At 62.4% G+C, this 55420-nt stretch carries 54 protein-coding genes (2 of these 54 cut by a window edge); 26 read left to right on the forward strand and 28 right to left on the reverse strand.

Translation table 11 applies throughout. The features are described from left to right. The 3 genes in view from CQ041_RS04630 to CQ041_RS04640 are tightly spaced (at most 10 nt apart) and all read left to right on the forward strand, a layout consistent with a single transcriptional unit that may run on beyond the window. A protein-coding gene (locus CQ041_RS04630) for an FMN-binding negative transcriptional regulator (protein ID WP_105521303.1) crosses the window boundary here: on the forward strand, positions 1-500 show its 3' portion. 139 nt of this gene lie to the left of the window's left edge; the window shows 500 of its 639 coding nt (coding positions 140-639); its start codon lies beyond the left edge, outside the window; its stop codon occupies positions 498-500. Next, a complete protein-coding gene (locus tag CQ041_RS04635; RefSeq protein WP_105521304.1) occupies positions 497-943 on the forward strand; it encodes a GNAT family N-acetyltransferase in 447 nt (148 codons plus the stop codon). Before CQ041_RS04630 ends, CQ041_RS04635 begins: the two co-directional genes overlap by 4 nt. A 10-nt stretch (positions 944-953) precedes the next feature. Continuing rightward, positions 954-1637, forward strand: a complete 684-nt coding sequence (locus CQ041_RS04640) for a GNAT family N-acetyltransferase (RefSeq protein WP_105521305.1) — start codon at positions 954-956, stop codon at positions 1635-1637. Positions 1638-1690: 53 nt separating this feature from the next. Here CQ041_RS04640 and CQ041_RS04645 read toward each other — a convergent pair whose 3' ends face one another. Continuing rightward, on the reverse strand, positions 1691-2587 hold the full coding sequence (locus CQ041_RS04645; protein ID WP_163001957.1) for a homocysteine S-methyltransferase family protein: 897 nt from the start codon (positions 2585-2587) through the stop codon (positions 1691-1693). 112 nt (positions 2588-2699) lie between these two features. On the opposite strand from CQ041_RS04645, the gene CQ041_RS04650 reads away from it, so the two are divergent. Further along, a complete protein-coding gene (locus CQ041_RS04650; RefSeq protein ID WP_105521307.1) occupies positions 2700-3521 on the forward strand; it encodes an ABC transporter substrate-binding protein in 822 nt (273 codons plus the stop codon). Continuing rightward, positions 3518-4342: an amino acid ABC transporter permease gene (locus tag CQ041_RS04655; protein ID WP_105521308.1), complete on the forward strand. Its 825-nt coding sequence runs from the start codon at positions 3518-3520 to the stop codon at positions 4340-4342. Before CQ041_RS04650 ends, CQ041_RS04655 begins: the two co-directional genes overlap by 4 nt. Before the next feature lie 3 nt (positions 4343-4345). Here CQ041_RS04655 and CQ041_RS04660 read toward each other — a convergent pair whose 3' ends face one another. Together CQ041_RS04660 and CQ041_RS04665 are read right to left on the reverse strand one after the other, a co-directional pair. After that, positions 4346-4624 carry a helix-turn-helix transcriptional regulator gene (locus CQ041_RS04660; RefSeq protein ID WP_105521309.1) on the reverse strand — a complete coding sequence of 93 codons (279 nt, stop codon included), beginning with the start codon at positions 4622-4624 and terminating at the stop codon, positions 4346-4348. Then, positions 4621-5946 (reverse strand): type II toxin-antitoxin system HipA family toxin, encoded by a 1326-nt coding sequence (locus tag CQ041_RS04665; protein WP_105521310.1) that lies wholly within the window; start codon positions 5944-5946, stop codon positions 4621-4623. Before CQ041_RS04665 ends, CQ041_RS04660 begins: the two co-directional genes overlap by 4 nt. Before the next feature lie 268 nt (positions 5947-6214). Here CQ041_RS04665 and CQ041_RS04670 point away from each other — a divergent pair, with 268 nt between their 5' ends. After that, a complete protein-coding gene (locus tag CQ041_RS04670) occupies positions 6215-7447 on the forward strand; it encodes an autotransporter domain-containing protein (RefSeq protein WP_105521311.1) in 1233 nt (410 codons plus the stop codon). Positions 7448-7524: 77 nt separating this feature from the next. Here CQ041_RS04670 and oadA read toward each other — a convergent pair whose 3' ends face one another. Next, positions 7525-9333 carry a sodium-extruding oxaloacetate decarboxylase subunit alpha gene (gene oadA / locus CQ041_RS04675; RefSeq protein WP_105521312.1) on the reverse strand — a complete coding sequence of 603 codons (1809 nt, stop codon included), beginning with the start codon at positions 9331-9333 and terminating at the stop codon, positions 7525-7527. Positions 9334-9344: 11 nt separating this feature from the next. Next, positions 9345-10760, reverse strand: a complete 1416-nt coding sequence (locus CQ041_RS04680) for an acetyl-CoA carboxylase biotin carboxylase subunit (protein WP_105521313.1) — start codon at positions 10758-10760, stop codon at positions 9345-9347. Between the two features lie 195 nt (positions 10761-10955). Between CQ041_RS04680 and CQ041_RS04685 the strand changes: the two genes are divergently transcribed. Further along, positions 10956-11930 (forward strand): LysR family transcriptional regulator, encoded by a 975-nt coding sequence (locus CQ041_RS04685; RefSeq protein WP_105521314.1) that lies wholly within the window; start codon positions 10956-10958, stop codon positions 11928-11930. Here the strand turns inward: CQ041_RS04685 and CQ041_RS04690 are convergent. From CQ041_RS04690 to CQ041_RS04700, 3 genes are all read right to left on the reverse strand, one after another. Then, the gene (locus CQ041_RS04690) at positions 11860-12057 is read right to left on the reverse strand and encodes a PA3496 family putative envelope integrity protein (RefSeq protein ID WP_081609292.1); all 198 of its coding nucleotides are present in this window, start codon (positions 12055-12057) and stop codon (positions 11860-11862) included. The two genes, CQ041_RS04685 and CQ041_RS04690, sit on opposite strands and share 71 nt — an antisense overlap. 152 nt (positions 12058-12209) lie before the next feature. Then, positions 12210-13076, reverse strand: a complete 867-nt coding sequence (gene hexR / locus CQ041_RS04695; RefSeq protein WP_017739023.1) for a transcriptional regulator HexR — start codon at positions 13074-13076, stop codon at positions 12210-12212. A 161-nt stretch (positions 13077-13237) separates the two neighbouring features. Continuing rightward, entirely contained in the window at positions 13238-16111 is a 2874-nt protein-coding gene (locus CQ041_RS04700; RefSeq protein ID WP_105521315.1) for a GGDEF domain-containing phosphodiesterase, read from the reverse strand. Between the two features lie 247 nt (positions 16112-16358). Between CQ041_RS04700 and uvrD the strand changes: the two genes are divergently transcribed. The 3 genes from uvrD (at position 16359) to CQ041_RS04715 (ending at position 20263) form a co-directional block, all read left to right on the forward strand. Then, a complete protein-coding gene (gene uvrD, locus CQ041_RS04705) occupies positions 16359-18542 on the forward strand; it encodes a DNA helicase II (protein ID WP_105521316.1) in 2184 nt (727 codons plus the stop codon). Between the two features lie 302 nt (positions 18543-18844). Continuing rightward, positions 18845-19720, forward strand: coding sequence for a Tim44 domain-containing protein (locus CQ041_RS04710; protein ID WP_105521317.1), 876 nt, complete (start codon positions 18845-18847; stop codon positions 19718-19720). Between the two features lie 135 nt (positions 19721-19855). Further along, complete coding sequence (locus CQ041_RS04715; protein WP_105521318.1) at positions 19856-20263, forward strand: SMI1/KNR4 family protein; 408 nt, start codon at positions 19856-19858, stop codon at positions 20261-20263. A 37-nt stretch (positions 20264-20300) separates the two neighbouring features. Here the strand turns inward: CQ041_RS04715 and CQ041_RS04720 are convergent, their stop codons facing one another. After that, complete coding sequence (locus CQ041_RS04720) at positions 20301-22064, reverse strand: cation:proton antiporter (RefSeq protein WP_105521319.1); 1764 nt, start codon at positions 22062-22064, stop codon at positions 20301-20303. Positions 22065-22355: 291 nt separating this feature from the next. Here CQ041_RS04720 and CQ041_RS04725 point away from each other — a divergent pair, with 291 nt between their 5' ends. Further along, a complete protein-coding gene (locus tag CQ041_RS04725) occupies positions 22356-22832 on the forward strand; it encodes an acyl-CoA thioesterase (protein ID WP_017739034.1) in 477 nt (158 codons plus the stop codon). A 91-nt stretch (positions 22833-22923) separates the two neighbouring features. Here the strand turns inward: CQ041_RS04725 and pdxY are convergent, their stop codons facing one another. Continuing rightward, positions 22924-23796: a pyridoxal kinase PdxY gene (gene pdxY, locus CQ041_RS04730; protein ID WP_105521320.1), complete on the reverse strand. Its 873-nt coding sequence runs from the start codon at positions 23794-23796 to the stop codon at positions 22924-22926. A gap of 117 nt (positions 23797-23913) precedes the next feature. On the opposite strand from pdxY, the gene CQ041_RS04735 reads away from it, so the two are divergent. Next, on the forward strand, positions 23914-24309 hold the full coding sequence (locus CQ041_RS04735; protein WP_105521321.1) for a DUF3301 domain-containing protein: 396 nt from the start codon (positions 23914-23916) through the stop codon (positions 24307-24309). Here the strand turns inward: CQ041_RS04735 and CQ041_RS04740 are convergent. Genes CQ041_RS04740 through dksA form a run of 4 tightly spaced genes read right to left on the reverse strand, consistent with a single transcriptional unit; the run spans position 24303 to position 27593 of the window. Then, positions 24303-25265, reverse strand: a complete 963-nt coding sequence (locus tag CQ041_RS04740; RefSeq protein ID WP_105521322.1) for a GTP-binding protein — start codon at positions 25263-25265, stop codon at positions 24303-24305. The two genes, CQ041_RS04735 and CQ041_RS04740, sit on opposite strands and share 7 nt — an antisense overlap. Positions 25266-25309: 44 nt before the next feature. Next, complete coding sequence (locus CQ041_RS04745; protein ID WP_105521323.1) at positions 25310-25954, reverse strand: DUF1826 domain-containing protein; 645 nt, start codon at positions 25952-25954, stop codon at positions 25310-25312. Beyond that, positions 25954-27162 (reverse strand): zinc metallochaperone GTPase ZigA, encoded by a 1209-nt coding sequence (zigA, locus tag CQ041_RS04750; RefSeq protein ID WP_105521324.1) that lies wholly within the window; start codon positions 27160-27162, stop codon positions 25954-25956. The genes CQ041_RS04745 and zigA overlap by 1 nt, the downstream gene beginning before the upstream one ends. 26 nt (positions 27163-27188) lie before the next feature. Then, on the reverse strand, positions 27189-27593 hold the full coding sequence (dksA, locus tag CQ041_RS04755) for an RNA polymerase-binding protein DksA (RefSeq protein WP_105521325.1): 405 nt from the start codon (positions 27591-27593) through the stop codon (positions 27189-27191). 126 nt (positions 27594-27719) lie between these two features. On the opposite strand from dksA, the gene CQ041_RS04760 reads away from it, so the two are divergent. Then, on the forward strand, positions 27720-28088 hold the full coding sequence (locus CQ041_RS04760; RefSeq protein WP_105521326.1) for a glutamine synthetase: 369 nt from the start codon (positions 27720-27722) through the stop codon (positions 28086-28088). On the opposite strand, the gene CQ041_RS04765 is transcribed toward CQ041_RS04760, so the two are convergent. After that, on the reverse strand, positions 28085-29275 hold the full coding sequence (locus CQ041_RS04765) for an N-acetylmuramoyl-L-alanine amidase (RefSeq protein ID WP_105521327.1): 1191 nt from the start codon (positions 29273-29275) through the stop codon (positions 28085-28087). The two genes, CQ041_RS04760 and CQ041_RS04765, sit on opposite strands and share 4 nt — an antisense overlap. A 129-nt stretch (positions 29276-29404) precedes the next feature. Here CQ041_RS04765 and folE2 point away from each other — a divergent pair, with 129 nt between their 5' ends. Genes folE2 through CQ041_RS04795 form a run of 6 tightly spaced genes read left to right on the forward strand, consistent with a single transcriptional unit; the run spans position 29405 to position 34614 of the window. Then, positions 29405-30295: a GTP cyclohydrolase FolE2 gene (gene folE2 / locus CQ041_RS04770; RefSeq protein ID WP_105521328.1), complete on the forward strand. Its 891-nt coding sequence runs from the start codon at positions 29405-29407 to the stop codon at positions 30293-30295. After that, the gene (locus CQ041_RS04775; protein ID WP_105521329.1) at positions 30292-30960 is read left to right on the forward strand and encodes a metal ABC transporter ATP-binding protein; all 669 of its coding nucleotides are present in this window, start codon (positions 30292-30294) and stop codon (positions 30958-30960) included. The genes folE2 and CQ041_RS04775 overlap by 4 nt, the downstream gene beginning before the upstream one ends. Next, positions 30960-31826 (forward strand): metal ABC transporter permease, encoded by an 867-nt coding sequence (locus CQ041_RS04780; RefSeq protein ID WP_105521330.1) that lies wholly within the window; start codon positions 30960-30962, stop codon positions 31824-31826. Before CQ041_RS04775 ends, CQ041_RS04780 begins: the two co-directional genes overlap by 1 nt. An 11-nt stretch (positions 31827-31837) precedes the next feature. Then, entirely contained in the window at positions 31838-32716 is an 879-nt protein-coding gene (locus CQ041_RS04785) for a metal ABC transporter substrate-binding protein (RefSeq protein ID WP_105521331.1), read from the forward strand. Beyond that, positions 32713-33273, forward strand: a complete 561-nt coding sequence (locus CQ041_RS04790; RefSeq protein ID WP_105521332.1) for a carbonate dehydratase — start codon at positions 32713-32715, stop codon at positions 33271-33273. The genes CQ041_RS04785 and CQ041_RS04790 overlap by 4 nt, the downstream gene beginning before the upstream one ends. Before the next feature lie 3 nt (positions 33274-33276). Further along, entirely contained in the window at positions 33277-34614 is a 1338-nt protein-coding gene (locus CQ041_RS04795; protein ID WP_105521333.1) for a dihydroorotase, read from the forward strand. Here the strand turns inward: CQ041_RS04795 and CQ041_RS04800 are convergent. Continuing rightward, the gene (locus CQ041_RS04800; protein ID WP_105521334.1) at positions 34611-35132 is read right to left on the reverse strand and encodes a DUF3617 domain-containing protein; all 522 of its coding nucleotides are present in this window, start codon (positions 35130-35132) and stop codon (positions 34611-34613) included. The genes CQ041_RS04795 and CQ041_RS04800 overlap by 4 nt on opposite strands. 130 nt (positions 35133-35262) lie before the next feature. On the opposite strand from CQ041_RS04800, the gene cls reads away from it, so the two are divergent. After that, complete coding sequence (gene cls, locus CQ041_RS04805; RefSeq protein ID WP_105521335.1) at positions 35263-36702, forward strand: cardiolipin synthase; 1440 nt, start codon at positions 35263-35265, stop codon at positions 36700-36702. Between the two features lie 73 nt (positions 36703-36775). On the opposite strand, the gene cfaB is transcribed toward cls, so the two are convergent. The 8 genes from cfaB to hflK (CQ041_RS04845) form a co-directional block, all read right to left on the reverse strand. Next, complete coding sequence (gene cfaB / locus CQ041_RS04810) at positions 36776-37960, reverse strand: C17 cyclopropane fatty acid synthase CfaB (protein WP_105521336.1); 1185 nt, start codon at positions 37958-37960, stop codon at positions 36776-36778. Positions 37961-38046: 86 nt separating this feature from the next. Beyond that, entirely contained in the window at positions 38047-38835 is a 789-nt protein-coding gene (locus CQ041_RS04815; protein ID WP_105521337.1) for a DNA-binding domain-containing protein, read from the reverse strand. Next, a complete protein-coding gene (locus tag CQ041_RS04820; RefSeq protein WP_105521338.1) occupies positions 38826-39671 on the reverse strand; it encodes a DUF692 domain-containing protein in 846 nt (281 codons plus the stop codon). The genes CQ041_RS04815 and CQ041_RS04820 overlap by 10 nt, the downstream gene beginning before the upstream one ends. Positions 39672-39731: 60 nt before the next feature. After that, positions 39732-39983, reverse strand: coding sequence for a hypothetical protein (locus CQ041_RS04825; protein WP_105521339.1), 252 nt, complete (start codon positions 39981-39983; stop codon positions 39732-39734). A gap of 100 nt (positions 39984-40083) precedes the next feature. Next, the gene (locus CQ041_RS04830) at positions 40084-41976 is read right to left on the reverse strand and encodes a cation-translocating P-type ATPase (protein ID WP_105521340.1); all 1893 of its coding nucleotides are present in this window, start codon (positions 41974-41976) and stop codon (positions 40084-40086) included. Then, on the reverse strand, positions 41973-42998 hold the full coding sequence (hflK, locus tag CQ041_RS04835; RefSeq protein ID WP_105521341.1) for a protease modulator HflK: 1026 nt from the start codon (positions 42996-42998) through the stop codon (positions 41973-41975). Before hflK (CQ041_RS04835) ends, CQ041_RS04830 begins: the two co-directional genes overlap by 4 nt. Next, entirely contained in the window at positions 42995-43990 is a 996-nt protein-coding gene (gene hflC / locus CQ041_RS04840) for a protease modulator HflC (protein WP_163001965.1), read from the reverse strand. The genes hflK (CQ041_RS04835) and hflC overlap by 4 nt, the downstream gene beginning before the upstream one ends. 9 nt (positions 43991-43999) lie before the next feature. Next, positions 44000-45904 (reverse strand): protease modulator HflK, encoded by a 1905-nt coding sequence (gene hflK / locus CQ041_RS04845; protein WP_105521473.1) that lies wholly within the window; start codon positions 45902-45904, stop codon positions 44000-44002. Between the two features lie 235 nt (positions 45905-46139). Here hflK (CQ041_RS04845) and CQ041_RS04850 point away from each other — a divergent pair, with 235 nt between their 5' ends. From CQ041_RS04850 to CQ041_RS04875, 6 genes are read left to right on the forward strand one after another with little or no spacing between them, the layout of a single operon-like run. Then, a complete protein-coding gene (locus CQ041_RS04850; protein WP_105521343.1) occupies positions 46140-46760 on the forward strand; it encodes a CDP-alcohol phosphatidyltransferase family protein in 621 nt (206 codons plus the stop codon). 10 nt (positions 46761-46770) lie between these two features. Beyond that, the gene (locus tag CQ041_RS04855; protein WP_105521344.1) at positions 46771-48519 is read left to right on the forward strand and encodes a bifunctional alpha/beta hydrolase/class I SAM-dependent methyltransferase; all 1749 of its coding nucleotides are present in this window, start codon (positions 46771-46773) and stop codon (positions 48517-48519) included. A gap of 2 nt (positions 48520-48521) precedes the next feature. Next, on the forward strand, positions 48522-49820 hold the full coding sequence (locus CQ041_RS04860; protein WP_105521345.1) for a phosphatase PAP2/dual specificity phosphatase family protein: 1299 nt from the start codon (positions 48522-48524) through the stop codon (positions 49818-49820). After that, positions 49810-50253, forward strand: a complete 444-nt coding sequence (locus CQ041_RS04865; RefSeq protein WP_105521346.1) for a hypothetical protein — start codon at positions 49810-49812, stop codon at positions 50251-50253. Before CQ041_RS04860 ends, CQ041_RS04865 begins: the two co-directional genes overlap by 11 nt. A 9-nt stretch (positions 50254-50262) precedes the next feature. Next, positions 50263-50883: a 1-acyl-sn-glycerol-3-phosphate acyltransferase gene (locus tag CQ041_RS04870; protein ID WP_105521347.1), complete on the forward strand. Its 621-nt coding sequence runs from the start codon at positions 50263-50265 to the stop codon at positions 50881-50883. Between the two features lies 1 nt (position 50884). Next, a complete protein-coding gene (locus CQ041_RS04875; RefSeq protein ID WP_105521348.1) occupies positions 50885-51817 on the forward strand; it encodes a phosphatidate cytidylyltransferase in 933 nt (310 codons plus the stop codon). 27 nt (positions 51818-51844) lie between these two features. Here CQ041_RS04875 and CQ041_RS04880 read toward each other — a convergent pair whose 3' ends face one another. From CQ041_RS04880 to glmU, 4 genes are all read right to left on the reverse strand, one after another. Then, the gene (locus CQ041_RS04880) at positions 51845-52240 is read right to left on the reverse strand and encodes a hypothetical protein (RefSeq protein ID WP_105521349.1); all 396 of its coding nucleotides are present in this window, start codon (positions 52238-52240) and stop codon (positions 51845-51847) included. Positions 52241-52303: 63 nt separating this feature from the next. After that, the gene (glmS, locus tag CQ041_RS04885; protein WP_105521350.1) at positions 52304-54136 is read right to left on the reverse strand and encodes a glutamine--fructose-6-phosphate transaminase (isomerizing); all 1833 of its coding nucleotides are present in this window, start codon (positions 54134-54136) and stop codon (positions 52304-52306) included. Positions 54137-54146: 10 nt separating this feature from the next. Continuing rightward, positions 54147-54914: a DeoR/GlpR family DNA-binding transcription regulator gene (locus CQ041_RS04890; RefSeq protein ID WP_105521351.1), complete on the reverse strand. Its 768-nt coding sequence runs from the start codon at positions 54912-54914 to the stop codon at positions 54147-54149. 165 nt (positions 54915-55079) lie between these two features. Next, positions 55080-55420, reverse strand: the 3' portion of a protein-coding gene (gene glmU, locus CQ041_RS04895) for a bifunctional UDP-N-acetylglucosamine diphosphorylase/glucosamine-1-phosphate N-acetyltransferase GlmU (protein ID WP_105521352.1). 1027 nt of this gene lie beyond the right edge of the window; the window shows 341 of its 1368 coding nt (coding positions 1028-1368); the start codon falls outside the window, past its right edge — the gene reads right to left on this strand; its stop codon occupies positions 55080-55082.

Here is a 55420-nt window from a genome sequence, read left to right on the forward strand (position 1 = left end):
ACGAGGGCCCGAACGGCACGCTCTATGGGCATTTGGCCAAAGCCAATCCGCAGTGGCGCGACCTGCAAGACGGCGGCGAAGCCTTGGTGATTTTTGCCGGCGCCGAGGCGTATGTCAGCCCGGCGTTCTACCCGACGAAAGCCGAGCACGGCAAAGTCGTGCCGACCTGGAACTACATCGCGGTGCATGCCTATGGCAAAGCCGAGGTGTTCAACGATGCGCAGCGTTTGCTTGGGGTGGTCACTGCACTGACAGACCGCCATGAACACGGCCGCGCCCAGCCCTGGAAGGTCAGCGATGCCCCCACCGACTACATTGACGGCATGCTCAAGGCCATCGTCGGCTTTGCGCTGCCCATCGAGCGTTTGATCGGCAAGCGCAAACTCAGCCAGAACCGCAGCCCCGCCGATGTCGCCGGTGTGCGTGACGGCCTGGCCGCCAGCGCGGACGTGCGCGACCAGACCCTCGCCCGCTTTATTCCCCAAGGAGTCGCAGAATGAGTTCAATCGAGATTCGCCAGGTCACCGCCGCCGACCACGCCGCCTGGCTCCCGCTGTGGCAGGCGTACCTGAAGTTCTACAACACCGAGCTGCCGGACGCCGTCAGCCAGAGCACCTGGCAACGCCTGATCGACGCTGGCGAGCCGACCCATTCGGCATTGGCCTGGCAGGACGGCAAGGCGGTGGGCATGGTCAACTTCATCTACCATCGCTCGAACTGGAGCATCGAAAACTCCTGCTACCTGCAAGACTTGCTGGTGGACCCCGACCAACGCGGCACTGGCGTGGGCCGTCAACTGATCGAGTTCGTCTACGCCACCGCCAAGGCCGACGGATGCTGCAAAGTGCACTGGCTGACCCACGAGACCAACGCCACCGCGATCCAGCTGTACGAACGCATCGCCGAACGCCCCGGTTTCATCCAATTTCGCAAAGGCCTTTAAGGAGCGCAGCATGTCCACTTCCCTCGCCGACTGGAAAGGCGTCCCGGCACCCACCGTGCAATCGCTGGAAGGGCGTTTTATCCGCCTGGAAAAACTCGACCCGGCCCGCCATGGTGACGATCTGTTCCAGGCCTTCCAGGGCCACAACGCCGATCCGAAGCTATGGGACTATTTGCCCTATGGTCCGTTTCCCGAGCGCAGCACGTTTGATGCCTGGCTGAACAATCATGCGGCCCACAGCGATCCGTACTTTTTCAGCGTGATCGACCGCGCAAGCGGCCAGGCGCAAGGCCTCCTCAGCCTGATGTCCATCGTGCCGGCCCAGGGGCGCATCGAGATCGGCCACGTCACCTTCGGCGCGCCGATGCAGCGTTCACCGAAAAGCACCGAGGCGGTGTACCTGCTGGCCAGGTTTGCGTTTGACCAGGGTTATCGCCGCCTGGAATGGAAGTGCAACAACGGCAACGCCCGCTCCAAATACGCAGCCGAGCGGTTGGGGTTCAGCTTTGAAGGTGTTTTCCGCCAGCACATGGTGGTGAAGGGGCAGAACCGGGATACGGCGTGGTACTCGATCATCGACGGCGAATGGCCGGCGATTGGGGTGGGGTTTGAGCAATGGCTGTCGGAAGGCAATCAGACAGCTTCGGGCCAGCTGAAAACCCTGACCGAGTGCCGACCCGCAGACAACACATAACCCGTGTGGGAGCGGGCAAGCCTGCTCCCACATTTGGATGGGTATGGGTTCTACTACGGCAGTTTCTGGGCCAACACCGCAATATGCTCCGGCCCAATCCCGCAGCACCCGCCCAAATGGCTGGCACCGCGCGCCTGCCAATCGGCGGCCCATTGCAGGTAACCCGGTGGGTCGAGGTCGTCGCGCAAGGGGTCCAGGCCATCGTTGGCCGTGGCTTCCTTGGGTTGCGGCGGGAAAGCGTTGGCGTAGGCACCGACCTGGATCTGCACGCCAAGGCGCTCGAAGGTCTGGCGTGCCGCGTCGATCGCATCGCCGATCACTTCAGGCTGGCTGCAATTGAACAGCAACACCTCGACACCCAGCTTGGCAGCCGCCTCGGCCGCGTCCACCACCGGTTCGCCGGAGCGCAGGCGCGGGACATCATCGGTGTCTTCATCCTTGAGCGTGAACGACAGCCAGAACGGCTTGCCGTCCTCAGGCAACCCCGCTTGGATCGCTTGCGCTTCAGCGATCGAGCTCTGGGTTTCCGCCAGCCACAGGTCGACAAAGGGTGCCAGGCCCTGCACCAGCGGCGTCAGCAATTCAGACACGCGCTGCGGCTCGAACAGGTCGGGTCGGTAGGAACCAAACAGCGGCGGCAGCGAGCCCGCCACACGCACGGCCTGCCCTGACGCTTCCACCGCCCGTCGTGCCAGGGTCCCGGCCAGTGCTGCCAGGGCCTGGCCCTCTCGCGCAAACCGCTCCTCGCCAATATGAAACGGCACCACCGCGTAGCTGTTGCTGGTGATGACGTTGGCGCCGCTCTGGATATAAGCCGCATGCACCGCTTCCACTGCCTCCGGGGCCTCGCTCAACGCCAAGGCTGACCACTCCGGCTGCCGGAACGGTGCGCCACGGCGCTGCAGTTCACGGCCCATGCCGCCATCGAGAATTACTGTTGCTGTGGCCATATGCTTTTTACTCATAAGCTTATGAAAATAACTCACTATGAGAGTCGTTCTTATAACTATTTAATACGTTCAATTCGGTACATAACAACTCTTTTTTCTAACGGTGTTCTTGATGAAACTCAAACCGCTGCTGGCCCTGGGCCTGACGATTCTGGCTGCCTCCACCCAAGCCTTCGGCGGCACCACGCTGGACCGTGTCGAACAAAAGAAAGAACTGGTGGGCGTCTTGATGGAAAGCTACCCGCCGTTCTCGTTCCTGAATGAGCAAAACCAGCTCGACGGCTTCGACGTGGACGTCGCCAAGGCCGTCGCGGAAAAGCTCGGCGTGAAGCTGCGCCTGGAAACCCCGTCCTGGGACGTGATCGCCGCCGGCCGCTGGAGCGGGCGCTACGACATCTGCATCTGCTCGATGACCCCGAGCAAGGCCCGCGCCGAAGTGTTCGACTTCCCGGTGGAGTACTACGCGTCGCCGGCAGTGATCGTCGTCAACGCCACGGACGATCGTATCCACAGCGCCAAGGACTTGAGCGGCAAGAAAGTCGGCCTCACCAGCGCGTCGAGCTACGAAAGCTACCTGAACAAGAACCTGGTGATCGAAGGCGCCGAAGACACCCAGTTGCAGTACCCGTTCGACAACGTCCAAATCGCACCGTATGACACCGACAACGTGGCCTTCCAGGACCTCGGCCTGGGCGCCGGCAAGCGCCTGGATGCGATCCTCACCAACCTGGTCACCGCCCAGCCGCGACTGACCCAGGACAAGCGCTTCAAACTGGCGGGCGAGCCGCTGTACTCGGAACCCAACTCGGTGGCCATCGAAAAAGGCGACCCGCAGTGGGACAGCAAGGTGCGTGAAGTCTTCGCCCAGCTGAAACAGGACGGCACCCTGAGCAAGCTGTCGCAAAAATGGATCGGCGCCGATATCAGCCAATGACTGCGTTCCCTACACCTCCCAACGTCAGCACGTCACGCGTACAGCGGCTGTTTGGTTTTCGCACCCGCCTGTACTTGACCTGGGCCGCGCTGTTTTGCCTGTTCGCCAGCTTTTTCCTGAGCTTTGACCTGAAGTTCTCGATCATCCTCGACAAGCTGCCCAACCTGGTGGGCGTGCACCTGGCGCCCAATGGTTTCCTGCAAGGCGCCGCACTGACGGTGTTCCTGTGCCTGTGCTCGATCGTGGCGTCGTCGGTACTGGGCTTTGTCACCGCGCTGGGGCGCTTGTCGAACAGCGCGGTGGCGTTTGGCATCGCGAGCTTCTACGCCTCGTTCTTTCGCGGCACGCCGCTGCTGATCCAGATCCTGCTGATCTACCTCGGCCTGCCGCAATTGGGCCTGGTGCCGGGCGCCATCGTTGCCGGGATCATCGCGCTGTCGCTGAACTACGGCGCCTACTTGAGCGAGATCTTCCGCGCCGGCATCCTCGGGGTCGCCCACGGTCAACGGGAAGCCGCCCTCGCCTTGGGCATGCGTGACAGTGCGATCTTCTGGCACGTCACCCTGCCTCAGGCCATGCGCACCATCATCCCGCCGGCCACCAACCAGTTCATCTCGATGCTCAAGGACTCGTCGCTGATCTCGGTGATGGGCGTGTGGGAAGTGATGTTCCTGGCGCAATCCTATGGCCGCTCGAGCTACCGCTACATCGAGATGCTCACCACGGCGGCGATCATCTATTGGGTGATGTCATTGGGACTGGAGCTGATCCAGGCACGGATGGAGCGCCATTACGGCAAGGGGTATGTACGCCGAAGCTGAGGCTCAGCGCCACTGGCGGCGCAGCTTGACCACCCCCATTTGCATGCCGAACGGCCTGAATACGGCGTTCAGCGACTTGAGGGTCTGATTGCCCTCGCCATGCTCGATATGCACCAGGGTGCGTACCGAGATTTTGCACATTTTGGCGAACTGGCTTTGGTGCAGGCCAGTGACCTCGGTGCGCAAGCGACGCACGGCCTCGCCGATTGGCAGCGTACCGTCGGCCAGCGCGGCCTGGATGCTGTCGATCAGCTGGGTGCGCTCTTCAATGGTCAGGCTCATTTCAATCCCCATTCTTTCAGGCGCTGTGGCAGGTTTTTCAAGGCAATGGCGGGATGGTTCAGTGTGATGGCTGGCAGGCCACTGGCACTCAGGATGTCGGGCAACGCCGATAGCTGCTGCGCCGCCTCACGCAGGCTTTCGAACAGCGCCTGGCTGTCGACGAGCTCACCCAACGAGTCACACACACCGCGCCAATCCACGTCGCCCGCCCGCTCCAGCGCCCTCGGCCATTTGGTGGTACGCGTGATCCCTTCGTCATCCATCACCATGGGGGCCAAGTCGTAGATGGGGGCCAGGCGCAACCCGTTGGCTTGTCGAATGATCGAGGTGTTGCGCCCGTGGTTGTCCGAGTTGCCCAGGATTTTATTCAGCAAATCACGCTTGAGGTACTCCGCCACCAATGCCGGGACGTCATCGGATTGGCCGGCCTCTTTCCACAATTCGACCAGTTGCTGGATAACGTCACGATGGCTCATGACGCTGCCGGGAACCGTCACACCCGCCACGGAGTAGATCGACTCCACCGCATGACGCTCGACGCCCTGCGGGCTGACATGCCGGTCAAAACGCTGCATCCACAGGCTCGGTTTGCTGGCCTCTTCCAGGGCCAGGCCCTGCGCTGCGACGGTGTCGATGCCCAAGGCCTGCAGGGCCTTGTAGTAGTGGTATTCGCTGCGCAGGATGTCTTGGTCAAGTTGCGTGCCCCTGTTCCGGGCGAACTTCACGAACCAGTGTTGGCGAACCTGCTCATCATCCAGCACCGCATCGGGGAACAGTAGGCCATCCTGGTTTTCGGTCAGCAGCAACTTCGGTGCCTCGCCTCCCGCGCCCGTGGCACCACCGATGGCTGCGCCCTGCTCGTAGGCATATTCGAGGAAGCGATTGTCACGCTGGATCACGTCCTGGCGCGCAAACCCCATGGGCCGGCGGCTGTCCAGCGTGCCCAGCGATTCCTTGATGCGCATATGACCGATTGGGGCCGGTGTGCTGCGCATCAGCAGGAACAGGTCTGCGCTGATATCGTCTGGTTTGTCCCGGCCAACATGCGCCATGAGAAACCGCTTGGCGGCACCTGCCGGTGCAATGTCATGCAGAAAAGCCGGGGCACCCTGGGTTCGACAACCCTCCCACTGCAGGGGAAGCCTGGCACTCACAGCCGTCGCAAAAGGCGTGGTGAGGTCCTCAAGGTGATCCACCAGATAGCCTTGTTCATACCCAAAACTGCACCGGCTATCGAAGCCCTGCTGCGGGGTATCGAAGGTCAGCAGCATTGCGTCGTGCCATTTTCCTTGTAGGTATATTTGCAACGTCAGGTTGAGCATCAGTGCACCCGCAATTTAATGCATTCTCAACATTCAAATGAGCTGAGTTAACGCAATATAGTGCAGATACCTGTCAATTGCATGGCCTGAAAATGCATTAAAATGCATAAAATTGGCTTCGCGGCTCGTTTGAACGCAATAAAATGCAGACCACTCCCATCGCCTCGCGATAGAGACACCTCCTGCAAGCCGGCAGCCCAAGGGCTGACAGTTATCCCCCTGCCCCCTCGCTAAATTTCGGACCTCATTCACAAGAGGTTGGGAATCCATGCCCATGACACCCCGCAGAATCATACTTCTCATCAGCCTTGCCATGGCCGCCAGCCTGCAACCCGCCCAGGCACGCAGTGCTACCGGGTACACGCCTCAGCCCACCGCTTCACCCATCGATAACTACTTCACCCGGCAAGCCACCACCCACAACGGCCAGCAGGTCGCCCGCGTGCTGGACCCTGCGCTGGGCAGACTGCTGCAATCGGGCCAGCTGACGTCGGAGCAGATCAAGGCGATGGAACAATATGCGGCGCAATTGGCTGCCCAACCCGGCGGCCTCGGCGCGGCCCTCGAACAATTGGCCGGTAGCCACAACGCCAACCTCGCCGCCGCCACCCAAGGCACTACGCAACACCTCGGCAACCGGTTGCTCGACACCCTGCGCGCACTGCCCAGCGACGACGCCGGGCATTTCTGGGTGAAGAACCTGGGCAATGAGGGCGACGTGGATGGCCAGCGCGGCAGCACCGGGCTCGACACCGCTACTCAGGGCCTGCTGTTGGGGGCTGACTGGGCAATCGATCACGCCTGGCGGGTTGGCGTGCTGGGGGCAAAATCCACCGGCCGCCTGGATGCCCAACGGTTTTCGGCTGATCTGGACAACTGGCACTTGGGCGCTTATGCCGTGCGCCAGGACGGCCCCCTGGCCCTGCGCCTGGGGGCGATCTACAGCAGCCACGCGGGCAAGAACCAACGCACGATCGATCTCGCGGGCCGCAAGCAGACACTCCAGGGCCGCTACGACGCGACGAGCCAGAACGCGTTCGCCGAAGCGGGGTACCAACTGGGAGGCGAGGACTACAGCATCGAGCCGTTTGCCGGCCTGGGCTACCAGCGCTACCAGCGTGACAGCTTCAAGGAACACGGCGGGGCGGCCGCGCTGAAGGTGCACGCTCAAACTCAGCAGAACCTGAGCAGCACCCTGGGCCTGCGCCTGGCCAAAGCGGTTCGGTTCGACAATCAGGTGATCCTCACCCCGCACCTGAGTGCCGGATGGAAGCACCTCTACGGTGATGTTGAAAGCAGCGTGCGCCAGTCCTTCCGCGCGGGCGCGGTCGAAGACTTCAGCGTCCGGGGTACATCCCTGGACCGCAACAGCCTCAACCTGGTGACAGGGCTGGACCTGACACTCACACCTCGCCACGCCGTCGGCCTGGCCTACACGGCTGAAACCGGCACCCACGCCAGCAATCAGGGCCTGATGGGCCAATGGCGAATGACGTTCTGACCCGGATCAAATGCCAGGCGAAAAAAAAGGGGGGCACCTGCCCCCCCGAGGATTAAGCGGTAGTGTCGAAGGCCGGATCAGCCTTCGATTTCAATCAGGATTTCGCCAGGGTTCACCCGGTCGCCCTTGACCACATGCACGGCGACCACTTTGCCGGCGATGGAGGCCTGAACTTCGGTCTCCATCTTCATCGCCTCGGTGATCAGCACGGCCTGGCCGGCCTTGACCACATCGCCTTCCTTGACCAGCACGTCGACGATATTGCCGGGCATCGCAGTGCTCACATGGCCCGGCTCGCTGGCTTGCTTGCGCTTGCTGCTGCCGCCGCCGACGAACTCGTTGAGCGGTTCGAACACCACTTCTTCGGGCATGCCATCGATGGAGAGGTAGAAGTGACGCTTGCCTTCGGCCTTCACGCCGACACCGGTGATGTCCACGCGGTAGCTTTCGCCGTGCACGTCGATGACGAACTCGGTCGGCACACCTTCGCCACCGGCACGGGCAACGCCGCCGGCTTCTGGGATAGGCAGCAACACTTCCGGCGCGAGGGTGCCAGCGTCGCGTTCTTCGAGGAACTTGCGGCCGATGTCCGGGAACATGGCGTAGGTCAGCACGTCTTCTTCAGACTTGGCCAGCGCGCCGATCTCACCGCGCAGCTTGGTCATTTCCGGCTTGAGCAGGTCGGCCGGGCGCACGTCGATGACGTCTTCGCTGCCGATGGCCTGGCGACGCAGTTGCTCGTTCACGGTGCCCGGCGCCTTGCCATAGCCGCCTTGCAGGTAGAGCTTCACCTCGTTGGTGATGGTCTTGTAGCGCTCGCCGGCCAGCACGTTGAAGAACGCCTGGGTGCCGACAATCTGCGAGGTCGGAGTGACCAGCGGCGGGAAGCCGAGGTCTTCACGCACACGCGGGATTTCGGCCAGCACTTCGCTCATGCGGTTGAGGGCGCCCTGCTCTTTCAGCTGGTTGGCCAGGTTGGAAATCATCCCGCCCGGTACCTGGTTGACTTGCACACGGGTATCGACCGCAGTGAATTCGCTTTCGAACTGGTGGTACTTCTTGCGCACGGCGTAGAAGTACAGGCCGATCTCCTGCAGCAATTCCAGGCTCAGGCCGGTGTCGAACTCGCTGCCTTTAAGGGCGGCAACCATCGACTCGGTTCCCGGGTGGCTGGTACCCCAGGCGAAGCTGGAGATGGCGGTATCGATGTGATCGGCACCGTTCTCGATAGCCTTGAGCTGGCACATCGCGGCGAGGCCGGCGGTGTCGTGGGAGTGGATGAACACCGGCAGGTTCTGCTCGGCTTTCAGCGCCTTGACCAACTCGCCGGTGGCGAACGGCGTCAGCAGGCCGGCCATGTCCTTGACCGCGATGGAGTCGCAACCCATGGCTTCCAACTGCTTGGCCTGAGCCACGAACGCTTCGACGGTGTGCACCGGGCTGGTGGTGTAGGCGATGGTGCCCTGGGCGTGCTTGCCGGCGGCTTTCACCGCTTCGATGGCCACGCGCAGGTTACGCACGTCGTTCATGGCGTCGAAGATGCGGAACACGTCGATGCCGTTCACGGCAGCCTTGGCGACAAAAGCTTTGACCACGTCGTCGCTGTAGTGGCGGTAGCCCAGCAGGTTCTGGCCACGCAACAGCATTTGCAGGCGTGTGTTGGGCAGCGCAGCGCGCAGTTGGCGCAGGCGCTCCCACGGGTCTTCCTTGAGGAAGCGGACGCAGGCGTCGAAGGTTGCGCCGCCCCAGACTTCCAGGGACCAGTAGCCGACTTTGTCTAGCTTGTCGCAGATCGGCAGCATGTCCTCGGTGCGCATGCGGGTGGCGAGCAGCGATTGGTGGGCGTCGCGCAGGATGGTGTCGGTGACAAAGATTTTCTTGGACATTGTTGTATTCCTCACAGGCCTGCGTGGGCGGCGATGGCGGCGGCGATGGCCAGGGCCAGCTCTTCGGGTTTGCGCTTGATCGAGTAGTTGGTCAGCTCAGGATGGCTTTCCACGAAACTGGTGTTGAACTGGCCGCTGCGGAATTCCGGGTTGCGCAGGATTTCCTGGTAGTAAGCGGCGGTGGTCTTCACGCCTTGCAGGCGCATGTCGTCCAGGGCACGCAGGCCGCGGTCCATGGCTTCTTCCCAGGTCAACGCCCACACCACCAGCTTCAGGCACATGGAGTCGTAGAACGGTGGGATGGTGTAACCGGTGTAGATCGCCGTGTCGGTACGCACACCGGGCCCGCCGGGCGCGTAGTAACGGGTGATCTTGCCGAAGCTCGGCAGGAAGTTGTTCTTCGGGTCTTCGGCGTTGATACGGAACTGCAACGCGAAACCACGGTGGTGGATGTCTTCCTGTTTGACCGACAGCGGCAGGCCCGAAGCGATGCGGATCTGCTCACGGACGATGTCGATCCCGGTGATTTCCTCGGTGATGGTGTGTTCCACCTGCACCCGAGTGTTCATCTCCATGAAGTACACCTCGCCCTCGGCGAGCAGGAACTCCACGGTCCCGGCGTTCTCGTAGCCCACGGCCTTGGCCGCACGCACCGACAGGTCGCCGATGTAGGCGCGCTGTTCAGGGGTCAGTTGCGGGCTTGGGGCGATTTCGATGAGCTTCTGGTTACGGCGCTGGATCGAGCAATCGCGCTCGAACAAATGCACCACGTTGCCAAAGCTGTCACCGAGGATCTGCGCCTCGATGTGCTTGGGATTGACGATGCATTTTTCCAGGAACACTTCCGCCGACCCGAAGGCCTTGGTGGCCTCGGAAATCACGCGAGGGAAGGCTTGTTCAAGTTCTTCGCGGCTGTTGCAACGACGTATACCGCGACCGCCACCACCGGAGGTGGCCTTGAGCATCACCGGGTAACCAATGCGGTCGCCTTCGGTGAGGGCCTCGGCGATGTCGGCGACGTTGCCTTCGGTGCCGGGAGTAACCGGTACGCCAGCCTTGATCATGCTGCGGCGAGCTTCGGTCTTGTCGCCCATGCGGCGGATCACTTCAGCGGCAGGACCGATGAATTTGATCCCGCGTTCGGCACAGATGTCTGCCAGTTCGGCGTTTTCCGACAGGAAACCGTAGCCGGGGTGCAATGCATCACAACCGGTTTCCACCGCCAGGTTCACCAGCTTGCGCGGGTTCAGGTAACCGGCCAGGGGCTCGGCACCAATGCTGTGGGCTTCGTCGGCACGTTTGACGTGCAACGCGTGCCGGTCGGCGTCGGAGTAGACCGCGACCGAGCGAATGCCCATCTCGGCGCAGGCACGCACGATTCGTACGGCAATTTCACCACGGTTGGCGATCAGGATCTTTTTTATCACTTGGAAATTCCCTTGAGCCGATTGCTGCGTTCTTCGACCCGCTAGACCCGGGTCGGCGCGTGACCAAATGTTTCATGACAGTCGCGAGACACACACTAAGCCGGCCGAGGGATTAACAAAAATCAATAATTATTGGGTCGTGCATAAGTAAAGACTTATAGTTGGCCCTTCAGGTTTGGCGGGAGCGGTCTAAAAATGCGTAAGTCATTGATGCGTATGACATTGCGTCAATTGCAGATCTTCAATGAAGTGTGCGATTTGCGCTCCTACAGCCGCGCTGCCGAGGAAATGTCGCTCACGCAACCGGCCGTCAGCCTGCAAATTCGTCAGTTGGAAGAGCTGATTGGCCAGCCATTGTTCGACTATGTCGGCAAAAAGCTCTACATGACCGAGGCCGCTGAAGCCCTGCAGCGGGCCAGCCGCGATATCTTCGGGCGCCTGGAAAACCTCGACATGCAGTTATCGGACATGCAGGGTTCGCTGCAAGGCCAGTTGAAGCTGGCGATCGAGTCCAGCGCCAAGTATTTCGTGCCGCACCTGTTTGCCGCCTTCAAGCGCCAGCATCCCGAAGTGCAACTGCACCTGACGGTGGTCAACCGCGCCCAGGTGATTCGCCGGCTCTCGGACAACCGCGATGACCTGGTGATCATGTCCATGGTGCCCCAGGACATGGGCCTGGAATTCCTGCCATTCCTCAACAATCCGATCGTCGCCGTGGCGCCACCCGATCACCCGCTGAGCCTGCAAGGTCCGCTGCGCCTGCAGGACCTGGAACCCTACACGCTGCTGCTGCGCGAGCCGGGCTCCGGCACGCGGCTGGCCTGCGAGGAATATTTCAAAGAGAAGCGCGTGCACTTCACCCAGACGGTGGAAGTGGCCTCGGCCGAGGCGCAGCGTGAATGTGTGTGCGCAGGACTGGGCGTAGCTTTGCTGACTCGCCACGCGGTCAACATGGAGCTGGCCACCGGCGGGCTCAAAGAGCTGCCGGTGGAGGAACTGCCGCTGTACCGCAGTTGGTGCCTGGTACAGGCCAAGGCCAAGCGCCTGTCACCGGTGGCTCACGCGTTCCTGGGCTTTATCCGCAGCGAACGGGTGCAGATCAGCGCGCTGGCTGAGCGTTTCGCTGGGCAGCCACGGGTGCCTGCCAATGCAGTTCCGGATAGTCACTGATGCTCTGGAGCAATTGGCGCTCCTCGCAACGGTCTTCGATTGCGCGACGGAACGCCATACGGCGCTGGTCTTCCTGCTGACGACGGGTTTTTACGGCGCTGTTGCTGTCTTCGTAGGGACGGGCCATTTCGAGTCTCCCAATGCGAGTACGGGAGTTCAGGATGGGCTTGGGCGATGACGGTTTAGCGGCGCGGGGATGACAGGACGATGAATATTCCTGACCTGTTGGAAATCCAAATGTGGGAGGGGGCTTGCCCCCTCCCACATGTTGCCCTGGGATCAGTCGTCGAGGGCTTTGACGGACTTGGGCGACAGACGCAGGCTGCGCAAGCTGCGCTTCACGCTCTTGAGGTGGTTGACCAGGCTCGGGCCGCGCGCCATGGCCACGCCCATTGCCAGCACGTCGATCACCACCAGATGGGCGATCCGCGAGGTCAGTGGCGTGTAGATCTCGGTGTCTTCATGCACGTCGATCGCCAGGTTGACCGTGGACAGCTCCGCCAGTGGCGTCTGGCTCGGGCACAGGGTGATCAGCGTCGCGCCGCTTTCACGCACCAGGTTGGCGGTGATCAGCAGGTCCTTGGAGCGGCCGGACTGGGAAATGCAGATTGCCACGTCGGTAGGCTTCAACGTCACCGCCGACATCGCCTGCATGTGCGGGTCGCTGTAGGCCGCTGCCGTCAGCAGCAGTCGGAAGAATTTGTGCTGGGCGTCGGCCGCCACCGCGCCGGAAGCGCCAAAGCCATAGAACTCCACGCGCTGGGCCTGGGACATGGCCGTCACGGCTTTTTGCAGCTCGATCGGGTCGAGCTTTTCGCGCACCTCCATCAGGGTGTGCAGCGTGGTGTCGAAGATTTTCAGGCTGTAGTCGGCGACGGAGTCGTCTTCATGGATCGCAAACTGCCCGAAGCTCGCACCGGCCGCCAGGCTCTGGGCCAGCTTGAGCTTGAGGTCCTGGAACCCGGAGCAACCGATGGCACGGCAAAAACGCACGATGGTCGGCTCGCTGATGCCCACACTGTGGGCCAGGTCGGCCATGGAACTGTGCATCACGGCCGCAGGGTCAAGCAGCACGTGATCGGCAACCTTGAGTTCCGATTTGCGTAACAGGTGGCGCGACTGGGCGATATGTTGCAACAGGTTCAAAGGGCAGGACTCTTGTTATGGGCAGGGCCAGGGATGTAGCAAGCTTGTAGTTATACTACAAGAATTGTCGTTTTGCCCGTCTGACGCATCACTAAATCGCCCTGCTGGCCTTTGATTCCAAGGACAGCCGCCGTGTAGCCCCATGGGCGCCGCAGGCCACACTAGGGAAAATCTGCATTTTCCCGTAACAAATCTGCCAGCCCTTCGGCGGGCATCGGCCGACTGACCAGGTAGCCCTGCACTTCGTCGCAACGCTCCACCCGCAGGAAGTCCAGTTGCTGCTGATCTTCCACGCCTTCGGCCACCACTTTGAGCGCCAGCCCATGGGCCATGGCGATGATCGCTCGGGTGATGGCCGCGTCTTCCCGACCCTGGCCGAGGCCACGGATAAAGGTCTGGTCGATCTTCACGTAATCCACCGGGATGCGCTTGAGGTAGCTCAGGGACGAATAACCGGTACCAAAGTCGTCGATGGCCAGCTTCACCCCCAGGTCCCGCAGTTGCTGGAAATTGGCGATGATGTGTTCAACGCTGTCGAGCAGCTGACTTTCGGTCAGCTCCAGCTCCAGGTATTGCGGGTCCAGCCCGGTCTCTTCGAGCACTTGGCGCACCAGGCTGACCAGCTTGCCCTGGCGCAACTGGTGCACCGACAGGTTCACCGACACCCGGATCGGCGCCAGCCCCTGGCGCTGCCACTCGCACGCCTGCCAGCAGGCCTGGCGCAGCACGAATTCCCCCAGCGGCACGATCAGGCCGGTCTCTTCGGCCAGGCCGATGAAGTCGCACGGCGGCACCATGCCCCACTGCGGATGCTCCCAGCGGATCAAGGCTTCTGCGGCATTCAGCTTGCCACTGGCCAGGCACAGTTTGGGTTGGTAGAACACCGTGAGCTGGCGTTCGTCGATGGCCTTGCGCAGGTGGTTTTCCAGCTGCAGGCGCTCCAGGTTGCTGGCTTGCAGGCTGTCGGTATAAAACTGGAAATTATTGCCGCCCAGGTGCTTGGCGTGTTGCATGGCCATGTTGGATTGGCTGACCAGCGCGGAAATTTCCCGCGCGTTATCCGGCAACAGGCTGACCCCCATCGAAGCGCTGACCACCAGCTCATGCCCGTCCACCGTCACCGGCACCCGCAATTTGGCCAGCAACCGCGTGGCCACCCGCGCCAGGCTCGACAGGTTGGCGTAGGCATCGAACAACACCGCAAACTCATCCCCCGACAGCCGCGCAATGGTGTCGGCCTCGGGCAAGGCGTTGATCAGGCGGCGCGCCATTTTCTGCAACAGTTGGTCGGCGACTTCATGGCCGAGGCTGTCATTGAGCAGCTTGAAACGGTCCAGGTTGATATGCAGCAACGCCAGGCTGCGCCCGCCCTGGCGCACGCGGGTGTGCGCTTCGCGCAGCCGCTCGCGGAACAGCGAACGGTTGGCGAGGCCGGTCAACTCGTCATAGTGCGTGAGGTAGCGCATGCGTTCCTCGGACTCACGCCGCGCCGACAGATCGGCGAAGAAACCCACGATATGGCTGACATTGCCCCGAATATCGCGCACGACATTCAGTTGCAACCACTGCGGGTACAACTCACCGTTCTTGCGAGTCTCCACCAATTCGCCCTGCCAGGTGCCGTGGCTGAGCAGCGCCTGGCGAATCACCGGGAAATGGCGGCGCGCATCGCGACTGCTGGGCAGCTCCACCACGTTGCGGCCAAGCATGTCGTCGATGTCAAAACCGGTCACGCGGCTGAAGGCCTGGTTGACGGCAATCAGCGAGTAATTCGGGTCGAGGATCACGATGCCTTCGCTGGCGGCCTCGAAGACCGTCGATGCCAGGCGCTGCTGTTCTTCCAGGGCCTTGCCGGCGCTGATATCACGGCGGGTACCCAACATGCGCGTGACCCGCCCGCTGGGGGCACGTTCGACGGCGCGGCCGCGGTCTTCGATCCAGACCCAGTGGCCCGCACCATGACGCACGCGGTATTCAACCTGATAGTCCTCGCTGCGGCCCTTGAGGTGCTCCACCAGTGCACGCTTGAGCAGCGGCAAGTCGTCGGGGTGCAGGCGCGGCTTGAGATGGCTGAGCATGGCCGTGACGTATTCGGGTTCCAGACCGAACAGCTCCTTGAGTTGAGTGTGGTGCACTTCGTCGGTCTGCAGGTTCCAGTCCCACAGCCCCAGTTCGCTGGCCTGCAGCGCCATGGCCAGGCGCGCCTCGCTTTTATTCAGGGCCAGGCTGGCAGCGTCCAGCTCCTGGCTGCGCTGGGCCACGCGGTCCTGCAGGCCGATCTGCGCCTCGCGCAGTTCCTGTTCAACCAGGCGACGTTGCTCGACTTCGCCCATCAACTGCGCATTCAGTTGCTCGCTGCGCTGCTGCGCCTGCTGCAGATGCTCGATCAGCGCCTGGTTCTGGAAGCGCCGCAATAACCCGCGCTGGATCAGGCGGTTGACCTGCCACGCCACCAGGCTCAGGGACGCCAGCAGGATCAGGCCCAGCACGCCCCAACCCTGCTGCTGCGGGGCACCGTCCCAGAACAGGTAGACGATGGCCGGCACCAGGCACGGCAAGGCAAACGACAGGAATGCTGGCAGGCTCACGGCATAGGCCACGCTGGCCGACAGCGTGGCTGCGCCGATCAGGCCGAACACCCAGGCCTGCTGCATGAAACTGTCCACCGGCACCAGAGCGATGGCGGCCATGGCCAATGTAAGGCCGCTGACCGCCGATCCCAGCATGAACATGCGCCGCCACACGGGCTGCGCCTGACGGCTGGGCATGGCGGAATCGAACGCCGCGACCTGGATCACTCGCATCGCCACCAGGGCCAGCAGCCACACCAGCCAGACGCTGTCCAACAGGTATTGCCTGGGGTTCCACAGCAACCAGGCACACACCAGGCCGTTGACCAGCATCAATAATGTGGGGAGCAACGAGCCCTGATACAGCAGGCGTGTACGTTCTACCGCCATCTCGGTGGCGTAGTGTTTGCGAAGAACCTGCGCGGGCGCCGTCGCGGGGCCGAGCAGGTCGGGACTGAGGGTCATAGGCAGTGTTCTTATAATGGTGAGCCCGAAACGTCGACGGAGCATACACAAGCGAACGCCCGGGCCAAACTGGTCCCGGTTATTAAAACCGCCCGGTCATGCAGCGCAGATCATCGCGCCAGACGGCTTGAGCGAGACGCTGCGCGGCCTGCGGCCATTGACCGACCGGTCATCACCCCGACCGTTTTGCATCGACCGCCCGGCATTGGCATTTGCCCCACTCCCTCGGGGGCCATAGAATGCGCCGATGCGCGATGATCTCTCTCTTTTGCTGAACTCCCTCAACGATGCCCAACGCCAGGCCGTAGCGGCCCCCGTTGGCCGTCAGTTGGTCCTGGCCGGTGCTGGCTCCGGTAAAACCCGAGTGCTGGTGCACCGTATCGCCTGGCTGATCCAGGTCGAGAACGCGTCCCCGCATTCCATCCTGTCGGTGACCTTCACCAACAAGGCCGCTGCCGAGATGCGCCACCGCATCGAGCAGTTGATGGGCATCAGCCCGGCCGGCATGTGGGTGGGCACCTTCCACGGCCTGGCGCACCGCCTGTTGCGGGCGCACTGGCAGGAAGCGGGCCTGGCCCAGACCTTCCAGATCCTGGACAGCGACGACCAGCAACGCCTGGTCAAGCGGGTGATCCGCGAGCTGGGCCTCGACGAACAACGCTGGCCGGCGCGCCAGGCGCAGTGGTTCATCAACGGCCAGAAAGACGAAGGCCTGCGCCCGCAACACATCCAGGCCAGCGGTGACCTGTTCCTGGCCACCATGCGCAGCATCTATGAAGCCTACGAGGCCGCCTGCGTGCGAGCCGGCGTGATCGACTTCTCCGAATTGCTGCTGCGTGCCCTCGATCTGTGGCGAGACAACCCAGGCTTGCTGGCCCATTACCAGAAGCGCTTCCGCCACATCCTGGTGGACGAATTCCAGGACACCAACGCCGTGCAGTACGCCTGGTTGCGCCTGCTGGCCAAAGGCGGCGACAGCCTGATGGTGGTGGGCGACGACGACCAGTCGATCTACGGCTGGCGTGGCGCGAAGATCGAGAACATCTACCAGTATTCCGAGGACTTCCCGGACGCGGAAACCATCCGCCTGGAGCAGAACTACCGCTCCACCGCCGGGATCCTCAAGGCCGCCAACGCCTTGATCGCCAACAACACCGGGCGCCTGGGCAAAGAACTGTGGACCGACGGCAGCGAAGGCGAAGCCATCAACCTCTATGCCGCGTTCAACGAGCACGATGAAGCGCGCTATGTGGTGGAAACCATCGAAAGCGCGCTGAAAACCGGCCTGGCGCGCAGTGATATCGCGATCCTGTACCGCTCCAACGCCCAATCGCGGGTGCTGGAAGAGGCCCTGCTGCGCGAGCGCATCCCGTACCGCATCTATGGCGGCCAGCGCTTTTTCGAGCGTGCCGAGATCAAGAACGCCATGGCCTACCTGCGCTTGCTCGAAGGCCGTGGCAACGATGCGGCGCTGGAGCGGGTGATCAATATCCCGGCCCGTGGCATCGGTGAGAAAACCGTCGAAGCCATTCGCGACCACGCCCGCCATGCCGATGTGTCGATGTGGGAAGCCATGCGCTTGCTCATCGTCAATAAAGGCCTGACCGGCCGTGCAGCCGGGGCGCTGGGGGTGTTTGTCGAGCTGATCGAGAACCTTGCCGCCAAATGCGCAGAAATGCCGCTGCACCTGATGACTCAGACGGTGATCGAACAGTCCGGACTGATCGCCTACCACGAAGCGGAAAAAGGCGAGAAAGGCCAGGCCCGGGTCGAAAACCTTGAGGAACTGGTCAGCGCCGCCCGTGCGTTCGAAAACACCGAGGAAGACGAAGAGCTGACGCCGCTCGCCGCGTTCCTCGGCCACGCATCGCTGGAGGCCGGGGATACCCAGGCCGATGAGCATGAAGACAGCATCCAGCTGATGACCTTGCACAGTGCCAAGGGCCTGGAATTCCCGTATGTGTTCCTGGTGGGCATGGAAGAAGGCCTGTTCCCCCACAAGATGAGCCTGGAAGAGCCCGGCCGCCTTGAGGAAGAACGTCGCCTGGCCTACGTGGGCATCACCCGGGCGATGCAGAACCTGGTCATGACCTATGCCGAGACCCGACGCCTGTATGGCAGCGAGACCTATAACAAGGTGTCACGCTTCGTGCGTGAGGTGCCAAAAGGCCTGATCCAGGAAGTGCGCCTGTCCAACAGTGTCAGCCGTCCGTTCGGTGGTGGCCAGCAGCAGAGCGCCAGCACCCTGTTTGCCGGTTCCGAGATTCCGGAAACGGCGTTCAGCCTGGGCCAGCAGGTCAAGCATGCGATTTTCGGCGAGGGGGTGATCCTCAACTTCGAAGGCGCGGGCGCCCAGGCGCGGGTGCAGGTGAATTTTGCCGAAGGCAGCAAGTGGCTGATGATGGGCTACGCCAAGCTCGAAGCCATCTGAGGCCCCTCCCCTTGCAGGAGCCAGCGTGCTCGCGAAGATCGCCAACGATAACGCGGGCATGCTGGATATACGCGTTGGCTGGGCACATTTCGCGAGCATGTTCGCGCCTGCAAAGACCGGTTAGCCACACAGGCCGTCGGTCATCCCTTGTTTTTTCATCCGCCGGGCCAATATCTGTATTTAGTCCTACAGACCCTTCTGAATCGGTCCTACGCAAAAGCCCGAAACATTATGTCGCTAGCCACTGTCACTCCACCTGTGCAACATGGCGCGCGTGCAATCCACAAATGGGAATTCCCTATATGAAACGTTTTCTTAGCATCGCCATGGCGTTGTGCATCGGCCTGACGATGAGCCTCGACGCCAACGCCAAACGCTTCGGTGGCGGCAAAAGCTCGGGCGCAGCGCCGTCTCACCAGACCAGCCAGATGGCTCCATCCGCAGGCGGCATGGGCGGTGCAGCCGCGACCGCAGGCGCAGCCGGTGCTGCCGGCGCCGCTGCCAAGGCCGGCGGTGCTTCGCGCTGGTTGGGCCCTCTGGCCGGTATCGCCGCCGGTGGCCTGCTCGCTTCCATGTTCATGGGCGGCGGCTTCCAGGGCATGCAAATCTTCGACATCCTGATCCTGGCGGTCATCGCCTTTGTGATCTTCCGCTTTATCGCCGCCCGTCGTCGCAAGCAGCAGGAGCATATGGCTCCCGCCGGCGCGCCGATGCAGCGTGAAGTGTTCGAGCAGAAGCCTGCCATGGGCTCGATCTTTGGCGGTGGTTCGGCAGCACCTGCCGCTGCTCGTCCGGTGATCAATGCGCCAGCCTGGTTCAACGAAGAGCGTTTCGTCGAAGCGGCCCGCAACCACTTCCAGTCCCTGCAACAGCACTGGGACGCCAACGAAATGGACAAGATCTCCGAGTTCGTGACCCCGCAACTGCTGGAGTTCCTCAAGCGCGAACGTGCCGACCTGGGCGACGGCTTCCAGTCGACCTACATCGACGACCTGCGCGTGCAGCTTGAAGGTGTGGATGACCGCGCCGACAAGACCATCGCCACCCTGACTTTCAGCGGTGTGTCGAAGACCTCGCGCTTCGACCAGGGCGAAGTGTTCAGCGAAAGCTGGAACATGGAACGCGCCCCAGGCGAGAACCAGCCTTGGCTGGTTGCCGGTATCCGCCAGAACGGCTGAACACCGCACGCCTGAACAAGCAGTAACAAAAACCCCGGACATGTTCCGGGGTTTTCTATTTCACGGTTGCACTTATAGCGAGCTACTGTATAAAACGCCCCTATTAACCGCGCCATCAGCAAGAGGATCCCGGCCGTGGAAGAAATCATCGAACAATTGCGTGAAGCCAACGAACCGGTGCCGGTTCCTCTGGAACTGCCTGACGAAGATCAGTTGGTGGAAGTCGAGGAACAGCTGTTCATCAACATCCCGTTCGTGTTCAAGGAATTCCTGCTGACTGTCAGCGATGTGGTGTACGGCAGCCTGGAGCCAGTCACCATCACCGATCCTGGCTCGCACACCTACCTGCCGGAAGTCGCGGCCAATGCCTGGGACATCGGCGTACCTCGCGAGCTGATCCCGATCTGCCAGGACGGCGACGACTATTACTGCGTCGAGGAAGACGGCACCGTGGTGCTGTGGTCCGGCGAAGAAGAACTCGTCACTGAAGAGTCCTGGGAATCGGTGTGGCACTGGGCGCGAGACGTCTGGCTGGAAAGCTGACCGCCCAGGAGCCGGCTGGCCGGCTCCAGACAGCTAATCAGTGTTCTGGCGTATCTTTGTGGTTATCCAGGGTCTCCAGCAAGGCGACCTGCATGCGTGTATGCACGCGGATGAACCACCGCCAGAGCACCGCCGCTACCGCCGCCGTCACCACCGCAATCAGCACCAGCAGCTTGTTGGTCGGCAGGATACTGGCCGACAGCGCCGCCAGCAGCAGGAAGATCACCAGCAGCGACAGGATCGGGATCAGCTCCGCAATCACCCGCCGCACACGCTGGGTATGCCGCCCGGCCATTTCCGGTTTCACGCTCATCTCCGCCAACAGCATCGACAGCGCCTTGAGCTTGCGGTACGCCGCAATCAAAAACGGCAGCGACACTAGCAACGCCCCGCCCCAGATCAACGCCTTCTGCCAGCTTGGATCGCTGATCCAGCCCTCCAGATACCCGCCGATGCGTGTCGCGAAAAAGCTGCCCGTGAAGAAGATCGCCACCACCAGCGCCAGGTTCACCCCCACTTGCAGGATGATCTTGCGGATCATCGACGCCAGCATCGCGCCCTCGCCCTGAGGCTGGATGCTGCGCAGCCATTCGCCATACATGCCGAACACCCGGCTCATGCGCTGGGGCATGATCGAGGCGATCTTGAGCGACAGCGGGTCGGCGCCGCGAATCAAATAAGGGGTCAACAAGGTGGTGATCGCTGAAACCGCCACCGCCACTGGGTACAGGAAGTCGCTGGTCACTTGCAGCGTCATCCCCAGCGCCGCGATGATAAAGGAGAATTCGCCAATCTGTGACAGCCCCATTCCCACCCGCAGTGAAGTACGGCCGTCGTTGCCAGCGATAAACGCCCCCAGGCCGCAGGACAGCATCTTGCCCAGCACCACGGCCACGGTGATCACCGCAATCGGCCAGGCGTATTGCAACAGGATCTGCGGGTCGATCATCAGGCCGATCGCCACAAAGAAGATCGCGCTGAACATGTCGCGAACCGGCTCGATCAGGCGCTCGATCTTAATCAACTGCCGGGATTCGGCCATGATTGCGCCGATCAGGAACGCGCCCAGCACCATGCTGTATTCCAGCTTGACCACCAGCAGGCAGAAACCAAAGCACAAGCCCAATACCGTGATCAGCAGCATCTCGTTGCTTTCGAACTTGGCCACGTAGGCCAGCAGGCGGGGCACCAGCAGAATGCCGATCACCAGCGCGACAATCATGAACAGCGAGAGCTTGCCGACCGTGGAAAACACCTCGCCGGAGCTGACCGTGCCACTCACGGCGATGCTCGACAGCAAGGCGATGATGCCGATGCCCAGGATGTCCTCGACGATCAGCACGCCGAAAATCAATTGGGCGAAGCGCTGGTTTTTCATCTTCAGGTCATTGAGGGCCTTGACGATGATGGTGGTGGAGGAAATCGCCAGGATCGCGCCGAGGAACAGCGAGTCCATGGTATTCCAGTCGAACCACTGGCCGATTTCGTAGCCGATCCAGATCATCAGGATGATCTCGAGGAAGGCCGCGATGAACGCCGTGGCGCCGACCTTGAACAACTTGCGCAGGCTGAATTCCAGGCCCAGGCAGAACATCAGGAAGATCACCCCCAGTTCGGCGAGGGTCTTGATGGTGTCTTCGTCGTGGATCAGGCCAAACGGAGGGGTATGGGGGCCGATGATGAAGCCGGCGACGATGTAACCCAGCACCACCGGCTGCTTGAGGCGGTGAAACAGGATGGTGACAACCCCTGCCACCAGCATGATCACGGCCAAGTCCTGGATAAAGCTGATGGCGTGCATGGCGAGGGGCTCCTTGAGGGTACTGGCGCTTTTCCCACTTCCGCCCGCTCCGTTGAAATATCGCGAAGTGCGGAAGGAAAAGTCGGCCTTGATCGTAAGAAATGCCCTGAGATGGGCTTTTGAAGGTTAACACCGCGACTTGTGACAGAAAGCCGGTGCAATATATGGAAACAGATCGGCGCCCGCGTGACGGCAAGCCGCCCGCCGGCGTCCCGTTAGAGATGGCGATGCAAAGAGTGCAGCACCCGCAGAGGTGCCCCCCAACCAATGCCTACAACCCGTGAGTGTGCTATGGAACCCGGAAACGCCCAGCTGTCGATGACAGTGCTGATGACCCCTGATATGGCCAACTTCTCCGGCAATGTCCACGGCGGCACCCTGCTCAAGTACCTCGATGAAGTCGCCTACGCCTGCGCGAGCCGTTATGCCGGTCGCTACGTCGTGACGCTGTCCGTGGACCAGGTGATTTTTCGCGAACCCATCCACGTCGGCGAGCTGGTGACCTTCCTCGCATCGGTCAACTACACCGGCAACACCTCGATGGAGGTGGGCATCAAGGTGGTGACCGAGAACATCCGCGAGCGCTCGGTGCGCCACACCAACAGTTGCTTCTTCACCATGGTGGCGGTGGACGACCAGCGCAAACCCGCCGCCGTGCCGCCGCTGCAGCCGCACAACAGCGAAGACAAGCGCCGGTTCGTGCAGGCCCAGCAACGCCGGCAGATTCGTCAGGAACTGGAAAAGCGCTATCAGGAGATCAAGGGCTGAGGCGCCTGAATCCCAGGATTGAAACTGGATCAAATGTGGGAGGGGGTTTGCCCCCTCCCACATGGTTGTGCCTGCGGCTAGATCCGTGTGCTCAGAGATCTATCGGGGTAGCGTCGAACCTCACGCGCGGATGGGCAATGCGATCCTGAGCGCGCACCAGTTCAAGTTCGTAACTCGCGCACGCCTGGGTTTCCAGCAGTACTTCGTGCACTGCCGCGGCGGTGAACTCAAAGGCCGCCACGAGGCTGTCCCCCAGCAGCACCCGCGCCAGGAACAGCCCTGACGTCAAATCCCCCACCCCCACCGGCTGCCGTGGAAACGCCAGCAACGGGCGGCGCAGGTGCCAACTGCCTTCAGCGGTCACCAGCAACATCTCAAAGCCATCCGGCAACTTGCCCGGGTAATCCAGATGCTTGACCAACACCGCCTTGGGCCCACGTGCCAGCAGCGCCTTGGCCATCGCCAGGCAATCGAACAGCGATTGCGGCTTGCGACCAGAAAAACTGTCCAGCTCCAGTTGGTTGGGGCACAGGAAATCGGCCATGGCGACCGCTTCATCCAATAGGAAGTCGCTGACTTCCTGGGGCACGATGCAGCCTTTTTCCGGATGACCCATGACCGGGTCGCACAGGTAAAGCGCCTTGGGGTTGATGGCCTTGATACGCGCCACGCCAGTGAGGATCGCACGGCCCTGATCCGCACTGCCCAGGTAGCCCGAGAGCACGGCGTCGCAGTTGCCCAACTCGCCAATCGCGGCAATCCCTTCTACCAGCGCGGGAATTTGCTGCGGCGCCAACACTTCGCCGGCCCAGTGTCCATACTGGGTGTGGTTGGAGAACTGCACCGTGTTCAACGGCCAGACATTTACCCCGACCCGCTGCATGGGGAACACGGCGGCGCTGTTTCCGGCGTGGCCGAAGACCACATGGGACTGGATCGCAAGCAGATGAGGTGTGCGTTTCATGCAGGGGATTTCCGTAAAGCCGTTGAAATTCTGGCCGCGCAGTATGCGACTAAACGCAGCCTGTACGACAGACCAGCGACACAGTTAAGCTGCTCTCACTTAGTTGGAGTTTTTCGCATGCTGACCCTGGGAAATATCTTCGTGTTGATGCTGCTGGCGACCGCTGCCGCGTGGGTGTGGCACAACCACGGCTTGCGCGAGCGCGCGCTGGAGCGGGTCAAGCAGCATTGCGCCAAGCTCGACATCGAGCTGCTCGATGGCGCAGTGGCGCTCAAGCGCATCGGGTTTGTGAAGGATGGCCAGGGTCGGCGTCGTCTGGCGCGCATCTATAACTTCGAGTTCACCGTCACCGGCGAGGCCCGTCATCCGGGCACCATCACCCAGTTCGGCGCCCACAGCGCGCACATCGAATTGGCGCCCTACCCGTTCGAGATCAAGACGCCGCTGCCCAGCGCCGACGTGATCGAACTCAGCCAGTGGCGTCAGGACCACGCAAGCAAGAACCGTCACTGACGGCAGGCGGCCAACGCCGTTTGCAACCCGGCCACGTCCTGTGGCGTGCTGAAAATCAACTCAATCCGAGAGTCACGGCGCCATTCGCTGGGTTGCCAGGCGAGCAGGCTGTTATCCACAGCGTTGGCGCTGACCCAGCCGTCGGTGCTGTGGATAACCAGTTTGGCGCGGCGCCACGCAAGGCTTGCGAGCCATGCGTGCAGGCGTCGGGTATCGAATTGCTGGCTCGGGTGCCAGCGCCAGCCAATACTCCAACCGTCCTCCTGGCCTTGGCTCAAACAGATGGGGAGCGCGGGATCGGTCCAGATCGCCGGCATCTGCGCGAGCCCTTTGGGCACGTCGACCTCGTCTACAGCGACGCTGGCTTTTTGCTGCAGGCCAGGCAACTGCGCCAACGGCAATTGCGCCTGGCGCGTCCAGTAAAGCGGGCAATCCGGCAATTGGCGCTCGATCGCCTGGCGCTGGGAAGCTTGCAGTGATTCATCCTTGTTCAATACCAGCAGACCGGCACTGGCCAACGCCTCTTGCTGGGACTGGGGCAAGGGTTTGCCCGCCGCGAGGGCTTGGGCGTCCAGCACCAGAACGCAGGGCTGCACGGCCAGCACGTCCTGCCAGGGTGCTTGCTTGAGTTGGTGGATCAACTGCGCAGGATGCCCCAGCCCGGACGGTTCGATGAACAAACGATCCGGCTTGGCCTTACGCAACAAGCGGCCCAGTCCTACCTGAAACGGTGCACCGTTCACACAGCACAAACAGCCGCCGGCGACTTCGCCGAGGGCAATGCCGTCGTCATCCTGGGTCAACAGCGCAGCGTCCAGGCCAATCTGCCCGAACTCGTTGATCAGCACCGCCCAGCGCTCGTTAATCGGACGTTGGGCGAGCAGGTGCTTGATCAGGCTGGTCTTGCCGGCGCCCAAGGGCCCGGCAATCACGTGGGTAGGAATGTTCTGCAGCATGAGTGGCATCGTTCAGACCGTGTAGAGCGTTTGATCCTACGCGGTTATGCGAGCCAATCCAGCGTCAGGATCAAGCGGCGCTCATCAGCCTTGAGCGCAGGCGAGCGGTGGATCAGGCCATAGGCCTCATTGCCGTGCCATTGGGTGCCCTTGAGCAGCGCCACTTCACCGCAGTGAATCTGCTCGATGCGCTCGTGGGGTTCGGCTTGCGCCTGGCTCAATTTGCGCCGGTCCATCACCCCTTCCCGCAACCATTGGCTGCCGATCCCGGCGTAGGTGGTGATCAGCCGCACCGGCACGTGATCGACGTGAAAACGCGGGCACATGGCCTTGTCGAGCAGGCGCAGGCGCACGCCGATTCGCTTGGCGCCGAGCAGGCAGGCAAATGCGCTGACCAGCCACGCCACATCGGCGATAAACCCTTCATAGCCTTCAAGATCGCGACAACTGGCCGCCAAACCCTGCAAGTTGGGGACGGCATCTTCGTTGGCCAGTTCAATCACCAGGGCGTCGGCCAGCGGCTCATTCAACGCCACCAGCAAGGCGCCGAACTCGGCGATATGCAGGGGCAACTGGCGTTGCCAGAGCGCCAGGTTCACGCCGTCTTCAAGGATTTCGGAAAGCGCCAGCGGGGTCTCGCCGGCGGTCTGGCGGATCACGGGGCGCAGGGGAATCACCGGGGCCAGCATCAGGCGGCTGCCTCCTCATACCAAGGGCCAAAGGGATCCGCCAGCAGGCGCCAACCTTCGACGCCCACGGCCATTTCTTCATCGTTGAGCAAGCACGCATCCAGTTCGGCCCGCAGGCGGGTGAAGTCGATGTTCTGGCCAATAAACACCAGTTCCTGGCGACAGTCGCCGGTGCTCAGTTGCCAGTTGCCCATGATCGCCGCGACGCTTTCTTCGTCCTGGGGCCATTGGCTTTTCGGCACAAACCGCCACCAGCGTCCGGCAAACCCATGGCGCATCAAGCCGCCGGCCTGGGACCAACTGCCGGCGTCCTGGTGCTTGCTGGCCAGCCAGAAGAAGCCCTTGGAGCGCAGCAGTTTGCCGTTGACCCACGGCCGGTCGATAAAGTCGAAAAACCGCTGCGGATGAAACGGACGGCGCCCGCGGTAAACCGTGGAGGCGATGCCGTACTCTTCGGTTTCCGGCACATGCTCACCGCGCAAATCCTGCAGCCAGCCCGGCGCTTGGGCGGCGCGCTCGAAGTCAAAACGGCCGGTGTTGAGGATCTTGTGCAACGGCACTTCGCCCATGACCATAGGGATGATTTCCGCCTGGGCGTTGAGGCGTTCGAGGATCGCCATCAGCTCTTCGCGTTCGCGACTGCTGATCAGGTCGATCTTGCTGATCAGGATCACATCGGCGAATTCGATCTGCTCGATGAGCAGGTCGGTAATCGAGCGCTCGTCTTCCTCACCTAAGGTTTCACCGCGTGAGGCCAGGCTTTCGGCGGCCTGATAGTCGAGCAGGAAATTCATGCCGTCGACCACAGTGACCATGGTGTCCAGGCGCGCGATGTCGGCCAGGCTTTGCTCGTTTTCATCGCGAAAGGTGAAGGTTTCGGCCACAGGCAACGGCTCGGAAATGCCGGTGGATTCGATCAGCAGGTAATCAAAGCGACCTTCCTTGGCGAGTTTTCCTACTTCTTCCAGCAGGTCTTCACGCAGGGTGCAGCAAATGCAGCCGTTGCTCATCTCCACCAGTTTTTCTTCGGAACGGTTGAGGGTCACATCGCGCTGGACTTCGCTGCCGTCGATGTTGATTTCGCTCATGTCGTTGACGATCACCGCCACTCGCAAGTTTTCGCGGTTGCGCAGGACGTAGTTGAGCAACGTGCTTTTACCGGCGCCGAGAAAACCGGACAACACAGTAACGGGGAGACGATTGGGCATCAGGTATTCCTCATCAGGTTGGCCGGTCAAATCGCCCGTTTGTGGCGTTCGCGCAGCTCTTCACGTTCTTTGGCTTCGATACACAGGGTGGCGGTAGGACGCAGCAACAAACGCTGTAGGCCGATGGGTTCGCCGGTTTCGCGGCACCAGCCGTATTCGCCGCGAGCCAGCAACTCGAAGGCGTCGTCAATCTTGTCCAGCAGCTTCTTTTCCCGCTCCAGCAGGCGCAGTTGCCATTGGCGCTGCTCTTCGGCGCTGCCGACGTCGGCCGGGTCGCTGTTGGGTTCCTGCTCGCGCAACACCATGAACTCGGCGTCGATGCGCGCTTGCAGTTCGTTGCGCTGGGTCAGCAGCAAGTCGCGGAAGAAGCCCTGCTGGGCTTCGTTCATGTAGTCGGCGGGCGGTTGGGCCAGCAGGTCTTGTTCAGTCATGGAGAGCAGTTCACGGGTCAGGCTGATTTTTAATGTTATAGTATAACAATGCAAATAAGCCAATCCCTCTTGCTCCACATGACGAAGGGCGCAATGCTTGAGCCCCTCCCCGCCCCGAGAAACCTCATGAAACCCCTGGTATGCGCCCTCCTGCTGGCAATGGCAGGCCCTGCCTGCGCCCAGGCACCGAGCCTGTTGGCCAAGTGCACGCGCAGCGCTAACCTGCTGGCCTGCGTGGACCCGCAAGGCAATGCCTACAGCGTGGCGACGGTGGGCAACACCACGTATCTGCGCGGCGTTGAAGTGATCGGCAAACGCTATTGGGCACAGACCAACAGCCGTTATGGGCAACTGACGTTCTTTACCGGCCTGGCATCGGACGGCGAGGCCTGGGTGGGTTACACACGGCGGGTGGGCTGGACCACGATCAACCGGTTTTCCAGTTCGGGCGGAGCCAGCGCCACGTTCACCTGCAATCGTCTGACGGGCTGTTAGACCTGGCCACGTTGCTGTTCCTGCGCCCAAGCCATGTAGCTGTTCATTGGCGGGTTCTTTTCGAAATAGGTTTTCAACCCTTCGAACAGGCCATCCGCTACGGCCTGTTGATGGCGCGCGGTGACCAGGCGCTCGGCGTCCCGGGCATTGGAGATAAATCCGGTCTCCACCAAAATCGACGGCACGTCCGGTGACTTGAGCACCGCGAACCCGGCCTGTTCCACGCGTTTTTGATGCAGGGTGGTGATGCCTTCCAGGCTGCCGAGGATCGAACTGCCCAACTGGAGGCTGGAGGCGATAGTGGCATTCATCGACATGTCCAGGATAACGCCGGCCAGCATCGGGTCCTTGTCCTTGAGATTGAGCAAGGTCGTCGCCCCCAGCAGGTCGGCACCGTTTTCGCGCTGGGCCATGAAACGCGCGGTAGCGGATGTGGCGCCGCCTTCGGACAACGCATACACCGAAGCGCCGGAGGCCGTGAGCCGTGGGGCGGCGTCGGCATGTACCGAGATGAACATATCGGCCTTGTGTTGGCGGGCGATGTCCACGCGCTTGCGCAGCGGCACGAAGAAGTCGTCGTTGCGCACCAGTTTCACGTCAAAACCCTTTTCACGCTTCAAGCGCTTGGCCAGCAACTGGGCGATGGACAGCACCACGTCTTTTTCGCGCTGGCCTTTGGCGCCCACCGCGCCGGGGTCTTTACCGCCGTGGCCGGGGTCGACCACCACGATGATGTCGCGCTTGAGGTGCGCAGGCTTGGGTTCAGCCGCAATCTGACGTGGCGCCTGGGTGGCGCTGCTCAGGTCCAATACCAGGCGATGCCCCTGCCCATCCTGCGGTGGCAAGACAAAGCTGTTGAGCTGCATCGGCGCCGCCAGGTCCAGCACGATACGCGTGTCGTTTTTGCCAAAATGCCCCGAACGGATCGCGGTAATGCCGCTGTTCTTCAAGGCCAACTGGGAGAAATCACCACTGAGCCCTGCACCACTGAGGTCGATGATCAAGCGCTCCGGTGCCGTCAGGGAAAAGGTCTTGTACTGCACTGGGCCGCTGAGGTCGAACACCAGCCGCAGCTTGTCATCCGAGCGCCACAGTCGCGCATTGCGGATCTGTGTGGCGTGGGCGGCAAACGGCAATGTGAAGAAAGGGCTGACCAGCAGCAGGTTAAGGAGCTGACGTCTGTGCATGAAAAATATCGCAGATAGAAGGAGCGTCCCTACTCGACATGACTGAAAAAAGATTGGGGCAGAAAAACCATCGTCGACTCAATCGTTATAATATAACATGTCTTTTTATTTCCAACGATGGACCTGCTCATGAATGCGCTGACTCTGCCGGATATCGCCGCGCAGGCTTCACGCCAAGCCTTGCCACTCGACTGGGTGGGCATGTGTGGAATTGCCCTGCCCATTGTCATCGACGGCCAACGTCTGACTGCCACCGCCGACGCCGGCGTCAGCCTGGATGATGGCGAAGCCCGTGGTATCCATATGTCGCGCCTTTACCTGGCGCTGGAAATGCTCGACCAGCAGACCCTCACGCCGGCACTTCTGCGTAATGTACTGCAGCGTTTCCTCGACACTCATGAAGGTTTATCTAAGAACGCCTACCTGCGCATCCATACCGATTTGTTGCGCAAGCGCCCGGCACTCATCAGCCCTCTGGCTGGCTGGAAGGCCTACCCGGTGAGCATCGAAGCGCGCTTGGAAAACCAGATGTTCCACGTGGAACTAAAAATTGACGTGGCTTACTCCTCAACGTGCCCATGCTCAGCCGCCCTCGCCAGGCAGTTGATTCAGCAGCAGTTTCTCGAAGATTTCGCCAACACAGCGCTACAACATGAAGACGTATTGACGTGGCTTGGCAGTGCCAACGGCATCGTCGCCACGCCTCACAGCCAGCGCAGCACCGCGCAGCTCACTATTCAGTTACAGGGTGCAGACTTGCCTCTGGCCGAACTGATCAACACCGCCGAAGCCGCCCTCGGCACGGCCGTACAAACCGCAGTGAAACGCGCGGACGAACAAGCCTTTGCCCTGGCCAACGGGCAGAACTTGATGTTCTGCGAAGACGCCGCCCGCCGCCTGAACCTCGCCTTGAAACGCTCGGATGCCGTCAAAGCCTTCCACCTCAAAGTGATCCACGCCGAAAGCCTGCACGCGCATGATGCCGTGGCTGAAAGCCGCTGGACGAGACACCCTGCATGATCACCTGCACCGCCTTGCGCTGGGGCGCTCCCGGCCAACCGCTGACGCCTGCGCTGGACCTCACCCTGGAACGCGGCAGCCTCACCGGTATCATCGGCGCCAACGGCACCGGTAAAAGCAGCCTGCTGAAAGTCATCGCCGGCCTGCAAAAGCCCTTGGCGGGCAAGGTGGCCGTAGAGGTTCCACGCCGAGGCGGCCTGTCATTCCTGCCTCAGCAACAGCACCTTGATCGACAGTTCCCGATCAGCCTGCAAGAGCTGGTTGCCGCCGGCTTCTGGGGCAGTCAGCTCACGGCGCCACAACGCAGCGAACGCCTTGAAGCCGTTCTGGAAGACTGGTGCCTGCGCGGCTTGCAACATCGCCCATTGATGGCGCTGTCGGGCGGCGAGCTGCAACGTGCCCTGCTCGCCCGCATGAGCCTGGCCGAGTCGCCGGTGCTGTTGCTCGACGAACCGCACGCCGCCCTCGACGAAGAGGGCCAGGCCCTGTGCTGGAAACACATCCACGCTTGGCACGCCCAGGGCCGCACGCTGATCGTGGTCTGTCATGACCTTGCCTCCGTCCGCCAGCACACCCAGCAAGTGCTGCAGCTCAAAAGCAGCGGCTGCGTGTTCGGCGACAGCAAACGGTTGATCCGCCCACAACCCCACCTGCAGGTGGCCTGATGCACTTCGCCGCCCACCTGTGGATGCCCTTTGTCGACTTCGTTTTCATGCGCCGTGCCCTGATCGGCGGGCTCGTGCTGGCGTGCAGCACCGCGCCGCTCGGCGTGTTTTTGATCCTGCGGCGCATGAGCCTGATCGGTGACGCGGTCGCCCACGGCATCCTGCCCGGTGCCGCGCTGGGCTTCTGGTTTGCCGGCCTCAGCCTGCCCGCCCTGACCCTCGGCGGACTCGGTGCCGGCCTGGGCATGGCGGGGCTTTCCGCATGGATCACTCGCCGCACCGGCCTGCGGGAAGACGCCAGCCTTGCGGCCATCTACCCCATCTCTCTCGCTGCCGGCGTATTGATCCTCGGCCTTGCCGGCAAACGCCTGGACCTGCTGCACCTGCTGTTCGGCTCCGCCCTGGCGGTGGATCAAACCACCCTCACCGGCATGCTCTGGGTCACCGGCTTCAGCCTGATCGCGATGGCGGTGATCTACAAACCGCTGCTGCTGGACACGCTCGACCCCTTGTTCCTGCAAACCGTCAGCCGCCTCGGGCCGCTGGCCCACGGGCTGTTCCTGACCCTGGTGGTGCTGAACCTGGTCATCGGCTTCCAGGCCATCGGTGCCCTGATGGTGGTAGGCCTGATGATGTTGCCGGCCATCGCGTCGCGCTTCTGGAGCCGACGGCTGCCGGTGCTGATTGCGGTATCAGCGTTGCTGGGCTGCCTGTCGGTGTGGCTCGGCCTGTTGCTGTCGTTCTACTACTCGCTGCCCAGCGGCCCGGCCATCGTATTGGTGGCCGGTGCCGGCTACCTGCTGTCCGTGGTCTTCGGGCCGGTGCACGGCTTGCTGCGCCGCCCGCCTTTGCTTACGTCCCAATGAGGTGTTTCCCGATGCGTGTTCTACTCGTGCTGTTCAGTCTGGTGCTGTCACTGTCGACTGCCCAGGCCGCCGACAAACTCCAGGTGGTCACCAGCTTCAGCATCCTTGAAGACATCACCCACCAGATTGGTGGCGACCATATCCAGATCAGCAACATGGTCGGCCCCGACGCCGATGCCCATACCTACGAGCCGAGTCCCGACGACGCCAAGGCACTGCTCAAGGCCAAGGTCATCATCAAGAACGGTCTGGGCTTCGAACCCTGGCTGGACCGCCTGGTGACCAGCACCGAAACCAAAGCCACTGTCGTCACCGCCAGCAAAGGCGTGATTTCCCACACCATGGATGAGGACGGCGAAACCATCCCGGACCCGCACGCCTGGCACAACCTGGCCAATGCTGAAATCTACGTGAACAACATCACCAAGGCCCTGATCGCTGCAGATCCCGCCAACACTGCCAACTACCAGCGCAACAGCCAGGCCTATCTCAAGGACATCCACCGGGTGCTGGTCGAAGCCAAGGCCAAGTTCGGGGCGCTGCCCGCCGGCAACCGCCGCATCGTCACCTCCCACGACGCCTTTGGTTACCTGGGCCAGGCTTACGGCATTCAGTTTCTCGCTCCCCAGGGCCTGTCCACCGAACGTGAACCTTCGGCCGCCGAAGTCGCCGCGCTGATCACGCAAATTCGCACCGACAAGGTCAAGGCCGTGTTCATGGAAAACATCAAGGACGCGCGCCTGCTCAAGCAGATTGCCGACGAAAGCGGCGCCCAGCTCGGCGGCACGCTGTACTCCGATGCCCTTGCCGCCGAAGGGCAGGCCAGTACGTTCATCGGGTTGTTCGAATACAACCTCAACACCCTCTGCGCCGCGTTGGGCAAGCCATGATCCGCAAGAACCCGTCCGGCGACCTGCCGGTGATCGCCGAATCAGCCTACGTCGACAAGACTGCCATCATCTGCGGCAAGGTCGTCATCGGCGAAAATGTCTTCGTCGGCCCCTACGCAGTGATCCGCGCCGACGAGGTCGACGCCAACGGTGCCATGGACCCGATCATGATTGGCGCCAATTCCAACATTCAGGACGGCGTGGTCATCCACTCCAAGTCCGGCGCCGCAGTGACGATTGGTGAATTCACGTCCATCGCGCACCGCTCCATCGTCCACGGCCCGTGCACGGTTGGCGATCGTGTGTTCATCGGCTTCAACAGCGTGCTGTTCAACTGCGCCGTGGGCCATGGTTGCGTAGTGCGGCACAACTCGGTGGTCGACGGTCGCGACTTGCCGGACGCGTTCTACGTGCCCTCCACGACGCGCATCGGACCGAACACCGACCTGTCGCAATTCCCCCCGGTGAGTGTCAGCGCCTCGGAGTTTTCCGAAGACGTAGCGCGCACTAACGTCGACCTGGTGCGCGGCTACAAAGCCCTGCAAAACGAGTTCTGAACCATGAGCCGCCTGCTGATCCGCAATGCCCGCCTGGTCAATGAAGGTCGGGAATTCGACGCCGATGTGCTGGTCGCCAATGGCCGCATCGACAAAATCGCCAGCAGCATCGACGGCTGCAACGCGCCAGTGGAAATCGACGCCAGCGGCCAATGGCTGCTGCCGGGCATGATCGACGACCAGGTGCACTTTCGCGAACCCGGCGCGCCGGACAAGGGCAGTTTCTACAGCGAATCCCGGGCGGCAGTGGCCGGCGGCATCACCAGCTTCATGGACATGCCCAACACCCAACCCGCCACCCTCGACCTGGAAGCCCTGGCCGACAAAAAACGCCGCGCCGCCCTGCACTCGGTGGCCAACTATGGCTTTCACTTTGGCGTGAGCAACGACAACCTCGACACGGTCGCCGCCCTCGACCCGGGCAGCGTGGCGGGGGTCAAAGTGTTCATGGGCGCGTCCACCGGCAACATGCTGGTGGACGACCCGCGCATTCTCGAGCGCTTGTTCGCCGAAGTGCCGACTCTCCTGTTGGCCCATTGCGAACATACGCCGAGCATCCAGGCCAATGAACAGCGCCTGCGCGAACGTTTCGGCGAGCACATCCCCGCCGTCGCTCACCCGCTGATCCGCGATGCCGAGGCCTGCTATCGCTCGTCATCCTTTGCCGTGGAATTGGCCAAGCGCCACGGCACGCGCCTGCATGTGCTGCACCTGACCAGCGCGCGCGAACTGTCGCTGTTCGAAGACAAGCCGCTGTCGGAAAAACGCATTACCGCTGAAGTCTGCATCCACCATCTGCTCTTTGATGACCGCGACTACCACCGTCTCGGTCACCAGATCAAATGCAACCCGGCGATCAAGACCCGTGCCGACCGCGACGCGTTGCGCCGGGCGTTGTTGAGTGACCGTCTGGATGTGATCGGCACCGACCATGCGCCGCATACCTGGGCGCAGAAACAGTTGGGCTATCGCGAAGCGCCGTCAGGGCTGCCACTGGTGCAACATGCGCTGCCAGCGTTGATGGAACTGGTGGCGGATGGGCATTTGCCGCTGACGACAGTGGTGGCAAAAACCAGTCACCGGGTGGCGGACCTGTTTGCCATTCCTGATCGTGGTTATCTACGTGAGGGGTATTGGGCGGACCTGGTACTGATCCAGCCTGAGCCTGAAGGCAAAGCGGTAAGCGACGAGCCGGTGCTGTCCCGCTGTGGTTGGACGCCCTTTGCCGAACGACGGTTTCGCCACAGCGTCAGCACCACGTTGGTGTCCGGCCACCTGGCGTGGCACAACGGCCAGGTGGTCGACAGTTGCCAGGGTTTGCCCCTGCATTTCCTGCGTTAAGCGCGGGGTTTGACCGTACCGCAATCGTTGCCCAGCCACTGCGCGTGGCTGTCGAGGCTGCCCTTTTGCTGAATGCCGGTGGCATTGAAGGTGCCGTTGACGGTGGTGGTGAATTCCTTCTGGCTCTGGAAAGTGGCGACGCCCGTGCCCTGGGCTTTCGGGCAACTGAAGCGGAATTTCCACTGGTTGCCGGTCTTGTCGGTCACTTCCTGCTTGCAGCCCGATTGCGGGTCGGTCAGCGGGATGGAGTCGGAGGCAACCTGAGCCGGTGTGAGGCACACCTGCACGCCTTTGCCGGCCATGGTGATGCCTTGCTTTTCCAGCATGGCGCGCTGTTCAGGGGTCATCTGCTGCTTGAGCTGACCGAGGATCAGCGACAAATCCGGCAGGTCCTGGTTATCCACTTTCATATTGCTGGTGGTCAATTCCCACAAGCCCGGCGCCAGCATCTGCGCCTGTGCTGCAACGGGCAGCGCCAAACCAGTCACCATGGCTAAACAGAGCAAACGAGCATTCATCGGGTAACTCCTGGGTAATGTTGGGGGTTAGACGCTGCAAAGCCGCCAGTGTTGCACGGCAAATAAAATAGCGACATTCGGCACCAGACATGGTCTGTTAGGCATTGGATTGCCTGGAGTATCGTCGTCCATGGATTTCTTTGGCCCGCACCTGCTCGCCTACTTCATCGCCACGCTGCACTTTTTCGGGACCCTCGCCGCGCTCCACGCGGTGCTGACCGTCAGGACCGCCCAAGGCTCGATCGCCTGGGCCTTGTCGCTGATGTTCATGCCCTACCTCACGCTGATCCCCTACCTGATCTTCGGCCGCAGCACCTTCGACGCCTACATCCAGGCCCGGCGCCAGGCCAACCAGGAAATGCGCACCGCCATCGCCGAACTGAACTGGCGGCCCTGGGTCGAGGAGGCCCTTGCTGCGCGTAACTCCAGTGCCTACACCTCGTTGCGCGCCATGCCCAAACTGGGCCGCATGCCGTGCCTGGCGAACAATGAAGTGCGCCTGCTGGTAAATGGCGACGCCACTTTCAGCGCGATCTTCGACGCCATCCGTGGTGCCAGGACGGCCGTACTGTTCCAGTTCTTCATCATTCACGACGACGAACTGGGTAGGCAGTTGCATGCCCTGCTGAAGGAAAAGTCCGCCCAAGGCGTCGACATTTACGTGCTGTACGACCGCATCGGCAGCCACGCCCTGCCCCATCACTATGTGCAATCCCTGCGTGACGCCGGGGTCAAGGTCAAGGCATTCGCCACCCGCAGCGGGTGGCTCAATCGCTTCCAGGTCAACTTCCGCAACCATCGCAAGATCGTGGTGGTGGATGGCCTCACCGGGTTCGTCGGCGGGCATAACGTGGGCGACGAATACCTCGGCAAAAAACCACCCCTGGCCCCCTGGCGCGATACCCATGTGCAAGTCGTTGGGCCAGTCGTTGCCTGTCTGCAGGAATCGTTTGCCGAAGACTGGTTCTGGGCTGCGCGCGAGTTGCCGCCGCTGATCCTGCCAGACGCCTACCCTGAAGATGGCGTGCTCTGCCAATTGCTCGCCAGCGGCCCTGCCGACCCGTATGAAACCTGCTCGCTGTTTTTTGTCGAGGCGATCCACGCCGCGCGCGAACGCATCTGGATCACCAGCCCGTATTTCGTCCCTGACGAAGCGGTGTTCTCCGCCCTGCGCCTGGCGGTGTTGCGCGGAGTCGACGTGCGCCTGCTGCTGCCGTCACGCCCGGACCACCGCATCGTCTACGCCGCGTCCAGCCTGTACGCGATTGAAGCGGTGCGCGCCGGGGTGCGGGTATTCCGTTACACGCCGGGGTTCCTGCATCAGAAGGTGGTGTTGGTGGACAGCGAAATCAGCGCCATCGGCAGTGCGAACATGGACAACCGCTCGTTCCGGCTGAATTTCGAGGTGATGTTGCTGACGGTGGATGACACCTTTGCCGGCCAGGTCGAGCAGATGCTGCTGGCGGATTTTGAGCTGGCCCATGAAGTCAGCCAGGAAGAGAGCCGCGAGACGCGACGCCTGCAACAACTGGGCATGCGGGTAGCGCGCCTGATCTCACCGATCCTCTGACAAGCAACGCGGTAAAAACGGTAGGAGCTGGCTTGCCTGCTCCCACCTTTGGATCGTCAGTGTGTTCAGCAGATCAGCGGTAGATATCTTCCCGCGTCCACGGCAGTTCATGGCTGCCATCGGCGTGAGGTTTCACCGCCAGTATCTGGTGCAGGTTGATCCAGCCCCGCGCAAACGCATAGGCACACCCGGCCAGGTACAGCCGCCAAATGCGCAGCGCCTGCTCCGGCACCATCTTCGCCGCCGCTTCCAGGTTGTCTTCCAGACGCTCGCTCCAATGGTCCAGCGTGCGCGCGTAATGCAGGCGCAGGCTTTCGACGTCGACCACTTCCAACCCCACCTCACTGAGTTCGGCGGTCATCATCGCCAGGTGCGGCAGCTCGCCGTTGGGGAACACATAACGCTCGATAAACTCCCCGGCACCGCGACCCACTGGGCGACCGTCGGTGTGCTTGGCGGTGATGCCATGGTTCATCACCAGGCCGCCCTCACGCACCGCGCCGAACAGCGTCTTGCAGTACTCGGCCAGATTGGCGTGACCGACGTGTTCGAACATGCCCACGCTCACCACCTTGTCGAACCGTCCGTCCTGCGGCAGGTCTCGGTAGTCGAGCAATTGCAGGTCCACCTGGTCTTCGAGGCCCTCGGCGGTGACCCGTTCACGAGCCAATGCCAGCTGTTCCTTGCTCAAGGTGATGCCGAACACCTTCACCCCGAATTCCCGCGCCGCAAACCGTGCCAGCCCGCCCCAGCCACAACCGACATCCAGCAGGTACTCCCCCGGCTGCAGGCGCAACTTGCGGCACAGGTGGCGAAATTTGTCTTGTTGGGCCTGGTCGATGGATTCGCTGCCGGTTTCAAAATAGCCGCAGGAGTACGCCATGTCCTGGTCCAGCCACAGCTGGTAGAACGCGTTGGAGAGGTCGTAGTGGTAGGAAATCGCCGCTGCGTCAGTGGCCTTGTCGTGGATCAAGCGCACCGGATGACTGTCCTCGTCGCCCTCGATCAAGGCGTGGCTGAGCTCGTCACACACCCGGATCACTTCGGTGATGGAGCCTTCGAGCTCCAGTTTGCCCTCGATAAAGGCGGTGCCGAGTGAGTCCAGCGTGGGGTGGGTCAGTTGTGGCACGACCGTGGGGTCCTTCACCACGATGGTCACACTGGGCTCTGGGCCCAAGTTGAATTCGTGGCCGTCCCAGAGTCGAAGACGCAGCGGTAGCTGAAGATTCTGTAAGGCCGGTGGAAGTTGCGCGAGCATGAGTAGTCCCCCCTTGTTTCAGACGTCTGAAATGAGGGTAGACCATCCCTACACAAGTAGGAGGCTATCGATTTAATAGACCATTTCTAGGACACCCGGCCTTCCAGCAAACCCTCCTGCACCCACTGTTTCAGCCATGTAACGGCTTGCAGGGGCGCCCCCTCTGCGTAGATGGCCGCCAACTCCCCGCACAGCTCTGAAAAATTCCAACCGGTGGTCACCATCCCTGCCAACGCACAGGCCTCGGCGGCCTCCAGACTGCGGTACCGGCATACCTGCTGATGGCGCCAGACCAAGCAGATACGGGTCGACTCCAAGGCCTGGCTGCCGGGGAAAGGCTCTTCGTACTTGCTGGCCCGCCAGATCGCCACCGTATTGAAGTGGCAAAGCAACTGCTGCACGGAAGCGGCCAAAGTGACCTGCAAGCCTGGCCAATCCTCGGGCGGCAACAATGCCATGCGCTCCAGGGTCAGCGGCTCACCCGCGGGTGCATCGAACGCGAGGGTAAAGGCCCACTCCAGTCGCGCCAGCTCAGCCAGTGGCGCGCTCTGTTCGGCCACCAGATGCTCGAGGATAAATGCAGGAAAGCGCTGCCCCAGCCAACGCAGGCTGAAATGAGTGGACGGATAGCGACGTACATAGGCCTGCGACAGTGACGCAAACTCTTCATCCCCAAGCCAGTAGTGGATGGCGCTGAAGTCATGCTGCAAGACCTCCTGCAACCGCGCCCTATAGGCGTTGTGATAAATCGCCAGCCCCGTGCCCACCTCCAACGTCGGCCCGCCCAGCAGGGTCGCGGCGAAGCCATCGCTGAGCGCCAGCGTCTCGGCGGTCACATGCTGTTCAAACGCCAGCTGCCAATCCGTCAGACGCATGACGAACTCCCGGCCAATGCCGCAGCACCCAATTGGCGGGCCTTGCCCAGTTCGGCGAGCAGTTCTTCGAAGGGCGGGAAATGATCGTCACGCTCCAGCAACGTCGACACGGGCCCGACATGTTGCAGCGTCTGCTGATACAGCGCCCACACCGGATCACACACCGGATGGTCATGGGTGTCGACCACGTAGTCGCCGTAGTCCCTATGCCCCGCCAGGTGCAACTGGCGAATGCTATGGGGCGGCAGGTTGCGAATGAACGTCCACGCGTCAAACCCATGGTTGCGTGAGCTGACATACACATTGTTGACGTCCAGCAGTAACTGGCATCCCGACACATGAACCAGCGCGTTGAGAAATTCCCACTCGGTGAACTCGTCCGCCTTGGCGCGCACATAGCTGGAGACATTTTCCAGCACCAAAGGGCGCTGCAACACGTCCTGCACTTGGCACACACGAGCAGCTACGTGGTAGAGGCTTTCTTCGGTGTAAGGCAGCGGCAGCAGGTCGTGCAATTGATGGGCGTTGCCACGGCTCCAGCACAGGTGGTCGGAGATCCAGGCCGGCTGAATGCGCGCGGCGAGTTGCTTGAGCTGTTTAAGGTAGTCCATGTCGAGGGCATGGGGCCCGCCGATGGACAAGGACACACCGTGCATCACCAGCGGGTATTGCTCGGCAATCGCATCCAGGTAGTACAAGGCTTTGCCGCCCTGCACCAGATAATTTTCGGAGATCACTTCAAACCAATCCACGGCAGGTGATTGATCAAGGATCTGCTGGTAGTACTCGTTGCGCAGGCCCAGGCCGTAACCCAGGTTGGGAAGGGAGGTAGCCATCAGACACTCCTAGGCAAAGTGTCCGCAGCGGCGCCAGGCAGCCGCTGCGGGTGCACTCGTTTACTCGCCGACTTTACCGCCGGCGGCGTCGCAGGCAGCCTTGGTCATCGACTTGAAGCCGTGGCCCTTGCAGACCGCCTGGCCTTTGCAGGCGTTTTCTGCGGTCTTGCAATCGTTCATGCCTTTGCAGGAAGTCACGCCGTAGCAGTGAACAGTCGCGTCGGCGGCCTGCACCTGGGTGGCGACACCGGCAAACAGGGAGGCGGCAGCGATCGCCAGGGCAGCACCGGAAACGGCTTTTTTGATGTTCATTGTTAGAGTCCTTAGAAGATCAGTAGGGTGCCGGTCCGGGCGGATTGCCCGGTCTCGACACACCACTAGAGTGAGACCCTCTCTCGGCGTTACAGCGTGCTCACGATTTTTCTTCAAGCTTGGCAAGCGGCTCGTGAAACCGCAGCAACCGCCCGGCATTGCCCAGCACCAGCAGGGTGCTGAGGTTGTGCAGCACCGCTGCAATCATCGCCCCGGCCGCGCCCAGCCAGCCAAATGCGGCAAACACCACGATGGCCAGCGTCCAGCCCAGGCCGATGATCACATTGACCTGCAAGGTCTGCCGGCACTGGCGACTCAAGCGCACGCAGGTGCCCAGGCGCCGCAGGTCACTGCCAATCAGCACCACGTCCGCCGACGCCAGGGCGATATCCGCCCCGCCCGCCCCCATCGCCACGCCGACCACTCCGGCCTTGAGCGCCAGCGAATCGTTGATGCCATCGCCCACCACCATCGGGCGGAAGCCGCTGCCGATTTCACCCAGCACCCGGTTGAGCTTGTCTTCAGGCAACGCCTGGGCTTGGACATCGCTGATGCCCACGTCCAGCGCCAGGCTGTCGGCGACACTTTGCCGATCGCCGGTCAGCAGCAGTTGGCGACCCAGGCCCAGGTCACGCAATTCTTGCAGGGCCTGGCGCGCCTCGGGTTTGACACTATCAGCCAGCAGCAACCAGGCGAGAAATTGCTCGTTCAGCGCCAACCCGGCAATCGGGCCGTCATGGCTCGGCACCGGGGTGGTCGCGATGCCCAGTTGCGCGAACAATTCCGGCCGTCCCAACGCGGCTTCACCCTGCGCGGTCCGGGCCACAACGCCCAGGCCCTGACGCTCGCGAATCTCGGTCAACGCCAGCCGTGGTTCCTGCGTCGCCAACCCCGCCAGCGCACGGCTGACCGGGTGGCTGCTGGCGGCGCCCAGGCTGGCCGCCAGGTTGAGCAGCACTTGCCGGTCCGGCGCCGTGGACTGGATGGCGTGCAAACGCAGGGTGCCAAAAGTCAGGGTGCCGGTCTTGTCGACCACCAGCGACGTCAGGTCCGCCAACTCCTCCAGGAACGCCGAGCTGCGAATCAGAATCCCATGGCGCGCCGCCACGGCGATGCCGGCAATCGCGGTCGCCGGCGCCGACAACACCAACGCACACGGACACGCCGCCACCAGCACGGCCAACATCGCCTGGGCGTCATGGGTCACAAACCAGGTCACGGCCGCCAGCAACAGCACCAGCACCATATAACTGCCGGCGTAACGCTCCAGCAGCCGCGTGATCGGCGGTTTGGAGCGCTCGGCGTTCTGCATCAGCGCAATGACTTTACCCAAGGTGGATTCGTTGCCGGTGCGTGTCACTTGCAGGCGCAGCAAGCCATCCAGGTTGATCGCCCCGCCAAACACCTGCACGCCCGCGCTCGCCTCGAGCGGCACCGATTCGCCGGTGATCGGCGCCGTGTCCAGGCTCGCCTGGCCGGACAGCACCACACCGTCGGCGGGCACACGGTCGCCGGCGCGCACTTCAACAATGTCCCCGGTGTTCAGCGTGCCGTTGTCCACTTCAATGATGCTGCCGTCCGCCTGCACCCGCCGCGCATGGCTGCGGGTCAGTTTGCCCAGCGCGTGAATGGCTTCCTGGGAGCCGATCACACTGCGCTCTTCCAGCACATGCCCGAAGATCATGATGATCGGCAGCAACGCAGCCGTGAGCAGGTCGCCAGTGGCCCAGGCCCCCATCATCGCGAGGGCGATCAACTGGTCGGTAATGCCATGCAGGCTGGGAAATCGCAGGCTGTACCAGGCCGAGCGCATCACCGGTACCGCCACCAACAGTGATGCAACGCCCAGCAGCAATTGACTGACACCGGTTTGGTCCGGCGCCAGCCAGCGCCATACCAGGCCCAGCATCAGCAACCCGAGCGCCAACATGGCCAGGGTCAATTGCCGCGCGGCACTGCGCTGCTCGGCGGACGTCAGCATGGGTGCGCTCATTGTTCGGCTCCCTGGATGATCAAGCGGGAGTCGTCTTTCGGATCGACCGTGGTCACAGCGCCAGCCTGACCGAGGATCTTCGGCAAGCGTTCGCGGTACAGGCGCAGCAGCAAGCCCGGGTCTTTCACCTGGGCCAGGCTGGCGACAGTCGCGGTTTGCGCCTGGGCATGGGCAAGGCGTTCGCTGGCCTGGGCGTGAGCCACCTGAACCAGGCGGTCTGCCTGCTGGTTGGCAGTCTGGGTGAGTTTTTCTGCGTCGGTGCGGGCGTTGGCCACGGCTTTGTCGGCTTGCTGGCTGGCGGTGAGCACTGCGTTGAAGGCGTTGACTGCCGGGCCTGGCAGGCTCGACTGCACATCCACGCGGGTGACTTCGATGCCCAGGCCCAGGCCGCTGGCGGTCAGCGCTGCGAGGCGTTGGTTGATGCCTTGCACCAGGTCGCCGCGCAGCCGTTCGCGACGTTCGGCGGCGCCATTGTCGGTGCCGATCAGTTCGGGGCGCGCCACCAGAATGGTGTCCAGATCCCGCGCCGCCGTCAGTGCCACAGCGCTGCGCGTCACCAGCCGATCCAGCGCCGGCACTACATGGGTGCCCTGCAACACGAATGCATAGGGCTCGGTGACTTTATAGAACACCCGCACATCCAGTTGCACCACACCGGCGTCGCCGGTCAGCAGGTAACCGGAGCCGGCCAGTGCATCGCTGAGCGGCGTGGCAAAACTGGCCACGCGGTCGGCCTGGATCGCCGCGTCGGAGCGCAGCAGGTTTTCCACCCGGCGCTCGATCACGCGGTCGGCCGCCGGCAACAGCACCACTTGCTCGAACGGCTGCGGCCAAGCCAGCAACAGCCCGGCATTCTGGACACGGTCCAGCGCGCCGAAGTGCAAAACCACGGCGCGGTTCTGCGGGTCGATCTGGCGCACATTGGAGAACGCCCAGGCCAACGCGGCCAGGACGGTCACCCCGTACAGCGCCAGGAACGTCAGGCGCCCGGCCTGAATCCACGGGCTGTCTCGCTCGCTCATGGCTGGACGTCCTTCGGCCCGTCCACCAGCGCGCGGAACGGCGCGGCGTCAGTGCGCAGGATAATCTTGGTGCCCGGCGTCACCACGGTGCCCAGGGTGTCCAGTGAACGCAGCAGGTTATACAACTGGGGATTGCCAGCGTAGGCGCGCCCATAAATCTGCGCGGCTTCTACCCGCGATTGGGCTTCGATGTCGGCGGCTTTGACCGTGGCATCGGCCTGCACGATCCGCGCATCTCGCTCGGCAGCGGAACGGATCTGCGCCGCTTCGCGCTTGCCCACGGCGGTGCGTTCAGTGGCGATGGTTTCGCGCTCGGCGCGCATGCGATCAACGGTGGCGGTGAGGGTCACCGATGGCAGGGTCAGCCGTTCGATGCCGACTTGCGCCACGCGCACGCCGTAGGTGGTCAGCAATTGTTGATCAATCTGCTGGCGCAGCTGCGCCTCGAAATCGGCAATGCGCACCTGGCTGGCCTCGGTGTTGATCAGGCTGGACAGGTCGAAACTGGCCGCCGTGGTTTCCAGCGCCGAGCCAACGAACGTTCGAATCTGCCGCGCGGCTTCATCCGGCTGGTTCTGCACCGCGCGCATGAAGCGCTGCACATTGTCGGCGTCGCCCTGCACCTGCCACGCCACGTAAGCCTGCACAATGATGCGCAGGCCATCGCGGGTGCCCACGTCCTGCAAGCCACTGGAGGTCGTGCGCAGGCGCAAGTCCACCGGAATCGCCGCTTCGAATGGCGCCGGCCAGCGCCAGCGCAGGCCCGGTTCGAGCAACACCCGCGCCGGGTTACCGAAGCGAGTAATCACCGTGGCCTCGCCGGAACGCACCTGCACCAGGCTTGCCGCCGCCACCGCAAACAGCACCAGCAACAGTGCCCAGGCCATGCGCCGCCACGGGAACGGGCCGGCGGCGGGTGCGTCACCGTGATGATGATGGTGGTGGTGATGGCCGTGATGATGACCGTGATCGTGGGAATGAGCGCTCAACAGACAGACTCCTTATTGAACGGCTTTACGCGGCACGGGGGGGTCGGCCGGCAAGGTAAAAGAACGCAGATCGATCGTCGGTGCGCCGTCGGCGCCCAGGCGGTGATCCAGAATCAGCAATTTGGCATGCGCCAGGCCTTGGGCCAGTTGGCCGAGGTACTGCTCCAGCACGAACGCCTTGCCGGCCGTGGCGTAGGCCTTTTGTTCGGCGGCAAACCGCAGGTCGGCCGCCTGGGCACCGGCGCTCACTTCGCGGGCGGTGGCGGTGGCCTGGTCGCGGGCCATGCTGGCTTGCAGCAGCGCGTGGTTGGTCTGTTCGCTGGCGGCGCCGCGTTCGCGGGCGATTAGCGCCTGGGCGCCAATCTGCGCCGCTTGTACGCCGTGATAGGCATTGGCAGCGCCGGCGGGTGGGTGGATGGCCTCCACCACGGTGGCGAGAATTTCCACGCCGCTGTCGAGGGCGTGCAGGTCGGCTTGCACGGCGCGGCCGATTTCGTCGGCAAGGCGCGTGCGTTGTTCCCCGAGCAATTCATCAAGGGTGCGCGAGGCAAAATCGTGGACCAGAATGCGGCTGGCGGTGCTGCGGATCAGGGTCGGCACGTCCGCGCTGTGGTAGGTGGCCGCCAGCGCGGCCTGGTCGGTGAGGCCGATACGGTAGACGAAGCGCACGTCCATGTTGACGATCTGGAAGCTCTGCTTGTCGCCGCTGCTGCTGGCGATGACCTGGGATTTGTCATTCACATGGCTGGCGTCCCACAAGCGGTTGGCCACCAACGGCGGCGGGCCTTCGGCGGGCGCCAGCTCCGGGGCGGCGGCGTCGCTGACGCTGGTGGCCAGTTCATGTACCACGCCATTTTCCACCCGGATGACACGGCCCAGCGGCCACGGCAGCCCGACGTGCAGGCCGGGGCCGAAGACGTCGACAGGCTTGCCAAAACGCTCGTAGATCCCACGACCTTGCAGGGCCACTTCGTGCACGCCGGTCAGCGCCCAACCGACCGCCAGCACCACCAGCAGCACCGGCAAGAATGCCCGGCGCATGTAGGTAAACGCCCAGATCTGGCGCAGGTCGATGCCAAAGCGGTTGTGCAATTCATGCTGCAAGGCGAGCAGCGGTTGAGGCGGCCAGCGCAGCAGCCCGGCGATAAAGCTCTGCGCCATCAGGCGCGGTTCGACGCGTGGCTGGCGCGGGCTGAACAGCGACAGCACGGCCCTCAACAGAAATTCCACTGCGACCAGTGCGGGCAGCAGGCCGATCAATACCGCGAGCCTTAACGGCCAGACCGATTCGGGGTCGGCAAACAGCAGGCAGATCGCGCTGAGCACCAGGCTGATAATCGCCACCCGGCTCAAGGGTGCGAGCTGCAACGCTTCCGGCCATTGTGCGGCGGTTTCCTGAGCCAGGCGACGTTCGAACACCAGCAAACCAAACGCCAAGGCCAACGCCAAAGCGGCGCCGATACTGGCCGACTGACCCACCGGTGCGGCAGGCAGGGCCAGGTTCCAGAACTCGACAATGCTGACCAGCGCCAGCAACGACCAACCGCCAAGCCACATTACTGGCGCGCCGATTTGCTGGCCCAGACGCTCGACCACGCGCGCGTACCGACCCGTGTCTTCAACCGGCGTTTCAACCGCCGGTGCTTCCAGCGCCTGGGCACGCCAATCCGCCACCCACCAGGCCGATTGCAATCCGGCCACCAGCAACATCAAGGCGCAGGCGCAGTTGATCAGCACCACCGGCCAGATCGACAGCGGCGCAAACAGTGCGACGAACAATGCCAGCACCCAGCCGCACACGGCCAGGGACGTCAGGCTGATACCGGCCAGTCGCAATCGACGGGCATGAAACTGCCCTTGTTGAAAACGCGGCAGGCCTTGCACCGAAGCGCCGTCAGCTTCCAGATCCACTTGCATCCCCAACACGCCCATTCACTCACAATTGGTTACGATATAACACGCCGCGTGAAATTTTTGTCCGATAACCGCTGCTTTCATTCCACCCACACCCGCTCCCACTTCTTCTGCTCGTTGTCCTCGCGAGCGTGACCAACACCCCATAAACACGCACCATCACTGGTGCATACCCCGAATAATCGGCACACTCCCAACCAGTTTTTCGCGGGTCCACGGACAAGGAAGCGTTACCCCCATGATTTCGATCTATCAGCTCAAGCCGCGCTTTCAAAACCTGCTGCGTCCTCTCGTGCAGCGCCTCTATGACAACGGCACCACCGCCAATCAGATCACCGTGCTTGCCGGCGGGGTTTCGCTGTTGGTGGGCCTGCTGATCGCCAGCTTTGCCCAGCACCTGTGGCTGTTCGCACTGATCCCGCTGTGGATGATCCTGCGCATGGCCCTCAACGCCATCGACGGCATGCTCGCCCGGGAATTCGGCCAGCAATCGCGCTTGGGCGCGTACCTCAATGAGCTGTGCGACGTGATCGCCGACAGTGCGCTGATCCTGCCCTTCGCGCTCATCCCTGGCGTAAGCCTGGCGCCGGTGCTGCTGGTGACATTGCTGGCGGTGTTCAGTGAATACGCCGGGGTGCTGGGGCCGATGGTGGGCGCATCGCGCCGTTATGACGGGCCGATGGGTAAGAGCGATCGCGCGTTCGTGCTTGGCGTGCTGGCCACCGGCGTGGCGCTGGGCTGGCTCGGCGCCGGCTGGGTGGAGGGCGTGATGTGGCTGGTCGCCGCCCTGCTCGCCTATACCCTGGTCAACCGGGTGCGCCAAGGCCTCAAAGAAGCACACATTTCCCCTTCTGCATAAGGATTTTGCGATGCGTGAACAACAGGCACACACCTTCACTGCCCATGATGGCGTCGAGCTTTTCTACCGGCACTGGCCAGCCATGGCACCTGCCGGGCAGCGCCAGGCCATCGTGTTGTTCCATCGCGGCCATGAACATTCGGGACGCATCGCGCACCTGGTGGACGAGTTGGACCTGCCCCAATTCGACTTTTTCGCCTGGGACGCCCGCGGCCACGGCCAGTCCCCCGGCGAACGCGGCGACAGCCCCAGCTTCGCCACCAGCGCCCGAGATGTGCAGACGTTCTGCGACCACATCGGCGCCACCCATGGCATCGAGGAAGAAAACTTCGCGGTGATCGCGCAAAGCGTCGGCGCGGTGATTGCCGCCACTTGGGTGCACGACTACGCGCCTAAGATCCGCGCCCTGGTGCTCGCCTCCCCGGCATTCAAGGTCAAGCTGTACGTGCCGTTCGCGCGGCCTGGCCTGGCGCTGCTGCGCAAGTTTCGCGGCAACTTTTTCGTCAACAGCTATGTAAAAGCCAAGTTCCTCAGCCATGACCCTGAACGGGTAGCGTCCTACGACAGCGACCCGTTGATCACCAAGGCGATCTCGGTGAATGTGCTGCTCGGCCTGTACGAAGCCGCTGACCGGGTAGTCGCCGATGCCCAGGCGATCCAGGTGCCGACCCAGGTACTGGTGTCGGGATCGGACTTTGTGGTGCACCGCAAACCCCAGCAGCAGTTTTTCGACCGCCTCGGCAGCCTGAAAAAAGAGCTGCACATCCTGCCCGGCTTTTTCCACGACACCCTCGGCGAACGTGACCGCGCCACCGCCGTAAACAGCGCCAAGCGCTTTATCCTGCAGAATTTCGAACACCCGCTGGACCGCGCCTCGTTGCTGGATGCGGACAAGATCGGCGCCACCTGCGCCGAATCCGAAGCCCTCGCCGCGCCATTGCCGCGCAACTCCCTGCGCGACCTCTATTGGCGCCTGACCCGCGCCAGCATGGGCCTGGGCAAGCGCCTGTCGGAGGGCGTGAAGCTGGGCTTCGACACCGGCTTCGATTCCGGCAGCACCCTGGACTACGTGTACCGCAACACACCCACCGGCAAGGGCGGGCTGGGGCGGATGATCGACGCCAACTACCTCAATTCCATCGGCTGGCGCGGTATTCGCCAGCGCAAGGTGAACGTCGAGGAACTGCTGCGTCTGGCCATGGCCTCGTTGCGCGGAGAGGATCGCGACGTGCGCATTGTGGATATCGCCGCCGGTCACGGTCGCTACATTCTCGAAGCGTTGCAAGGCGTATCACCGCTGCCGGAATCGATCCTGTTGCGCGACTACAGCGACATCAATGTACGCGACGGTGGCGCGTTGATTCGCGAGAAGGGCCTGGGGGATATCGCGCAATTCGTCAAAGGCGACGCCTTTGACCGTGCCGACCTGGCCGCGCTGGAACCCAAGCCGACCCTGGCGGTGGTGTCCGGGTTGTACGAGTTGTTTGCCGACAACGCCATGGTCGGCGGTTCTCTCGCCGGTCTGGCTGAAGCCGTCGAGCCCGGTGGGTACCTGGTCTACACCGGCCAGCCGTGGCATCCGCAACTGGAGCTGATTGCCCGCGCCCTGACCAGCCATCGCCAGGGCCAGGCCTGGGTGATGCGTCGGCGCAGCCAGGCGGAAATGGATCAATTGGTGGAGGCCGCAGGATTTCGCAAGATCACTCAGCGTGTGGATGAGTGGGGCATTTTCACCGTGTCCCTGGCACAGAAGATCTGAACATGCGCGAACTCGGTTTATTGAAACCAGCGGTCTTGTGGCTGCTGCTGTTGGCGCCGCTGTTTTTCAGCACCTATGGCTTTGCCACCTGGGTCACCAGCCAGCGCAACGACGTCGGCACCCTGGTGTTCGGCTGGGAAACCCACATGCCGTTCTGGGCCTGGACCATCGTGCCCTACTGGTCCATCGACCTGCTCTACGGGTTTTCCCTGCTGCTGCCCAACACCCGGCATGAACTGAAACAACACGCGCTACGGCTGCTGAGTGCGCAGGTCATCGCCGTGAGCTGCTTCTTGATCTGGCCACTGCGCTTCACCTTCGAGCGCCCGGCAATGGACGGCGTGTTCGGCTGGCTGTTCGCGGTGTTGGCGGGTTTCGACAAACCGTTCAACCAGGCGCCCTCGCTGCATATCGCGCTGCTCGTGATCCTGTGGGTCATGTACCAGCGCCATACCCGGGGCTTCTGGCGCTGGCTGGTACATGGCTGGTTCGCGTTGATCGGTATTTCAGTGCTGACCACTTATCAACATCACTTTATCGACTTACCCACAGGCGCCCTCGCCGGCTGGATCTGCGTGTGGCTGTGGCCGGTGGAGCACCCGAGTCCACCGCTGAATGCGAGGCTGACGGGAGATCCCAAGCGCTGGCGCCTCGGCGTGCGATACGGCCTGGGCGCTTTGGCGCTGGCGATCATCGCCTTGGCAATGGGCGGCGCCTGGCTGTGGATACTTTGGCCGGCGTTTTCGCTGGCATTGGTCATGGCCAACTACGTCATGCTGGGCGCCGCCGGCTTTCAGAAGCGCGCCGATGGTCGACTGACGCCCGCGGCACGCTGGCTGTATGCACCTTATCTAGCTGCGGCGTGGGTCAATTCGCGCCTGTGGACACGCAAACACCCACAGCCGGACCTGATTGTGGATAACGTCTGGCTCGGGCGGATGCCTGCGGCACGCGAACAGCAACCCTTCCAGGCCATCGTCGATCTCTGTGCCGAATTGCCGATTCATCCACAGGGACGTGCCTATGAATGCATCCCCGTACTGGACCTGGTCGCGCCCACGCCCGACGAATGCCTGCAAGCTGCCCAATCCATCGAGCGCCTGCGAACGAATGGGCCATTGCTGGTGTGCTGCGCCCTGGGGTACTCACGCAGCGCCACTGCCGTCGCCGCCTGGCTTCTGCACACCGGGCGCGCCGCGACGGTAGAGGCTGCGCTGACTATCATTCGTACAGCGCGGACCGATGTGGTCCTGCATCCCGCTCACCGTGAAGCGTTGGAGGGGTTGCCCCATGCCCGCTGATATGGAACTCCAGGTCGTCGCCAGCCTGCTGCGCCGTGGCCGTTCGCTGGATCAATTATCCACAGGCCTGACGCTGGTCGGCGTGTTGTTCGGCCTGGCGCAACTGCTGATGGCCAATATTGCGCCGATCTGCCTGCTGCTCAGCCTGTGGATGATTATCCTCGGGCTGCTGCAAAAGTACTGGGCGCTGCGCGTCGCCTTCGACGCCGACCTGTTCACCCTGCTCGCCCGTGACATCGAGCGCACCGCCGACCTTGACGAGGCCCTGCAAAGCCTCGGACTGCAATCGGCGAAGCGCGCCGGCCGGCCATGGACCGAGCGCCGCCGTGGCGCCCTTAAATTGCTGCGCAAACAAGCCTGGCTGCTGGGCGCGCAAGCGCTGCTGACGCTGGCCGTGATCCTCGCCAGCCCTTGGCTGCCTTTCGCCGGATAAGGAATTCCCATGTTCGAACCCGTGGTCGCCACGTTGATTACCTCGATGGCCCGCACCGTCACCGGCGCCCGCAGCCTCTGGCTGGGGTGTGCACCCGTGCCGGTGCAACGCATCTACTTTGCCAATCACAGCAGCCACGGCGACTTCGTATTGCTGTGGGCATCATTGCCGCAAAACCTGCGCAAATTCACGCGCCCGGTGGCCGGCAGCGACTACTGGAACACCAGCGCCCTGCGCCGCTACATCATCAACCGCGTGTTCAACGGCGTGCTTATCGACCGGGAGCGCAAGGACCCTGTGGATAACCCTTTGCAGCCGATGCTCAATGCGCTGGAGGGTGGCGACTCGCTGATCATCTTCCCTGAAGGCACACGTAACCTCGAGGATGGCCTGCTGCCATTCAAAAGTGGCCTGTACCATTTGGCAAAAAGTTACCCACAGGCCGAACTGGTGCCCGTGTGGATAGCCAACCTCAACCGCGTCATGCCCAAGGGCCGCGTGCTGCCGTTGCCCCTGTTGTGCACCACCAGTTTCGGCGCGCCGTTGCAGCTGGAGGACGGCGAGGACAAAGCCGCCTTCCTCGCCCGCACCCGCGACGCCCTGCTCGCCCTTGCCCCGGAGCATTCCTGACATGCACAGCCAGACCATAATGCTGTTCGGCGGCATCGGCGCGATCCTGGTGCTCGCTTCGCTGATCGGGCTGATTCTCAAGCTGCGTACCCGCGGCACGCCCAACGCGGTGATCGACAACCTCAACGCGCGCATCAATGCATGGTGGGTGATGGTGGTCGTGATCGGCATCGCCTTCTGGCTTGGCACCGGCGCGGTAATCCTGCTGTTCTACGCCGTGTCGTTCTATGCCCTGCGCGAATTCCTCACCCTCACGCCCACCCGCCGCAGCGATTACCCGGCACTGGTGGCCGCGTTCTACCTGGCATTGCCGCTGCAGTACCTGCTGATCTACGCGGACTGGTACGGGCTGTTCTCGATCTTTATCCCGGTATACGTGTTCCTGCTGTTGCCGATCCTCGCCTCGCTGGGCGGCGACAGCACACACTTCCTCGAGCGCGCCTCGAAAGTGCAATGGGGCCTGATGATCGCAGTGTTTTGCGTGTCTTTCGTGCCGGCCCTGCTCACCCTCGACATCCCGGGCTATGAAGGCCGTAACCTGCTGCTGATCGCCTACCTGGTGATCGTGGTGCAACTGTCGGACGTGCTCCAGTACGTGTGTGGGAAATTGTTCGGCAAACATAAGATTGCGCCCAACCTGTCACCGTCGAAAACCGTGGAAGGCTTCGTCGGCGGCATCCTGTTGTCGTCCCTGATCGGCGCGGCACTGTGGTGGACCACGCCGTTCAACCCGTGGCAGTCATTCTTGATTGCGCTGTTGATCAACTTGCTGGGCTTCGCTGGCGGCATCGTGATGTCAGCCATCAAGCGCGACCGGGGCGTGAAGGACTGGGGGCACATGATCGAAGGGCACGGCGGCATGCTGGATCGGCTGGATTCGGTGTGTTTTGCCGCGCCGATCTTCTTTCACCTGGTGCGGTACTGGTGGACCTGACGCCACCACACTCGAACCCGATGATAATCAGAAGGTGGGAGCCCCCTCCCACAGGGGTTCAGTGACGAGTTGGGTGTAGCTGGATTCACCACCGCCGGTGGCCCCTGACAGCCAGCCCCACACGAAGCTCAGGGTGGTGCGACCCGCGTCATCAACCCCGACCGTGCCACGAGACCACCCGGCCAACAGCTCGCCCTCAGTGGTCAGGCACTGATAGAGCAATTCGAAGGTGTCTGATCCGGTAACGCGTCCGACCTGTTGACCGGTGAGGATCCGGCCACCTTGGTAGGTACTCGAGATGGCGTCCCCGTCGACCCGGTAATGAAACACCGTGCCACTGCCGGAGAGCCCCTGGGCATTGTTGGCGACCACAAATCGGCGATCGTGCAGGCGATCGCCGAGTGAGAAGAGAGGGGATTGCATGGAGGACGCTTCCTTTCGTCGAGCAGCACCCTGGAGACCCGCGGGCCTCCAGGGCACGGCGGGTTATTCCACCGTCACCGACTTGGCCAGGTTGCGCGGCTGGTCGACGTCGGTGCCTTTGAGCACGGCCACGTAGTACGACAGCAGTTGCAGCGGGATGGTGTAGAGGATCGGCGACAGGATGTCGTGGATGTGCGGCATGTTGATGACGTGGGTGCCTTCACCGTTGGTCATGCCGGCTTTCTCGTCGGCGAACACCACCAGTTGGCCGCCACGGGCGCGGACTTCCTGCAGGTTGGACTTGAGCTTCTCCAGCAGTTCGTTGTTTGGCGCGACAGTGACCACCGGCATGTCGTCATCCACCAGCGCCAGCGGGCCGTGTTTCAGCTCGCCAGCCGGGTAGGCTTCGGCGTGGATGTACGAAATTTCCTTAAGCTTGAGCGAACCTTCCATCGCCACCGGGTACTGGGCGCCACGGCCGAGGAACAGGGTGTGGTTCTTGTCGGCGAACAGTTCGGCGACTTTTTCCACAATGCTGTCCATGGCCAGGGCTTCGCCGAGGCGGGTTGGCAGGCGACGCAGCTCTTCCACCAGGGTGGCTTCGACGCCGTCGGCGAGGGTGCCGCGCACTTGGCCAAGGGACAGGGTCAGCAACAACAGGCCCACCAACTGGGTGGTAAAGGCTTTGGTGGAGGCCACGCCGATTTCGCGACCGGCCTGGGTCAGCAGGGTCAGGTCGGATTCGCGGACCAGGGAGCTGATGCTCACGTTGCAAATCGCCAGGCTGGCGAGGAAACCCAGTTCCTTGGCATTGCGCAGGGCGGCCAGGGTGTCGGCGGTTTCGCCGGACTGGGAGATGGTCACGAACAGCGTATCAGGCTGCACCACCACCTTGCGGTAACGGAACTCGCTGGCGACTTCGACCTGGCACGGGATACCGGCCAGCTCTTCCAGCCAGTAACGGGCAACCATGCCGGCGTGGTAGCTGGTGCCGCACGCCACGATCTGTACGTTACGCACCTTGGCGAACAGCTCTGCGGCCTGTGGGCCGAAGGCGTTGACCAGTACCTGGTTCTGGCTGAGGCGACCCTCGAGGGTGCGCTGTACCACGGACGGCTGCTCGTGGATCTCCTTGAGCATGAAGTGGCGGTACTCGCCCTTGTCGGCGGCTTCGGCGCCATCGCGGTATTGCACGGCTTCGCGCTCGACCGACTGACCATTGACGTCCCAGATTTGCACGCTTTCACGGCGAATGTCGGCGATATCGCCCTCTTCAAGGTACATGAAGCGGTCGGTCACCTGACGCAGGGCGAGTTGGTCGGACGCGAGGAAGTTCTCGCCCAGGCCCAGGCCGATCACCAGTGGGCTGCCACTGCGGGCAGCAACCACGCGGTCGGGTTGGCTGGCGCTGACCACGGCCAGGCCGTAGGCGCCGTGCAATTCCTTGACCGTCGCCTTGAGGGCGGTGGTCAGGTCGCTGTGGTCCTTGAGCTTGTGGTTGAGCAGGTGAGCGATCACTTCGGTGTCGGTGTCCGAGGTGAACACGTAGCCCAGGCCCTTGAGTTGTTCGCGCAGCACTTCGTGGTTTTCGATGATGCCGTTGTGCACCACCGCCAGGTCGCCGGAAAAGTGCGGGTGAGCGTTACGCTCGCACGGTGCACCGTGGGTGGCCCAGCGGGTGTGGGCGATGCCGAGGCGGCCAACCAGTGGCTCGCCGGCCAGTGCTTGCTCCAACTCACTGACCTTGCCCGGGCGACGCATGCGCTCCAGTTTGCCGCCGTTGGTGAAAACGGCCACACCGGCGCTGTCATAGCCACGGTATTCAAGGCGCTTGAGGCCTTCGATCAGGATGGGAGTAATGTTACGTTCAGCGACTGCGCCAACAATGCCACACATGGTGCTTCTCCTAGATGATTGCCGCGCATATCAGCGTAATGCCACGGGCTTGGATCTGGTCGCGGGCCTCAAGCGGCAGGCGATCATCGGTAATCAGGGTATGGACACTGCTCCAGGGCAGTTCCAGGTTGGGAATCTTGCGGCCGATCTTGTCGGATTCGACCATCACCACCACTTCGCGGGCGACATCAGCCATCACGCGGCTGAGGCCGAGCAATTCGTTGAAGGTGGTGGTACCGCGCTGCAAATCGATGCCGTCGGCGCCGATGAACAGTTGATCAAAGTCATAGGAACGTAGCACCTGTTCGGCGACTTGGCCTTGGAACGAATCCGAATGCGGGTCCCAGGTGCCACCGGTCATCAGCAGCACAGGCTCGTGTTCCAGTTCGCTCAAGGCGCGGGCGACATGCAGGGAGTTGGTCATCACCACCAAGCCGGGCTGATGGCCCAGTTCGGGAATCATCGCGGCGGTGGTACTGCCGCTGTCGATGATGATGCGCGCATGTTCACGCAGGCGCAGCACGGCCGCACGGGCGATGGCGCGCTTGTAGACCGACACCGGCTGGGTGGCGTCGCCCACGAGCTCATGGGGCATGGTGATGGCACCGCCGTAGCGACGCAGCAACAGGCCGTTGCTCTCCAAGGCAGCCAAATCCTTGCGAATGGTGACTTCCGAAGTTTCGAAACGCTTGGCCAACTCGTCCACGCTCACTTCGCCCTGTTCAGTGAGCAACGTGAGGATGTTGTGACGGCGTTGGGGGGTATTTCGTTTCGACATGGTGATGATAAGTTTCGTTTCGAAAGATAACGAAGGCAATCAAAACCTATTGGCGAAAGATCGTCAAGCGGGCGGAGCAAATTTTTATACGACGCAGATCGAATGTGGGAGGGGGCGAGCCCCCTCCCACATTGAATACTTGTCGCTGAGGAGACTGTGGATAACTCAGGTCTTTTTGATTTTGACCGGGCGTTTCCAACCGTCGATGTTGCGCTGTCGGGCACGGGCAACGCCGAGCTGCAAGTTATCCACATCCTGGTTGATGGTGGAGCCTGCGGCAGTAGTGGCACCGTCGCCCACGCTCACCGGGGCAACCAGCGAGTTGTTGGAACCGATGAACACGTCTTCGCCCAATACCGTGACGTGCTTGTTCGCGCCGTCGTAGTTGCAGGTGATGGTGCCCGCTCCAATGTTGGTACGCGCACCGATTACCGCGTCGCCCAGATAAGTCAGGTGACCGGCCTTGGCGCCTTCACCCAGATGGGCGTTTTTCAGTTCGACGAAGT

Origin of the sequence: Pseudomonas sp. MYb60, from assembly GCF_002979555.1 — a bacterium.
Taxonomy (GTDB): Bacteria; Pseudomonadota; Gammaproteobacteria; order Pseudomonadales; family Pseudomonadaceae; genus Aquipseudomonas.

What these genes read in the sequence shown, in the direction of transcription:
- CQ041_RS04635 (WP_105521304.1), top strand. Translation starts at nt 497, where the DNA reads ATGAGTTCAATCGAGATTCGCCAGGTCACCGCCGCCGACCACGCCGCC.
- CQ041_RS04640 (WP_105521305.1), top strand. Translation starts at nt 954, where the DNA reads ATGTCCACTTCCCTCGCCGACTGGAAAGGCGTCCCGGCACCCACCGTG.
- CQ041_RS04645 (WP_163001957.1), bottom strand. Translation starts at nt 2,587, where the DNA reads ATGGCCACAGCAACAGTAATTCTCGATGGCGGCATGGGCCGTGAACTG.
- CQ041_RS04650 (WP_105521307.1), top strand. Translation starts at nt 2,700, where the DNA reads ATGAAACTCAAACCGCTGCTGGCCCTGGGCCTGACGATTCTGGCTGCC.
- CQ041_RS04655 (WP_105521308.1), top strand. Translation starts at nt 3,518, where the DNA reads ATGACTGCGTTCCCTACACCTCCCAACGTCAGCACGTCACGCGTACAG.
- CQ041_RS04660 (WP_105521309.1), bottom strand. Translation starts at nt 4,624, where the DNA reads ATGAGCCTGACCATTGAAGAGCGCACCCAGCTGATCGACAGCATCCAG.
- CQ041_RS04665 (WP_105521310.1), bottom strand. Translation starts at nt 5,946, where the DNA reads ATGCTCAACCTGACGTTGCAAATATACCTACAAGGAAAATGGCACGAC.
- CQ041_RS04670 (WP_105521311.1), top strand. Translation starts at nt 6,215, where the DNA reads ATGCCCATGACACCCCGCAGAATCATACTTCTCATCAGCCTTGCCATG.
- oadA (WP_105521312.1), bottom strand. Translation starts at nt 9,333, where the DNA reads ATGTCCAAGAAAATCTTTGTCACCGACACCATCCTGCGCGACGCCCAC.
- CQ041_RS04685 (WP_105521314.1), top strand. Translation starts at nt 10,956, where the DNA reads ATGCGTAAGTCATTGATGCGTATGACATTGCGTCAATTGCAGATCTTC.
- CQ041_RS04690 (WP_081609292.1), bottom strand. Translation starts at nt 12,057, where the DNA reads ATGGCCCGTCCCTACGAAGACAGCAACAGCGCCGTAAAAACCCGTCGT.
- CQ041_RS04700 (WP_105521315.1), bottom strand. Translation starts at nt 16,111, where the DNA reads ATGACCCTCAGTCCCGACCTGCTCGGCCCCGCGACGGCGCCCGCGCAG.
- uvrD (WP_105521316.1), top strand. Translation starts at nt 16,359, where the DNA reads ATGCGCGATGATCTCTCTCTTTTGCTGAACTCCCTCAACGATGCCCAA.
- CQ041_RS04710 (WP_105521317.1), top strand. Translation starts at nt 18,845, where the DNA reads ATGAAACGTTTTCTTAGCATCGCCATGGCGTTGTGCATCGGCCTGACG.
- CQ041_RS04720 (WP_105521319.1), bottom strand. Translation starts at nt 22,064, where the DNA reads ATGCACGCCATCAGCTTTATCCAGGACTTGGCCGTGATCATGCTGGTG.
- CQ041_RS04725 (WP_017739034.1), top strand. Translation starts at nt 22,356, where the DNA reads ATGGAACCCGGAAACGCCCAGCTGTCGATGACAGTGCTGATGACCCCT.
- pdxY (WP_105521320.1), bottom strand. Translation starts at nt 23,796, where the DNA reads ATGAAACGCACACCTCATCTGCTTGCGATCCAGTCCCATGTGGTCTTC.
- CQ041_RS04735 (WP_105521321.1), top strand. Translation starts at nt 23,914, where the DNA reads ATGCTGACCCTGGGAAATATCTTCGTGTTGATGCTGCTGGCGACCGCT.
- CQ041_RS04740 (WP_105521322.1), bottom strand. Translation starts at nt 25,265, where the DNA reads ATGCTGCAGAACATTCCTACCCACGTGATTGCCGGGCCCTTGGGCGCC.
- CQ041_RS04745 (WP_105521323.1), bottom strand. Translation starts at nt 25,954, where the DNA reads ATGCTGGCCCCGGTGATTCCCCTGCGCCCCGTGATCCGCCAGACCGCC.
- zigA (WP_105521324.1), bottom strand. Translation starts at nt 27,162, where the DNA reads ATGCCCAATCGTCTCCCCGTTACTGTGTTGTCCGGTTTTCTCGGCGCC.
- dksA (WP_105521325.1), bottom strand. Translation starts at nt 27,593, where the DNA reads ATGACTGAACAAGACCTGCTGGCCCAACCGCCCGCCGACTACATGAAC.
- CQ041_RS04760 (WP_105521326.1), top strand. Translation starts at nt 27,720, where the DNA reads ATGAAACCCCTGGTATGCGCCCTCCTGCTGGCAATGGCAGGCCCTGCC.
- CQ041_RS04765 (WP_105521327.1), bottom strand. Translation starts at nt 29,275, where the DNA reads ATGCACAGACGTCAGCTCCTTAACCTGCTGCTGGTCAGCCCTTTCTTC.
- folE2 (WP_105521328.1), top strand. Translation starts at nt 29,405, where the DNA reads ATGAATGCGCTGACTCTGCCGGATATCGCCGCGCAGGCTTCACGCCAA.
- CQ041_RS04775 (WP_105521329.1), top strand. Translation starts at nt 30,292, where the DNA reads ATGATCACCTGCACCGCCTTGCGCTGGGGCGCTCCCGGCCAACCGCTG.
- CQ041_RS04780 (WP_105521330.1), top strand. Translation starts at nt 30,960, where the DNA reads ATGCACTTCGCCGCCCACCTGTGGATGCCCTTTGTCGACTTCGTTTTC.
- CQ041_RS04785 (WP_105521331.1), top strand. Translation starts at nt 31,838, where the DNA reads ATGCGTGTTCTACTCGTGCTGTTCAGTCTGGTGCTGTCACTGTCGACT.
- CQ041_RS04790 (WP_105521332.1), top strand. Translation starts at nt 32,713, where the DNA reads ATGATCCGCAAGAACCCGTCCGGCGACCTGCCGGTGATCGCCGAATCA.
- CQ041_RS04795 (WP_105521333.1), top strand. Translation starts at nt 33,277, where the DNA reads ATGAGCCGCCTGCTGATCCGCAATGCCCGCCTGGTCAATGAAGGTCGG.
- CQ041_RS04800 (WP_105521334.1), bottom strand. Translation starts at nt 35,132, where the DNA reads ATGAATGCTCGTTTGCTCTGTTTAGCCATGGTGACTGGTTTGGCGCTG.
- cls (WP_105521335.1), top strand. Translation starts at nt 35,263, where the DNA reads ATGGATTTCTTTGGCCCGCACCTGCTCGCCTACTTCATCGCCACGCTG.
- cfaB (WP_105521336.1), bottom strand. Translation starts at nt 37,960, where the DNA reads ATGCTCGCGCAACTTCCACCGGCCTTACAGAATCTTCAGCTACCGCTG.
- CQ041_RS04815 (WP_105521337.1), bottom strand. Translation starts at nt 38,835, where the DNA reads ATGCGTCTGACGGATTGGCAGCTGGCGTTTGAACAGCATGTGACCGCC.
- CQ041_RS04820 (WP_105521338.1), bottom strand. Translation starts at nt 39,671, where the DNA reads ATGGCTACCTCCCTTCCCAACCTGGGTTACGGCCTGGGCCTGCGCAAC.
- CQ041_RS04825 (WP_105521339.1), bottom strand. Translation starts at nt 39,983, where the DNA reads ATGAACATCAAAAAAGCCGTTTCCGGTGCTGCCCTGGCGATCGCTGCC.
- CQ041_RS04830 (WP_105521340.1), bottom strand. Translation starts at nt 41,976, where the DNA reads ATGAGCGCACCCATGCTGACGTCCGCCGAGCAGCGCAGTGCCGCGCGG.
- hflK (WP_105521341.1), bottom strand. Translation starts at nt 42,998, where the DNA reads ATGAGCGAGCGAGACAGCCCGTGGATTCAGGCCGGGCGCCTGACGTTC.
- hflK (WP_105521473.1), bottom strand. Translation starts at nt 45,904, where the DNA reads ATGCAAGTGGATCTGGAAGCTGACGGCGCTTCGGTGCAAGGCCTGCCG.
- CQ041_RS04850 (WP_105521343.1), top strand. Translation starts at nt 46,140, where the DNA reads ATGATTTCGATCTATCAGCTCAAGCCGCGCTTTCAAAACCTGCTGCGT.
- CQ041_RS04855 (WP_105521344.1), top strand. Translation starts at nt 46,771, where the DNA reads ATGCGTGAACAACAGGCACACACCTTCACTGCCCATGATGGCGTCGAG.
- CQ041_RS04860 (WP_105521345.1), top strand. Translation starts at nt 48,522, where the DNA reads ATGCGCGAACTCGGTTTATTGAAACCAGCGGTCTTGTGGCTGCTGCTG.
- CQ041_RS04865 (WP_105521346.1), top strand. Translation starts at nt 49,810, where the DNA reads ATGCCCGCTGATATGGAACTCCAGGTCGTCGCCAGCCTGCTGCGCCGT.
- CQ041_RS04870 (WP_105521347.1), top strand. Translation starts at nt 50,263, where the DNA reads ATGTTCGAACCCGTGGTCGCCACGTTGATTACCTCGATGGCCCGCACC.
- CQ041_RS04875 (WP_105521348.1), top strand. Translation starts at nt 50,885, where the DNA reads ATGCACAGCCAGACCATAATGCTGTTCGGCGGCATCGGCGCGATCCTG.
- CQ041_RS04880 (WP_105521349.1), bottom strand. Translation starts at nt 52,240, where the DNA reads ATGCAATCCCCTCTCTTCTCACTCGGCGATCGCCTGCACGATCGCCGA.
- glmS (WP_105521350.1), bottom strand. Translation starts at nt 54,136, where the DNA reads ATGTGTGGCATTGTTGGCGCAGTCGCTGAACGTAACATTACTCCCATC.
- CQ041_RS04890 (WP_105521351.1), bottom strand. Translation starts at nt 54,914, where the DNA reads ATGTCGAAACGAAATACCCCCCAACGCCGTCACAACATCCTCACGTTG.